58 protein-coding genes (1 of these 58 cut by a window edge) are annotated in these 57,671 nt (G+C 40.0%); 36 read left to right on the top strand and 22 right to left on the bottom strand.

The window, feature by feature from the left end; all coding sequences use genetic code 11:
• Window positions 1-47 precede the first annotated feature (47 nt).
• The 4 genes from exbB (at window position 48) to OFO01_RS04950 (ending at window position 1,887) form a co-directional block, all read left to right on the top strand.
• Entirely contained in the window at window positions 48-461 is a 414-nt protein-coding gene (gene exbB / locus OFO01_RS04965) for a TonB-system energizer ExbB (RefSeq protein WP_270859086.1), read from the top strand.
• A gap of 1 nt (window position 462) precedes the next feature.
• The gene (exbD, locus tag OFO01_RS04960) at window positions 463-846 is read left to right on the top strand and encodes a TonB system transport protein ExbD (RefSeq protein WP_270859085.1); all 384 of its coding nucleotides are present in this window, start codon (window positions 463-465) and stop codon (window positions 844-846) included.
• Window positions 839-1,567 (top strand): energy transducer TonB, encoded by a 729-nt coding sequence (locus OFO01_RS04955; RefSeq protein WP_270859084.1) that lies wholly within the window; start codon window positions 839-841, stop codon window positions 1,565-1,567. The genes exbD and OFO01_RS04955 overlap by 8 nt, the downstream gene beginning before the upstream one ends.
• Window positions 1,568-1,671: 104 nt before the next feature.
• Window positions 1,672-1,887 carry a hypothetical protein gene (locus OFO01_RS04950; RefSeq protein WP_270859083.1) on the top strand — a complete coding sequence of 72 codons (216 nt, stop codon included), beginning with the start codon at window positions 1,672-1,674 and terminating at the stop codon, window positions 1,885-1,887.
• 1 nt (window position 1,888) lies between these two features.
• On the opposite strand, the gene OFO01_RS04945 is transcribed toward OFO01_RS04950, so the two are convergent.
• The 9 genes from OFO01_RS04945 to glmU form a co-directional block, all read right to left on the bottom strand.
• The gene (locus OFO01_RS04945; RefSeq protein WP_270859082.1) at window positions 1,889-2,458 is read right to left on the bottom strand and encodes a hypothetical protein; all 570 of its coding nucleotides are present in this window, start codon (window positions 2,456-2,458) and stop codon (window positions 1,889-1,891) included.
• Between the two features lie 246 nt (window positions 2,459-2,704).
• Window positions 2,705-3,535 carry a hypothetical protein gene (locus OFO01_RS04940; protein ID WP_270859081.1) on the bottom strand — a complete coding sequence of 277 codons (831 nt, stop codon included), beginning with the start codon at window positions 3,533-3,535 and terminating at the stop codon, window positions 2,705-2,707.
• Between the two features lie 91 nt (window positions 3,536-3,626).
• The gene (truA, locus tag OFO01_RS04935; protein ID WP_270859080.1) at window positions 3,627-4,328 is read right to left on the bottom strand and encodes a tRNA pseudouridine(38-40) synthase TruA; all 702 of its coding nucleotides are present in this window, start codon (window positions 4,326-4,328) and stop codon (window positions 3,627-3,629) included.
• 1 nt (window position 4,329) lies between these two features.
• Complete coding sequence (locus tag OFO01_RS04930; RefSeq protein ID WP_270859079.1) at window positions 4,330-5,361, bottom strand: LptF/LptG family permease; 1,032 nt, start codon at window positions 5,359-5,361, stop codon at window positions 4,330-4,332.
• Window positions 5,354-6,106 carry a prepilin peptidase gene (locus OFO01_RS04925; protein WP_270859078.1) on the bottom strand — a complete coding sequence of 251 codons (753 nt, stop codon included), beginning with the start codon at window positions 6,104-6,106 and terminating at the stop codon, window positions 5,354-5,356. The genes OFO01_RS04930 and OFO01_RS04925 overlap by 8 nt, the downstream gene beginning before the upstream one ends.
• A gap of 109 nt (window positions 6,107-6,215) precedes the next feature.
• Window positions 6,216-7,370: an acyltransferase gene (locus tag OFO01_RS04920; protein ID WP_270859077.1), complete on the bottom strand. Its 1,155-nt coding sequence runs from the start codon at window positions 7,368-7,370 to the stop codon at window positions 6,216-6,218.
• A gap of 2 nt (window positions 7,371-7,372) precedes the next feature.
• On the bottom strand, window positions 7,373-8,050 hold the full coding sequence (gene uppS, locus OFO01_RS04915; RefSeq protein WP_270859076.1) for a polyprenyl diphosphate synthase: 678 nt from the start codon (window positions 8,048-8,050) through the stop codon (window positions 7,373-7,375).
• 3 nt (window positions 8,051-8,053) lie between these two features.
• On the bottom strand, window positions 8,054-9,235 hold the full coding sequence (coaBC, locus tag OFO01_RS04910; RefSeq protein WP_270859075.1) for a bifunctional phosphopantothenoylcysteine decarboxylase/phosphopantothenate--cysteine ligase CoaBC: 1,182 nt from the start codon (window positions 9,233-9,235) through the stop codon (window positions 8,054-8,056).
• Window positions 9,228-10,529 (bottom strand): bifunctional UDP-N-acetylglucosamine diphosphorylase/glucosamine-1-phosphate N-acetyltransferase GlmU, encoded by a 1,302-nt coding sequence (glmU, locus tag OFO01_RS04905; RefSeq protein ID WP_270859074.1) that lies wholly within the window; start codon window positions 10,527-10,529, stop codon window positions 9,228-9,230. The genes coaBC and glmU overlap by 8 nt, the downstream gene beginning before the upstream one ends.
• Before the next feature lie 155 nt (window positions 10,530-10,684).
• Here glmU and OFO01_RS04900 point away from each other — a divergent pair, with 155 nt between their 5' ends.
• From OFO01_RS04900 to OFO01_RS04785, 24 genes are all read left to right on the top strand, one after another.
• Entirely contained in the window at window positions 10,685-11,542 is an 858-nt protein-coding gene (locus OFO01_RS04900) for an EamA family transporter (protein ID WP_270859073.1), read from the top strand.
• Between the two features lie 131 nt (window positions 11,543-11,673).
• Window positions 11,674-12,858 carry an efflux RND transporter periplasmic adaptor subunit gene (locus OFO01_RS04895; protein ID WP_270859072.1) on the top strand — a complete coding sequence of 395 codons (1,185 nt, stop codon included), beginning with the start codon at window positions 11,674-11,676 and terminating at the stop codon, window positions 12,856-12,858.
• A gap of 16 nt (window positions 12,859-12,874) precedes the next feature.
• Window positions 12,875-14,803 (top strand): MacB family efflux pump subunit, encoded by a 1,929-nt coding sequence (locus tag OFO01_RS04890; protein WP_270859071.1) that lies wholly within the window; start codon window positions 12,875-12,877, stop codon window positions 14,801-14,803.
• A 2-nt stretch (window positions 14,804-14,805) separates the two neighbouring features.
• On the top strand, window positions 14,806-16,164 hold the full coding sequence (locus tag OFO01_RS04885; protein WP_270859070.1) for a TolC family protein: 1,359 nt from the start codon (window positions 14,806-14,808) through the stop codon (window positions 16,162-16,164).
• 101 nt (window positions 16,165-16,265) lie between these two features.
• Entirely contained in the window at window positions 16,266-16,400 is a 135-nt protein-coding gene (rpmH, locus tag OFO01_RS04880; RefSeq protein WP_270859069.1) for a 50S ribosomal protein L34, read from the top strand.
• A complete protein-coding gene (gene rnpA, locus OFO01_RS04875) occupies window positions 16,388-16,720 on the top strand; it encodes a ribonuclease P protein component (RefSeq protein WP_333720327.1) in 333 nt (110 codons plus the stop codon). The genes rpmH and rnpA overlap by 13 nt, the downstream gene beginning before the upstream one ends.
• Window positions 16,717-17,046 carry a membrane protein insertion efficiency factor YidD gene (gene yidD / locus OFO01_RS04870; protein WP_270859068.1) on the top strand — a complete coding sequence of 110 codons (330 nt, stop codon included), beginning with the start codon at window positions 16,717-16,719 and terminating at the stop codon, window positions 17,044-17,046. The genes rnpA and yidD overlap by 4 nt, the downstream gene beginning before the upstream one ends.
• Before the next feature lie 2 nt (window positions 17,047-17,048).
• Complete coding sequence (gene yidC / locus OFO01_RS04865; protein ID WP_442868034.1) at window positions 17,049-18,632, top strand: membrane protein insertase YidC; 1,584 nt, start codon at window positions 17,049-17,051, stop codon at window positions 18,630-18,632.
• Window positions 18,622-19,359, top strand: coding sequence for a Jag N-terminal domain-containing protein (locus tag OFO01_RS04860; protein WP_270859067.1), 738 nt, complete (start codon window positions 18,622-18,624; stop codon window positions 19,357-19,359). The genes yidC and OFO01_RS04860 overlap by 11 nt, the downstream gene beginning before the upstream one ends.
• On the top strand, window positions 19,359-20,690 hold the full coding sequence (gene mnmE / locus OFO01_RS04855) for a tRNA uridine-5-carboxymethylaminomethyl(34) synthesis GTPase MnmE (RefSeq protein ID WP_270859066.1): 1,332 nt from the start codon (window positions 19,359-19,361) through the stop codon (window positions 20,688-20,690). The genes OFO01_RS04860 and mnmE overlap by 1 nt, the downstream gene beginning before the upstream one ends.
• A 57-nt stretch (window positions 20,691-20,747) precedes the next feature.
• Window positions 20,748-21,629, top strand: coding sequence for a lysophospholipid acyltransferase family protein (locus tag OFO01_RS04850; RefSeq protein ID WP_270859065.1), 882 nt, complete (start codon window positions 20,748-20,750; stop codon window positions 21,627-21,629).
• Complete coding sequence (locus tag OFO01_RS04845) at window positions 21,629-22,522, top strand: ELM1/GtrOC1 family putative glycosyltransferase (protein ID WP_270859064.1); 894 nt, start codon at window positions 21,629-21,631, stop codon at window positions 22,520-22,522. The genes OFO01_RS04850 and OFO01_RS04845 overlap by 1 nt, the downstream gene beginning before the upstream one ends.
• Complete coding sequence (locus OFO01_RS04840) at window positions 22,519-23,610, top strand: glycosyltransferase family 4 protein (protein ID WP_270859063.1); 1,092 nt, start codon at window positions 22,519-22,521, stop codon at window positions 23,608-23,610. Before OFO01_RS04845 ends, OFO01_RS04840 begins: the two co-directional genes overlap by 4 nt.
• Window positions 23,607-24,803 carry an O-antigen ligase family protein gene (locus OFO01_RS04835; RefSeq protein WP_270859062.1) on the top strand — a complete coding sequence of 399 codons (1,197 nt, stop codon included), beginning with the start codon at window positions 23,607-23,609 and terminating at the stop codon, window positions 24,801-24,803. Before OFO01_RS04840 ends, OFO01_RS04835 begins: the two co-directional genes overlap by 4 nt.
• Complete coding sequence (locus OFO01_RS04830) at window positions 24,800-25,777, top strand: glycosyltransferase (protein WP_270859061.1); 978 nt, start codon at window positions 24,800-24,802, stop codon at window positions 25,775-25,777. The genes OFO01_RS04835 and OFO01_RS04830 overlap by 4 nt, the downstream gene beginning before the upstream one ends.
• Window positions 25,778-26,007: 230 nt before the next feature.
• Window positions 26,008-27,003, top strand: a complete 996-nt coding sequence (locus OFO01_RS04825; RefSeq protein ID WP_270859060.1) for a glycosyltransferase — start codon at window positions 26,008-26,010, stop codon at window positions 27,001-27,003.
• 101 nt (window positions 27,004-27,104) lie between these two features.
• Window positions 27,105-28,163: a glycosyltransferase family protein gene (locus OFO01_RS04820; protein WP_270859059.1), complete on the top strand. Its 1,059-nt coding sequence runs from the start codon at window positions 27,105-27,107 to the stop codon at window positions 28,161-28,163.
• Window positions 28,164-28,351: 188 nt separating this feature from the next.
• Window positions 28,352-29,155, top strand: a complete 804-nt coding sequence (locus tag OFO01_RS04815) for a glycosyltransferase family 4 protein (protein ID WP_270875519.1) — start codon at window positions 28,352-28,354, stop codon at window positions 29,153-29,155.
• Complete coding sequence (locus OFO01_RS04810; RefSeq protein WP_270859057.1) at window positions 29,152-29,943, top strand: polysaccharide deacetylase family protein; 792 nt, start codon at window positions 29,152-29,154, stop codon at window positions 29,941-29,943. Before OFO01_RS04815 ends, OFO01_RS04810 begins: the two co-directional genes overlap by 4 nt.
• A complete protein-coding gene (locus OFO01_RS04805; protein ID WP_270859056.1) occupies window positions 29,940-30,692 on the top strand; it encodes a glycosyltransferase family 2 protein in 753 nt (250 codons plus the stop codon). The genes OFO01_RS04810 and OFO01_RS04805 overlap by 4 nt, the downstream gene beginning before the upstream one ends.
• Window positions 30,693-30,745: 53 nt before the next feature.
• The gene (gene purL / locus OFO01_RS04800; protein ID WP_270859055.1) at window positions 30,746-32,938 is read left to right on the top strand and encodes a phosphoribosylformylglycinamidine synthase subunit PurL; all 2,193 of its coding nucleotides are present in this window, start codon (window positions 30,746-30,748) and stop codon (window positions 32,936-32,938) included.
• 2 nt (window positions 32,939-32,940) lie between these two features.
• Window positions 32,941-33,843, top strand: a complete 903-nt coding sequence (locus OFO01_RS04795; RefSeq protein WP_270859054.1) for a DnaJ domain-containing protein — start codon at window positions 32,941-32,943, stop codon at window positions 33,841-33,843.
• Window positions 33,844-33,875: 32 nt separating this feature from the next.
• A complete protein-coding gene (gene purH, locus OFO01_RS04790; RefSeq protein ID WP_270859053.1) occupies window positions 33,876-35,408 on the top strand; it encodes a bifunctional phosphoribosylaminoimidazolecarboxamide formyltransferase/IMP cyclohydrolase in 1,533 nt (510 codons plus the stop codon).
• A 456-nt stretch (window positions 35,409-35,864) separates the two neighbouring features.
• Window positions 35,865-37,616 carry a hypothetical protein gene (locus OFO01_RS04785; RefSeq protein WP_270859052.1) on the top strand — a complete coding sequence of 584 codons (1,752 nt, stop codon included), beginning with the start codon at window positions 35,865-35,867 and terminating at the stop codon, window positions 37,614-37,616.
• Window positions 37,617-37,989: 373 nt separating this feature from the next.
• On the opposite strand, the gene OFO01_RS04780 is transcribed toward OFO01_RS04785, so the two are convergent.
• Window positions 37,990-38,256, bottom strand: coding sequence for a hypothetical protein (locus OFO01_RS04780; RefSeq protein WP_270859051.1), 267 nt, complete (start codon window positions 38,254-38,256; stop codon window positions 37,990-37,992).
• A gap of 178 nt (window positions 38,257-38,434) precedes the next feature.
• On the opposite strand from OFO01_RS04780, the gene OFO01_RS04775 reads away from it, so the two are divergent.
• Entirely contained in the window at window positions 38,435-39,499 is a 1,065-nt protein-coding gene (locus OFO01_RS04775) for an acyltransferase family protein (protein WP_270859050.1), read from the top strand.
• A gap of 53 nt (window positions 39,500-39,552) precedes the next feature.
• Here the strand turns inward: OFO01_RS04775 and OFO01_RS04770 are convergent, their stop codons facing one another.
• Together OFO01_RS04770 and OFO01_RS04765 are read right to left on the bottom strand one after the other, a co-directional pair.
• The gene (locus tag OFO01_RS04770) at window positions 39,553-40,890 is read right to left on the bottom strand and encodes a sodium-dependent transporter (RefSeq protein ID WP_270859049.1); all 1,338 of its coding nucleotides are present in this window, start codon (window positions 40,888-40,890) and stop codon (window positions 39,553-39,555) included.
• 26 nt (window positions 40,891-40,916) lie between these two features.
• Entirely contained in the window at window positions 40,917-42,269 is a 1,353-nt protein-coding gene (locus OFO01_RS04765; protein WP_270859048.1) for a sodium-dependent transporter, read from the bottom strand.
• A 128-nt stretch (window positions 42,270-42,397) separates the two neighbouring features.
• Between OFO01_RS04765 and thyX the strand changes: the two genes are divergently transcribed.
• Window positions 42,398-43,018, top strand: coding sequence for an FAD-dependent thymidylate synthase (thyX, locus tag OFO01_RS04760; RefSeq protein ID WP_270859047.1), 621 nt, complete (start codon window positions 42,398-42,400; stop codon window positions 43,016-43,018).
• 495 nt (window positions 43,019-43,513) lie between these two features.
• Here thyX and OFO01_RS04755 read toward each other — a convergent pair whose 3' ends face one another.
• On the bottom strand, window positions 43,514-44,302 hold the full coding sequence (locus OFO01_RS04755) for a hypothetical protein (protein WP_270859046.1): 789 nt from the start codon (window positions 44,300-44,302) through the stop codon (window positions 43,514-43,516).
• Between the two features lie 229 nt (window positions 44,303-44,531).
• On the opposite strand from OFO01_RS04755, the gene OFO01_RS04750 reads away from it, so the two are divergent.
• Window positions 44,532-44,675: a hypothetical protein gene (locus OFO01_RS04750; RefSeq protein ID WP_270859045.1), complete on the top strand. Its 144-nt coding sequence runs from the start codon at window positions 44,532-44,534 to the stop codon at window positions 44,673-44,675.
• 3 nt (window positions 44,676-44,678) lie between these two features.
• Here the strand turns inward: OFO01_RS04750 and ccoS are convergent, their stop codons facing one another.
• From ccoS to radA, 3 genes are read right to left on the bottom strand one after another with little or no spacing between them, the layout of a single operon-like run.
• A complete protein-coding gene (ccoS, locus tag OFO01_RS04745; protein WP_270859044.1) occupies window positions 44,679-44,903 on the bottom strand; it encodes a cbb3-type cytochrome oxidase assembly protein CcoS in 225 nt (74 codons plus the stop codon).
• A complete protein-coding gene (locus tag OFO01_RS04740) occupies window positions 44,900-47,284 on the bottom strand; it encodes a heavy metal translocating P-type ATPase (RefSeq protein WP_270859043.1) in 2,385 nt (794 codons plus the stop codon). The genes ccoS and OFO01_RS04740 overlap by 4 nt, the downstream gene beginning before the upstream one ends.
• Window positions 47,285-47,327: 43 nt before the next feature.
• On the bottom strand, window positions 47,328-48,677 hold the full coding sequence (radA, locus tag OFO01_RS04735) for a DNA repair protein RadA (protein WP_270859042.1): 1,350 nt from the start codon (window positions 48,675-48,677) through the stop codon (window positions 47,328-47,330).
• 145 nt (window positions 48,678-48,822) lie between these two features.
• On the opposite strand from radA, the gene brnQ reads away from it, so the two are divergent.
• The 5 genes from brnQ (at window position 48,823) to OFO01_RS04710 (ending at window position 53,598) form a co-directional block, all read left to right on the top strand.
• The gene (gene brnQ, locus OFO01_RS04730; protein ID WP_270859041.1) at window positions 48,823-50,139 is read left to right on the top strand and encodes a branched-chain amino acid transport system II carrier protein; all 1,317 of its coding nucleotides are present in this window, start codon (window positions 48,823-48,825) and stop codon (window positions 50,137-50,139) included.
• 163 nt (window positions 50,140-50,302) lie between these two features.
• Window positions 50,303-51,991, top strand: a complete 1,689-nt coding sequence (locus tag OFO01_RS04725) for an acetolactate synthase large subunit (RefSeq protein ID WP_270859040.1) — start codon at window positions 50,303-50,305, stop codon at window positions 51,989-51,991.
• Between the two features lie 9 nt (window positions 51,992-52,000).
• Complete coding sequence (gene ilvN / locus OFO01_RS04720) at window positions 52,001-52,471, top strand: acetolactate synthase small subunit (RefSeq protein WP_270859039.1); 471 nt, start codon at window positions 52,001-52,003, stop codon at window positions 52,469-52,471.
• Between the two features lie 8 nt (window positions 52,472-52,479).
• Window positions 52,480-53,433, top strand: a complete 954-nt coding sequence (gene lpxD, locus OFO01_RS04715) for a UDP-3-O-(3-hydroxymyristoyl)glucosamine N-acyltransferase (protein ID WP_270859038.1) — start codon at window positions 52,480-52,482, stop codon at window positions 53,431-53,433.
• 9 nt (window positions 53,434-53,442) lie between these two features.
• Window positions 53,443-53,598 carry a hypothetical protein gene (locus OFO01_RS04710; protein ID WP_270859037.1) on the top strand — a complete coding sequence of 52 codons (156 nt, stop codon included), beginning with the start codon at window positions 53,443-53,445 and terminating at the stop codon, window positions 53,596-53,598.
• 25 nt (window positions 53,599-53,623) lie between these two features.
• Here OFO01_RS04710 and OFO01_RS04705 read toward each other — a convergent pair whose 3' ends face one another.
• The 6 genes in view from OFO01_RS04705 to OFO01_RS04680 are tightly spaced (each overlapping or abutting the next) and all read right to left on the bottom strand, a layout consistent with a single transcriptional unit that may run on beyond the window.
• Window positions 53,624-54,424, bottom strand: a complete 801-nt coding sequence (locus OFO01_RS04705) for a TIGR02757 family protein (RefSeq protein WP_270859036.1) — start codon at window positions 54,422-54,424, stop codon at window positions 53,624-53,626.
• Complete coding sequence (gene rsmD, locus OFO01_RS04700; RefSeq protein WP_270859035.1) at window positions 54,414-54,989, bottom strand: 16S rRNA (guanine(966)-N(2))-methyltransferase RsmD; 576 nt, start codon at window positions 54,987-54,989, stop codon at window positions 54,414-54,416. The genes OFO01_RS04705 and rsmD overlap by 11 nt, the downstream gene beginning before the upstream one ends.
• Window positions 54,976-55,332 carry a hypothetical protein gene (locus tag OFO01_RS04695; RefSeq protein WP_270859034.1) on the bottom strand — a complete coding sequence of 119 codons (357 nt, stop codon included), beginning with the start codon at window positions 55,330-55,332 and terminating at the stop codon, window positions 54,976-54,978. The genes rsmD and OFO01_RS04695 overlap by 14 nt, the downstream gene beginning before the upstream one ends.
• Entirely contained in the window at window positions 55,332-56,288 is a 957-nt protein-coding gene (locus OFO01_RS04690; RefSeq protein ID WP_270859033.1) for an SAM-dependent methyltransferase, read from the bottom strand. The genes OFO01_RS04695 and OFO01_RS04690 overlap by 1 nt, the downstream gene beginning before the upstream one ends.
• Window positions 56,285-57,451 (bottom strand): aspartate aminotransferase family protein, encoded by a 1,167-nt coding sequence (locus OFO01_RS04685; RefSeq protein WP_270859032.1) that lies wholly within the window; start codon window positions 57,449-57,451, stop codon window positions 56,285-56,287. Before OFO01_RS04685 ends, OFO01_RS04690 begins: the two co-directional genes overlap by 4 nt.
• On the bottom strand, window positions 57,448-57,671 hold the 3' portion of the coding sequence (locus OFO01_RS04680) for a trimeric intracellular cation channel family protein (RefSeq protein WP_270859031.1). 400 nt of this gene lie beyond the right edge of the window; the window shows 224 of its 624 coding nt (coding positions 401-624); its start codon lies beyond the right edge, outside the window — the gene reads right to left on this strand; the stop codon is at window positions 57,448-57,450. Before OFO01_RS04680 ends, OFO01_RS04685 begins: the two co-directional genes overlap by 4 nt.

The raw sequence follows: 57,671 nt of genomic DNA, 5'->3' as shown, positions 1-57,671 counted from the left end.
TATTTTTGATAAGCAAAATTTACAAATTTTATCCACGGGGGAAATTTATGGATTTTCTAAAAGACTATATTGATTATATAATTATTTCTATTTTGGTTTTTATGAGCTTTTTGGTCGTTTGGTTTAGCATAGAGCGGGTGCTGTTTTACAGAAGAGTATCGCCAAAAGACTACAAAAGCAAGGCGCTGTATGAGGAGGCACTGAGCAAAAATCTCACCGCACTTTATATCGTGTATTCTAACGCCCCGTATATCGGGCTTTTGGGCACTGTGGCTGGCATTATGATTACATTTTATGACATGGGCGCTAGTGCCAATATCGACGCGAAAGCTATCATGCAAGGCCTCTCTCTCGCGCTCAAAGCCACTGCGCTGGGGCTTTTGGTCGCTGTGCCTACGCTGATGATTTACAACTGCTTTTTGCGCAAAGTCGATGTCATGCTCAATCGCTACGAGGGCTAAAATGCGACTACCTAGGAAAGAGGGGCTAAATATCGTCCCATTTATTGATATTATGCTGGTTTTGCTAGCGATTACGCTTAGCGTTTCGACCTTCATCGCCCAAGGGTTAATCAAGGTCGATTTGCCAAGTGCCAAAAGCGCGCAAAGTCCAAGCGAAGAGAAGAAAATCACCATTAAAATCGACGAGCACTCGCAAATTTTCGTCGATGATATCGCCGTGGATAGCGAGGCTTTGAAGTCAAATTTGGAGCATTTGCAAAAGCATGATTTGATTGTTTTAGAAAATGACAAAAACTCCAAATTTGAGGCTTTCGTCATCGTAATGGACACCCTAAAAGAGCTAAATCACGAAAATTTCGCAATTGTGACGAAAAAAGATGAATAGCGCAATCGGATTTTTTACTTCGCTGATTTTGCATATTGCCTTGCTTTGCTACGCTTTTGCGAATTTCAGGGCGCCAAATTTGATGCAAGATGAAGCTCTAAGCGTGATTAGAATCGAAAATTTCGTCGCTTTGAGTGATACTGCGCCCGAAAATTTGGAAAATTTAGCCGAGCAAAATTCACAGCCTGAGCCTGCCCCTGAACCAGAGCCCGAACCAGAGCCTACGCCAGAGCCAGAGCCAGAGCCTGCCCCTGCGCCCGAACCGCTCCCTAAACCTGAGCCAAAACCAAAACCAAAACCAAAAAAAATCGCAAAAGAAAAGCCTGTAAAAAAGAATTTCGATAGCAACAAAACAGGCGCAAATTTGCCAAATTTAGCCCAAACTAATGCTAGCGCAGGCGCACCAAAAGCGGGCATGGCAAACATACAAGGCAACGCCAAGAGCGATAATATCGGTGGCGTGATACAAAAAATCATCGCAGCCTATGCGCAAAAAAACTACCCAAAAAGCGCGAAAATGCGTAAGCAAACCGGCATGGTAAAGGCGGAGTTTTCGTATTTGCCCGGTGGCGCGGTGCAGGGCGCAAAGATCACGGCTAGTTCTGGTGTGGAGGCGCTCGATGAGGCTGTTTTGAAGGCGATAGAGCGCACGAAATCGAAATTCCCGCCCACGACAAGCGCGCGAACTTTTGTCGTAAATGTGCGTTTTGTGCTGAAATAAATTTCAAAATTTTGCAAATTTAGCGAGTTTAAATTTTAAATTTGTAGATTGCCACGCTCGTTTCACTCGCTCGCAATGACAGATTAAGGAAAATTTGCCAGCCATTGTCATTGCGAGCTTCCATAGAAAGCGAAGCAATCTACGAGCAAAAACCACCAAAACGCAAATTTTGTGTCATTGCGAGGCGTGAAACACCGAAGCAATCCAGCAAACGGCGAAAGCCGTTTTTAGAATTTGCAGTCGCTGTAAATTTACTAGATTGCTTCGAATACTTTGTATTTCTCGCAATGATAGCAAATTTAGCGATATTGCTAATTTGAGTTATTTTTTGTATTTTGTATTCAAATTTATAAGCAAACAAATTTCTATTATTAAAAATATTAAACCAATCAAATATGAAATATATTGAATTTTGTAGTGCCAATCCCAATTTTGTTTTGCATAAAACACAGGCTGATTGCAGTTTTTGTATTCCATTAAAACTTTATCTGCCATTTTAATACTTACACATTTTTTGTTTAAATAATCATCTTTTACTTTATCGCAAAACGAAGTATAATCGCTATTTGAGATACCCATTTCGCTTAATAAATCATCTTTATATTTATGAGTAAAATTTTTACCATTATTTTCGATAGAAATTAAACACCCAGCATAATTTCTATAACCACCCTTGCCGTATTTGTATTCTTTAATAACTCCTGAAATCACATACGGATTTTTAATATATTTTTCTAATGGAACGGCTGAATATCCAATAAAAAACAATACTGGAATAATAAATGCAAATACCAAAAGCACAATTCCTAAAAAATTATGATTATTTTTAAAAGCAAATTTGATTAAATCATTAAATTTATCAACATAATCCAACGGATTTTTAAATTTCATTTTTATCCTTCGTTTTTTTATTGTAAATTTAAATTCGCTCAGTATTGTTTGATACCGAATTTATCAAATTCACAAATTTAAACTTACTTTTGAATTTTAAAATTTAAGCACAAATAAATTTAAATTTGCAAATTTAAAGGTAATTCTTAAATTTAGTAAATCACATTTGCAAGATAAAGTCCATTTTGTGGGCAAGGACGCCACCCTACGATACTCATAGTTCTTTCCTTTAAAAAAATTTGGTTATTAAAGTATGTTGTAACTTTTCGGTAAATTATCAATATTTATATCTTTTTGTAAAAAATATTTTTTTACTTCCTTATAAATTTCATCGTTATATAAATAAATCAAATAATATCTAGCCGACAATAATGCACCATACATAGGCACGGTATAGTGTGGCATAGCAATTTGTATAAATGGAAATATTTTAAAACCATTTAAATTTTTACTTATGAATACAAAAGCAAAAAATTTTAGTATTAAATTTGAAAAATAAAATGAAAGCAAAAAATACATTGTTTTCAAAATTCCAGTTGATAAAAATGATAAGATTATCAAAAAAATTATAAATAAATCAAACAATATATCTGATTTAGATTTATTTATTGTGCATTGTGCAAAAAAAGGTCTTGCTAATTCATCATTTGAAATTTTACATTTTCTTTTTAATTTCCCATAATCATAAAATTCGATATGATGATTTGTAAATTTAATTTTATGATTTTTAAATTTGAATTTTTGCAAAATCGCAACAATAACAATATAACTTACTGGTATCAAACTTAACCAAAGCAACTCTTGTGGCACTTCTCTCCAACGCAGTTCTTCTAATATTCCAGAAAATATACCTGCAAAAATAAAAGATGAAACCAGTAAAGTTAAAACAAAAAATTCTTCATAGCTTTGTATTATCAATGGATTTTCATCATAATCCCTAAAATTTGGATCGGTTTGTTTTTTATTTTTTAGCCATTGCTGATATTTAACTTCTTTTTCTTTTGCTTGTTGAATTTTCATTTCGGCTTTTTTAGTCATTTGCTCTGCTTTTTCTCGCATTATTTTTTCATTTTCCAATTTTAATCCTTTTATAAAATCTCGGTCAGTATCTGCGATACTGAATTTATCAAATTTTACAAATTCAACCCCGCTTAATCAAATGTAAAATTTAGTAAATCACATTTGCAAGATAAAGTCCATTTGGTGGGGCTGGTATGCGGGTGAGGGCGTGAGAGAGGTCTAGGGGGCGATTTGATTTGAGCGAGGCAAGGGCGTTTGCTAGCATTAATCGCACTTGCGCGCGCAAAAAGCCGTTTGCGACGAAATTTACCACGCTGAGATTTCCGTGCGAATACGCGCGCGCTACGAAAATTTCACGAACCGGGCTTTTTATCTCGCTTCCAACCTTCATAAACTCGCTAAAATCGTGCTCGCCGATAAATTTCGCAAGAATTAAATTTAGCTTTTCAATTTCAAATTTGGGCATAAAAATTTGAAAATCGCTTAGAAATGGATTGAATTCGCCGTGGTTGATGATGTAGCGATACGCCCTAGCTTTGGCGCTGTATCTTGGGTGAAATTCATCGCTTACCACGCGCAGGTCGCGCACGAAAATGTATGGCGCGCAGTGGCGGTTGATGAGCTCTTTAAGGCGCGGCAGGCTTTGGTAGAGTTCGCATTTTACGGTGCTTGTTTGGCGCAGGGCATGCACGCCCTTGTCTGTGCGAGAGCTAGTGGTAAGCGCGCCAAAAATCCCGACCCTGCCTAGCGCGATTCTGAGCGTGTCTTCGACGCTACGACCATGTGGCTGGGACTGCGAGCCACAAAATCGCGCGCCGTTGTAAGCGTAGGTAAGAAGTAAATTTTGCATTTTAATATCGCGGTTTGATTTTGAAGTTATAATAAATCCAAGATAGGATAAATGTCAGCAAAAATGTAACGCTAATGGCGATTTGTGGGCGTTTGGCTAGTATCATAATCAGCGCAAAATAGCTAAAAAGCACCCCGAAAATCCCAGCGTAAATAAAGCCCTTTTCGTAGCGGTAAGTTACGATTCCAAAGCTTAGCGCAAAAAGCACGCTTGCTAGCGGAAATAGCGAAACAAGCACATAAATGCTGAAATCTTTTTTGCGTTTGTCGTTTTTGCGCATTTCGCGCCAGTATCCTAGCACATCGCTCCCTGTGCGGATATTGCTCTTAGAAAGTGTGCGTATGATAAGCTCGTCAAACTTGGTGATATGCCACTCGTCGCTATCCACGGTGTAGATTTTGCCATCGCGTAAAAGTGCGGAAAAGCTTTGATTTTCGCTTACAAACTCGCCTTTTTTGGCGATGATTATGCGCTCATCTTCGCCTTTTTTGCCGTGGTTGTAAAATACTAAATTTTTGTAAATTTTGCCGTTTTCGCCCTCGTCTTCACCCTCGATGAAAACCATCCACTCCGAAAATTTCTGCCCAAATTCGCTAGCTTTGATATTTAGCGTGGCGCTGACTTTTTTGTAGTCGATGAAATTGTCTTTGAGATTTTCGGCGATTGGCATCATCACAAGCGAAATAAAGAGCAAAAGAACCGAAAAAATCGCCGCAATCACGCCGAAAAACACAGCGATTTTGCGCGTAACATAGCCGATAGTAAAAAGCACGATTGTTTCGTTTTCTTTCGAAAGGCGGAAAAGCGCCATGCTAAGGGCGACAAAAAAGGCAATCGGCACGGTGAAAATGAGAATTCGCGGTAGCATAAAAAGGTAGAGTTTGATTAGCTCTATCAAATTTATCTCGATAAATGAGGTAATGCGCGCAATCTGCAAGAAAAACACAATTGACATAATGATAAAAAGCGTGCTAAATAGCGACGCAAACGAGCTTATGAAGTTGGTAAATAAGTAGCGTTGAACTCTATCCATAAATCATTTCCAAAAGCTGCAAAATTTGAGCTTTGAATAAAATCGTAAGCAAAAGTCCAGCTGACAAAAACGGCACAAACGGCAGTTCGTAGCCTTTTTTGTTGGCGATTGCGTATGCCGGCAGGGTCAAAATCGCGCCGATATAAATCGCGATTCCGCCTAGCTTCCAGCCCAAAATCGCGCCGATGATTATGGCGATAAAAATATCGGCTGAGCCCATGGCTTCGCGCTTTAAGACCTTTGTGATGATGAGGCGAAGCGCGAAAAACGCTAGCCCATACCCAGCGGCTGGATACAGCAAGCTAATGTCAAAATCATAAAGCAAAGGATAGATTAAGCTTATCGCAGTAGCTGTGAAAAGCAGGCTATCTGGCACGGCCTTGAACTCGAAATCGATTGCCGAAAGTGCTAGTAAAAGTATGAAAAGTAGCGCTAAAATGGCGGCTTTGATGATATCTGGCTCGCAGATATACGCGCTCGCGGCTAGCGCGCCAGCTAGAAACTCCACTATGGGATAGCGGATAGAGATTTTTTCCTTGCAAAATGCGCATTTTCCGCCCAAAAACAGCCATGAAAACAGCGGGACATTGTGGTAAAATTTCAGCGGAGTGCCACATTTAGGGCAGTGCGAAGCAGGGAAGTTGATACTCTCGCCACGCGGAAGCCTGTGGATTAAGACATTGCTAAACGAGCCAACACAGATGCCAAAAAGGGCGAAAATCGCCATATAAAGGTAGTATTCCATAAAAATCCATTATTAAATTGATAAATTTTGCAAACGGCTATTTTACAATTTTTTGGCTAAATTTTGGGCAAATTCGGGAGTGAATTTGCAAATTTAGGCTTAAAATTTTTTAGACCACTTTGCGTAAAATCGGAATTTTTGAGAGTATAAACGCCAAAAATGCAGAAATCGCAAAAACTGCCAAGCTTAAAAGTGGAACCATTATTATAGGATTTGCGCTTATTGTTGTAATTTGCATTTTTTTAACGATAAAATCTAAAATCGCAAGATGAATAAGGTAAATTCCAAAGCTTAATGCCGAAAGTTTTGTTATGATTTTTGCAAATTTGCTGTTATTTTGGAATTTTGCAAATAAATTTTTAAAGAAAATAAAAACGCCAAAGCTAGTTAGCATGGTGCTTAAAATTTTATAATCATAGAAAAAATCCTTTTTCTTTTCGTGGTGCAGGGCAAATTCTGAATTTACATAGGTGGCAAAAATCAGTCCGATAATGGCAAAAATGTAAAAAATAATCCTAGTTCTTTTAGAAATTTCAAAATTTGCAAAGTAAAATCCAGCTAAAAAATATATCAAATAACCACTGAATTCAGGGACATTTGAACGAAAATATAGAGTTTTATTTATAAAAAATTTCAAAAATATATTGATAAAATCATAACCACAACAAAAAATCGCTAAAACAATGAGCAAAAGTTCAAAATCTTTTTTGCTTAAATTTCGCATCAAAACCTGCAAAAACGGAGCCAAAAAATAAAGTCCGATTATCATATATAAAAACCAAAGATGATATTGTGTGCTTTTAAATAAAAAATCGGTTAATCTAAATGGATTGGTGTCAAATTTGCCATTTAAAAACATATAGAAATATAGATAAAAAATACTCCAAACGATAAGTGTAATGGATAGTCTAAAAATATTTTTCTTTAAAATTCTGCCTAAATTTTCGCTCACGCTTTCACTATATCGCCTAAAATCAAGCAAAAACATACCGCTAACCATGACAAAAACAGGCACACACCAACGAACTAATCCGTCGTAAAAATTAAAAACCTGCCACTGGAAAGTATCTGGCTTAAAAGCAGACCATTTATTTGCGGCTACATGCAAAAATATAACCGCAAAAATCGCAAAAACTCTTAAAAAATCAGGATAAAAAACCCTTTGCGGTGTGTGTGCGCGCGTGTCAGAAATCCTGTTTGTTTGTGAAGTTCTAGAAATAATTTTTATATCTTGCGAATTTTGTGGATTTTTATTATTTTGCATTATCACAAACCACCAAATCTGCGATTTTTGTTTTTAAATTCGTTGATGATTTGCGATAATTCTGCGTTAGAAAATTCTGGCCACAAAGTATCGCTAAAAGCTAGTTCAGCGTAACTTGCCTGCCAGAGCAAAAAGTTTGAAATGCGTTTTTCACCACCTGTGCGGATTAGCAAATCCACATCACCACTGCGCGCAGTATCCAAATGCGCTGAAATTTCACTTTCGCAAATTTCGCCATTATTTGCTAAAATTTTTTGGCAAGTTCGCACGATTTCATCACGCGCGCCGTAATTTATCGCCAAATTTAGATTTAAATTTGCACAATTTTGCGTAAAATTTTGCAAATCATAAATTTTACTTTTCAAATCATCGCTAAATTTCGCTATATCGCCGACGGCTTTGAAATTTATCCCATTTGCCAAAAAACTCTCTTTTTTATCAACCAAAAATTTCGCCAAAAGCTTCATCAAAAACTCAACTTCGCTTTTTGGCCGCTTCCAGTTTTCGGTGCTAAAAGCATAAAGCGTGAGATTTGGGATTTTTTCTTTTATGCAAAATTCGCACACTCTCTGCACGACCTGCGCGCCCACTTCATGTCCGCCAGTGCGCAGAAGGGCGCGTTTTTTAGCCCAGCGCCCATTGCCGTCCATAATGATTGCTAAATGGTTTAATTGATTCACGATTTAGATTTTTTTAAGCTCGTTTGCTAGTTTTAGCGCGATTTCATCTTTGCTCGCAGTGTCTAGCTCGGTAATAAAATCGTTTGTCAAAAGCGTGATTCTCGTTACATCGCCACCTAGTTTTACCACATCATCTAGCGTATTTAGGCACACTGCGTCGAGATTTTTCTCATCTAGCATGCGTTTTGCTTCATTTAGTGCGGTCTCTTTGTCGGTTTCTAGCTTGAAGCCGATTTTTTTGATATTTGCATGCACGGAGCTTAGGATATCATCGGTCTTGCCAAGGCGCAGGTTCCATACATCGCCGATTTCTGTCTTTTTGACCTTGCCTTTGTAGCGGACTTTTGGAGTGTAGTCGCTAACAGCTGCTGCCATTATCAGGTATGAGCCATCAGGGAATTTCGTGCTATCAAGGGCTGATTTTAGGCCGATTGTGCTCTCAAAAATCGTAAGTTTATAAGGCAAATTTGGATAATCCACGCTCGAAATCAGCGTTACATTTGCGCCTAGATAATAAAATGCGTCCGCGATCGCCTTTGAGGTTTTTCCGCTAGAAAAATTTGTAATTCCGCGGATATTGTCGATTTTCTCGGTCGTTGGACCACCTGTGATGACGACATTTTTGCCCTCCCAAAATTTATCCTTATGGATTGCGCGTTTTACGGTTTGAAGTATCGCCTCTGTGGTCGCAAGGCCGCCTTTGCCCTTTTCGCCACAAGCTAGCATTTTTTCGATAGGCTCGACAAACAAGGCTTTGACATTGCTTTTTAAAATTTCAATGCAGTTTTGGGTTATGTTGTTTTCAAGTAGCGCAGGATTGGCTGCTGGTGCGATTACGACCTTGGCTTTGGCGAAGGCTGCGTTTATGGTTTGTAAAAATACATTATCACAAACTCCCCAAGCAAGCTTGTTTATCGTATTTGCCGTAGCAGGAGCGATTAAGACTAAATCTACTTTTGAGTAGTTTATGTGATTTACCCCTTTTTGCCAGTCTTCGTTGCCGCTGCATAGCACAGGGTGATCGCACAAAGCCTCGAAAGCCTTGTAGCTCACAAACTCGCTCGCACCCTCGCTAAGTGCGACATAAACATCGAAATTCGCCTTTTTAAGCGCAGAGAGAATTTCAAACGCTTTATAAAAACTAATGCTTCCACAAACTGCTAGTAAAATTTTCTTCTTACTCATTGTTGCTCCTAAAAAATTTATAGAAAAATTCAGCTTTGTTTGTTTGTTTTGATCTAGCTATCGCCAGTGCGCCATTTGGGACATCTGAGACGATAGTTGAGCCCGCTGCTATGATGACATCATCGCCTATTTTAACTGGGGCTACGAACTGCGTATCAGAGCCTACGAAGACATTTTTTCCGATTATGGTTTTGTATTTTTTCTTGCCGTCATAATTGCAAGTAATCGTGCCGCAACCGATATTTGTGCCGCTATCAATCTCACAGTCTCCAAGATAGCTTAAATGGCCTGCTTTGATATTATTAACCTTTGCGTTTTTTAGCTCGACGAAATTTCCGATATGAGTGCCCACAATCTCGCATTTTGGGCGTATGTGCGCCATAGGGCCAAGGTCGGAATTTTTGATAAGTGAGCTTTCGACTACGCTTGAACTTTTGATTATAGAGTTTTCGATCACGCACTCGCCGATTATGCTGACATTTTCTTGCAACTCGCACTCGCCGATAAATTTCGCCCTGCAATCTATATAAATCGTGCTTGGCATGCGCATTAGCACGCCAGCTTTCATTAAGCGCTCTTTTATGCGATTTTGCATGATTTCCTCAGCCACGCTTAGCGCAAATTTGTCATTTATTCCCATAAAATTTTGCTCATCGACCCATACAGCTTTGCATTTTAAGCCCATATTTTTGGCGATTTGTATGCTATCTGTGAGATAATACTCTTTTTGTGCGTTGTTTGGTGTGATTTGTGGCAGTATTTTTTCTAGCACCTTTGTATCGAAGCAGTAGCACCCAGCATTAGCGTCGCAAACTAGCTTTTCTTCCTCGCTAGCGTCCTTTTGCTCGACGATTTTTATAATTTCGCCATTTTGTGTGATAACTCTGCCATATCCAAACGGATCTTTTGCGCTAAATACGCTTAGAGCGACATCTGCGTCGCTTTCGCAAAGTGCGCGCAAATCTGCGCTGTCGATTAGTGGCATATCGCCGCATACGATTAGAGTTTTTTGGCTATCAAATTTGATATCTTTTAGTGCGCCTGCGGTGCCTGGGAAGTTTTCGTGGTCTTGTTTGTAAATTTTGGTGTTTGGATACTCGCTCAAAACTGCCTCTTTGACACGATCAAATTGATAGTGCAAAATCACGCTCACATCATCGCTGATTTCATACGCGCGCTCTAAAACATGGCTTAACATCGACTTTCCGCAAAGCTCAAATAGGACTTTTGGGCGGTCTGACTTCATACGCGTGCCAAAACCAGCGGCTAGAATTACTACTGAAATTTCACTCATAATTTTCCTAAAAAATAAAAATTTAGGGATTTTATCACAGCAAAGATTAATAAAAGATTACTTTTGCGGGCTGAAATTTTAAAATTTATTACTAATAAAATTTTAATTTCAAATTTTATAAAATCCTTAGAATTTTTAAAATTTTGGGGCAAATTTTGACAAAACTTATCATCGTTACCTTTATTTGGGCGTTTAGCTTTTCGCTGATTGGCGAGTTTTTGCGCGGGATTGATAGTGCGTATTTGGCGCTTTCGCGCGTGGCTTTGGCGTTTGTGTGCTTCGTGCCGTTTATGAAAATTAGGGGTGTAAATTTGCGCCTAGCAGGGCAAATTTGCGCAATCGGCGCAGTGCAAATCGGCATCATGTATATTTTTTATTACAAAAGTTTTGCGTATCTCAAAGTCTATGAAGTGGCGCTTTTTACGATATTTACGCCGTTTTATGTGACGCTGATATATGACGCGTTTGCTAGGCGTTTTCGCTCGCTTTATCTGCTTAGCGTCTCATTTGCGGTTTTGGGGGCGTTTGTGATTAAATTTAATGGCATAAATTCTGAGTTTTTAACTGGATTTTTGCTGATTCAAGGGGCGAATTTGTGCTTTGGCGCAGGTCAGAGCGCGTATAAATACCTGTGCGAAAGCAAGGGTCTTGGCGAGCAAAAAGAGCTTTTTGGCTATTTTTTCCTAGGCGCGGTGATTGCTTGCGCGCTTGTGGCAGCGTTTTTTGGAAACGCGGCGAAATTTAATCCAAACACAGAGCAGGTTGCAATCATAATTTTTATGGGCGTAGTAAGCTCCGCGCTTTGCTATTTTTTGTGGAACAAAGGCGCTTGCGAAGTCGATGCTGGCGTGCTTGCGATTATGAATAACGCTCTAATCCCAGCTGCGATTATCGTAAATTTAGCCCTTTGGCACAAGGACGCTGAGCTTGGTAAATTTCTAATCGGTAGCGTAATAATCGCATTTTCACTAATCCTACACAAAAAAATAATGAAATTTTACGCAAAAGCCTAAATTTGGTTAGTTTTGATTAGCTTTCGTAAAATTTAGAGATAGAAATTGTAATTAAAATTTCGCAAAATTTCATTAGGTTTAAATTTGTTCGCTAAAATTGCGGATTTGAATTTAAAAAAAAGTTGGAGAAGATGAAAAAAATAGTCAAAATTTTAGTTATTTTAGCCCTGATTTTGGGCGGATATTTCGCGTATAAAAAATTTGGCGCAAAAGATGAAGCCCCAAAAATCTTAACCACAAAAATGCAAAAAGGCAATATCCGTGGCACCGTGACAGCCACTGGCGAGGTTTATGCGCAAGAGTTAGTCGATGTGGGTGCGCAAGTAGGCGGTCAAATCAAAAAGCTCTATGTCAAAGTCGGCGATGTGGTCAAAGCTGGCGATATGATAGCCCAAATCGACTCAGTTACCCAAGAAAACAATATCGCCAAGGAAAAGGCGCAGTTAAATATCTATGAGGCAAATTTGGTTTCAGCCAAAATCGCTAGCGATAATGCCCAGATCCAATACAACCGCGAGCTTAAACTCTACAAAGCAAACGCGACCTCAAAAGAAGCCTTAGAAAACGCCAAAAACAATCTCGCTGCAAAAGAGGCAGCCAAAAAGCAGATCGAAGCGCAAATCGAGCAGACCAAACTCTCTTTAAGCACGGCTGAGACAAATTTAGGCTACACCAAAATCACAGCCCCTACTGGCGGGACAATCGTATCGGTGCCGGTAGAAGAGGGCAAAACCGTAAATGCCAACCAAACCACGCCAACAATCGCAAAAATCGCGGATTTAAGCAAAATGGAGATAAAAATGGAAGTCGCCGAGGGCGATATTTCTAAAATCAGCGTCGGCACGCCGGTAGAATACTATATTCTCTCAAATCTCAACGATGTGCGCCAAGCCCATGTCTCTCACATAGACCCAGGTCTTACTACACTAAGCGACGGCAGCTACGATAAGGCTAGCACGAGTGTGAGCTCATCAAAAAGCGCTGTTTATTTTTATGTCAAATCCTTAATCGACAATAGAGATAATTACCTAAAAATCGGCATGACGACAGAGTGCGAAATCATCGTAAATCACGCAGAAGACACAAACTATCTGCCAACTTCTGTGATTAAACGCGATGAAAATGGGGATTATGTCATGGTAAAAAGGGGTTTTGGCTCAGAGAAAACCTATATCAAAAAGGGTATTAGCGATGATTTAAATACAGAAATTTTGGGTGGTTTGAGCGATGATGATGAGATTATCATCGCAGATGGTTCAAACGCCAATCAAATCGGCGATGGCAGAGGCGGACGCGCTCCTAGAATGAGATTTTAAAATTTAAAATTTAGCCATGATAAAGTTAGAAAATATAAACAAAAAATTCAAACTCGGCGACGATGAGGTTCATATCCTAAAAGATATAAATTTGCATATAAAAGCCGGCGAATTCGTATCAATCATCGGTCAAAGCGGTAGTGGAAAATCCACGCTGATGAATATCATTGGCTGTATTGATACCCCAACTAGCGGAAGCTATAAAATCGACGATAAAGAGGTTGCTAAGCTTAGTTCAGATGAGCTTGCAAGCCTTAGAAGCAAGAAATTTGGCTTTGTTTTTCAAAAATACAATCTCATCGCCTCAATCGACGCTACCGAAAATGTCGCTCTACCAGCCGTGTATGCAGGCGTGCCATCTCATGCTAGGATTAAGCGCGCAATAGAGCTTTTAGAAGGTTTAGAGCTAGGCGATCGCACGAAAAATTTGCCAAACAAACTCTCAGGCGGACAGCAGCAACGCGTCTCTATCGCAAGGGCTCTCATAAATGGTGGCGAGATAATCCTAGCCGACGAGCCAACAGGCGCGCTTGATAGCAAATCTGGCGTCATGGTAATGGAGATTTTAAAAAAGCTCCACGAAGAAGGTCATACCATAATCGTCGTAACCCACGATAGCAATGTCGCCTCAATCGCAGATAGGATTGTCGAGATTAAAGACGGCCAAATTTTAAGCGATAATGTCAAAATGGGGCGCACATTTGATTTGCATAAAGAAAAGCTAGAAAAAGAAAACTCGCTTTTCTCCGCCAAAGATCAGTTTATAGAGAGCTTTAAAATGTCGGTGAGCGCGATATTTTCGCATAAGTTGCGCTCGATTTTGACAATGCTTGGAATTATAATCGGAATTGCCTCTGTTATCTGCGTCGTTGCCCTAGGAAACGGCTCAGAGGAGAGGATTTTATCAAATATCCGCTCGATTGGCACAAATACCATTAGCGTCTATCCGGGGCGAAATTTCGGCGATATTAGAGCAGGTGGGATAAATACTCTAACCAAAAACGACTCCCTAGCATTAGCGCACCAGCCCTATGTGGATTATTCTACGCCAAACTCACGCACGAGCGGAACGCTAACTTACGCTAGCATGAGTGCGACGGGGCAGGTTTTTGGTGGTGATGTAAATTCGCTCGCAGTCAGTGGAATAGATGTGGTAGAGGGGCGAAATTTCAACGAAGATGATATAAAATACTCAAATTCTGTCATCATCATCGATCAAAACACCAAAAAAACGCTATTTAAAGGCGTGGAACCACTTGGAAATACGATTTTATTCAACGGCAGAGCTTTGCGCATAATCGGCATAGCTGGCGAGGATAAAAACGCCTTTGGCAGTAGCGAGAGTTTGCGCGTGTATGCGCCATATACGACCGTGATTGATAAAATTTCAGGCGATAGGCAGATTAGCTCGATTACGGTCAAAATCAAAGACGATGTCAGCACCGCAATGGCTGAGGAGAGTATCACACAGCTACTAATCCAGCGCCACGGCACGAGGGATTTTCACACGCGAAATTCAGATACGATTAAGCAAACGATAGAGAGCACGACAGGCACGATGAAAATTTTAATCGGCTCAATCGCCTTTATTTCGCTAATCGTGGGCGGAATCGGCGTAATGAATATCATGCTAGTCTCAGTTACCGAGCGCACCAGAGAGATCGGAATCCGCATGGCAATCGGCGCCAAAGAGGGCAATATCTTGCAACAATTCCTAATCGAGGCGATTTTGCTATGTTGGTTCGGCGGAATTTTGGGAATTTTGTTTGCGCTTTTAATTGGATTTGGCTTTAACACCCTAAGTCCTGATTTTTCTATGAAATTTACCATTGCGCCGATAATTGTATCTTTTGTGGCCTCATCGGCTATTGGAATTATTTTTGGATATTTGCCAGCAAGAAGTGCAAGCAAACTAAACCCAATCGACGCATTAGCACAGGAGTAGAGATGAAATTTAATATATTTGTAAGCGCAGTTTTCGTGGCGTTTTTTGGCGGGTGTGCCGCGATAAATAGCAACCTTGATTACGAAGTGCAAGATAGCTTTATAGACGAAAACGAAACCTATGAAATCGCGCAGGATTGGTATAAGGGATACAATCAACCATATTTAAATGCCCTTGTTGATGAGGCTTTGGCGAAAAACCACGATTTGCGCGCAGCGGCGTTAAATTTGGAGCGCGCGTATGCGAATTTAGGTCTTAGCAAAGAGGATTTATTCCCTACGCTTGGGGCTTCGTGGGGAGCGGGTGCGAGCCGCGATATCAGCAGAAGTGATGAGTGGAGCAAGACTTATAGCTCTGGCTTTAATGTCAGCTATGAGCTAGATCTTTTTGGGCGGATCCGCTCGAACATAAATGCTAGCGAGTGGGACGCGAGTGCGAGTGTGTTTGACTTGCAAAATGCCCGTTTGACACTGATAAATTCGGTCGTGAGCGGGTATTTTGAGATGCTTTATCTAAACGATGCGCTAAAATGGACGAAGCAAAATTTAAAAGATTATGCGCAAATCGAGCAAATCGTCAAGGCAAAATACGATTATGGCAGATCCGAGCTCATCGAATACAAGCAGGTGCAAAACAGCATTTTGAATCTAAAAAACCGCGTTTTGGAAATCGAGAAAAATATCGAGGATAACCGCAAATTTATGCGCGATTTAATCTCGCCTGATTTGGAGTTTCGCGCAGATTTGCCAAGCATTGAGAGTGTGAAATTTCTAGGCGCAGACCTTAGTGTGCCTTACACTGCGCTGCATAATCGCCCAGACATTAGAGCTGCGATTTCTAGGCTAAATGCGGCGTTTTATGACCACAGACGCGCAAGGCTAAATTTCTTCCCGCGCGTAAATTTGGGCGCAGGGTTAAATTCAGCTAATACAGATAAATTTAGCGATGGATTTGATTTGAAATTTTTGAGCGGAAATGTCAGCATTAGTCTGCCGTTTTTGGACTATGGACGGCTAAAATCGCAGTTAAGGATAGCTGAGGTGGATTTTTACGCTTACCGAAATTCTTACGAAAAAACCCTAAGCGGCGCAGTAAATGAGACGCTAAATTTGTATAGAATTTACGAAATCAACCGCGCAAGGCTTGCAAATTTAGCCGATACTTACAAAACAGCCAGCGAGATTGAGCGCATTTACCGCGTCAAATACGACGCAGGTGCTAGCGAGCTAAAAGATTTTTTGGAGGCTAGATCGAGTGCGATTTCGGCGCGAATAAATCTACTTGCGCAAAGATATGCGAGTATGCAAAATGAAATTTCGATTTACCGCGCTATGGCTGGTAAATTTCGCCAAAAATTTTAAATTTTAAAATTTGTTTAGCATTGAAAAATTTAGTTTTTCAATGCTTTTTAAGTAAAATTTTTGTAAAATCCACACCTTAAATTTTTTAAAAAAGGAAGAATATGAAAAGAACATATCAACCACACAACACCCCTAGAAAGCGCACACACGGCTTTCGTGTAAGAATGAAAACAAAAAATGGACGCAAAGTTATCAACGCAAGACGCGCCAAAGGTAGAGCAAGATTGGCTGCGTAGGTAGTTTCGCTCCGATAAGCGAAAATCAGGTTTTTTCAGAAGTTTATAAAAGTGCTGCGAAATGGCACTGTGATTGCGCTGTCGTGTATTTTATGGACGGCGAGCGCAGGTTTAGTGCGATAGCTAGTAAAAAGATTGGAAATGCGGTTAAGCGAAATCGCACCAAACGCCTGCTAAGAGCGGCGTTTTATAATCAGCAAAATTTATTAAAAGATGGCACTTTTATCATTATCGCAAAAAAACAGATTGAAAACATGAGTTTTAAAGAGATAGAGCGAAGTTTGCGTTGGGCTTTTAAAAAGATAGGTTCGATAAAATGAGAAATTTTTGTGTTTTTTTGATTAAATTTTACAGAGCCTTTATTTCACCTCTTTTACCTGCGAGTTGTCGCTACTATCCCACATGCTCTACTTACGCGCTCTATCAGTTTAAATTTAACCACCCCTTACACGCATTTTTTGCTACATTAATTAGAATTTTAAAGTGCAACCCTTTTTTCAAGGGCGGTATAGATCACCCTATCATCAAGCATAATTTTAAATTTAATTTTTTTTGGGCATGCAAAAACAGTGCTTTGGGCGTAAAACCAAAAATTTGGTTTATACCATATTCAAAAAATCAGTATTATATAATATTTAGGAGATAATCGTGTTAGATCAAATATCCCAACAAAAACGCCTAGGACTAGCTATTTTGCTAGCTTTTTTGTTTTTTGTGGCATACGACCATTTTTATATGTCAAAAGTCAGAGCTGCTATGGAGGCGAACAAAACAGCCGCTGCCGCACAAAGTGCGCAAAGCGTGGCAAAACAAGCCCCAACTAGCGCAAGTGCTAGCATAACTCCAAGCGCAAGCGCAGGTGCGAACGCGCAAAATCAGTTAGTCAAAATCGTCGGCAAAGAGGCGAATTTTACGATTGATAATTTCGCTCGCATTAGCTCATACACACTAAATGATAAAAAATTTACAAAAGAGGGCGAACCGATAAATTTAATCAGCAAAGATGGCGATTCAAAACCGCTTGAAATCAGATTTGAAGACGCTAATTTAAACGAGCTAGCATTTTCGACGCCATACACTGCCTCTGCGGATAGGCTAGATATCACAAATGGCGCAGCTAGCGTGGTTTTGACACAAAATTTAGGCGATTTTGAGGTTAGTAAAAATTTGAAATTTAACCCAAATGGAAGTTATGAAATCGATATTAAATTTAACCGACCGACTTCGTATTTCATCACCCCTGGCTCTCGCCCTGATGTCGAGGTAGATGGATACACAATCCACGGAATCACAGTTGGCAAAAGCGATGATACGGTCGAGATTTTCGAAGACGGCGATGTGAGCGAAAATGAGCGCGTCGAAAACGCTGTATTTGTGGCTAGCTCAGATAGATACTACACGAGCCTATTTTTTGGCGAAAATTTAAACACCACGATTACTAGCGCAAACGATATTTCGCAAGCCTTCATTAGAGCAAACGGCGATTTTAAGAGCATTGGCTATATCGGACCGAAGGATTATGTAACCCTAAAAGAGGTAGATCCAAAGCTAACTAATGTCATTGAGTATGGCTGGTTCACCTTTATCGCAAGGCCTATGTTTAAATTTTTGCGCTGGATTTACAGCCATGTAGGCAACTGGGGCTGGGCGATTGTAATTTTGACGATTGTTGTGCGTTTGGTTTTGGCGTATCCGACATATCGTGGTATGCTATCTATGAACAAGCTAAAAGATCTTGCACCAAAAATGAAAGAGTTGCAAGAAAAATACAAAGGCGATCCGCAAAAATTGCAAATGCACATGATGGAGCTATATCGCAAAAACGGCGCAAACCCAATGGGCGGATGTTTGCCGATACTGCTTCAAATTCCGGTATTTTTCGCGATTTACCGCGTGCTTTTAAACGCAATCGAGCTAAAAGGCGCTGAGTGGGCTATGTGGATCCACGATCTATCGCTAAAAGATCCATATTATATCTTGCCGATTTTGATGACAGCGCTTATGTTTTTACAGCAAAAAATCACGCCTACTTCATTTACAGACCCAATGCAAGAGAAGGTAATGAAATTCTTGCCACTAATGTTTGGTGTGTTTTTCCTAATGTTTCCAGCGGGTCTTACACTATACTGGACGGTCAATAATATGTGGTCTATCGCACAACAATTTGTAACAAACAAAATCTTTGCTCGCCAAAAGCAAGCCCAAATTTCGGAGAAAAAACATGAAAATTGAAGCGATAAATTTAATGCAAGCTTACCAAAAAGCAGCAGATGAGTTTGGGTGTTCGATTACTGAGCTAAATATCAGGGTAATTCAACAGCCAAGTAGCGGATTTTTGGGTTTTTTTAAGAAAAATGCCATTATCGAGGTTGTCAAAAAGGGCGAGAAATTTCCACAAAGCGAAAATTTAAGCCAAAAATCAAATGATGAGAAAAAACCGCAAAATTCGCAAAAAACTAGAAGCGCAAATTCGCACAAAGTCCGCAAAGAAAAGCCAAAAGCTACCATAAATGATGAAATTTGCAAAGATATCGAGCAAAAAATCACAAATTTAATCGCACAAAGCGGATTTAATCTTAGCGTTTGCGAGGTTAAAATTCACGATGAAAACAGCGTATATATCAAAATCGACGGCGATGATAGCGCACTTTTAATCGGCAAGGAAGGCCACAGATACAAGGCGTTTTCGTATATGATTTATAACTGGATTAGTATGAAATACAACCTCTCTGTCGTTTTTGAAGTGGCTGAATTTTTGCAAAACCAAAGCAAACATATTGATTCGTATGTGGGCGCATTAAAGGCGAACGCAAACGGCTCAAAAATCGTAACCAAGCCATTTGACGGGGCATTTGTCAAAATCGCTAGCGACAAGATTAAAGAAAGCTTCCCAGATCGCACGATCGGTATCAAATCCACTCGTAACGGCAAAATCATCATAATCGACGAAAAAAATTAATGAATCAAACAATCGCTGCTATCGCCACCGCTCACGGAGTCGGTGGAATATCAATCGTGCGCATAAGCGGGGCAGGCGCCCTGCAAATCGCGCGCGAAATTTCGCATAAAAATGACTTCGCACCGCGCCACGCCACACTGGCGAATTTATACGGCGCAGACGGGGTGAAATTTGGCGAGGCGATTTTTATATATTTCAAAGCCCCGCATAGCTTCACTGGCGAAGATGTCGTGGAGATACAAACACACGGCGGATTTATTAGCTCGTCTATGGCGCTTGATAGCGTGGTTGCGCTAGGAGCGCGTATCGCTGAGCCTGGGGAGTTTAGCAAAAGGGCGTTTTTAAACGGCAAAATGGATTTAAGCAAGGCCGAGGCGATTAGCGATTTGATACTTTCTCGCTCAGAAAGTGCGGCTAAGATTTTGTCTCGTAACCTGCACGGCGAGCTTGAAGGCTTTGTAAGTGACCTGCGCGCTAAGCTTGTCAAAACTCTTGCATTTGCCGAGGTTTGCATAGATTATGCCGAAGAGGATTTGCCGCGCGATGTGCTTGAAAATTCGCTAAAAATGCTAAATGAAAACATAGAAAATTTAGAAAAAATCACCCAGATTAGCAAGAGCAGAAAAGGGCTAATCGAGGGCTTTAAGGTCGCAATCGTAGGCAAACCAAATGTGGGCAAAAGTAGTATTTTAAACGCGCTTTTAAACTACGAGCGCGCAATCGTCAGCGATGAGGCTGGCACGACTAGGGATAGAATCGAAGAGAGCCTTAAAATCGGCACTCACCTAATCCGTATCATTGATACAGCAGGCATTAGGCATGGCGAGAGCAAGACCGAAAATATCGGCATTTCATACTCAATCAAGGCGATTGATGAGGCGGATATTATCCTGGCTGTGTTTGATAGCTCTGCGAAATTTAGCGATGAAGATAAAAAAATCGTCCAAATTTTGGAGCAAAAAAGCGATAAAAAAATATTTTATATCTTAAATAAATCTGATTTAGCGCAAAATTTTGCATATAATTTTGCGCAAAAACCGCTTAAAATTTCAGCCAAAAACGGCGTCGATGAAATTTTAAAAGAGCTTGAAATTTATCTAAATTCGCAGAATTTCGACGGACTTATGCTAAGCAATACTCGCCAAATAAATGCTTGCGAAAACGCGCTAAACGCCCTAAAAAGTGCGCGTGAAAAGCTAAACGAGGCTGAACTTGAAATTTTCGCTTATGAAATGAATCGCGCCATAGAGCAGATTTCGTCGATTTCTAGGCCCTTTGAGAGGGACGAAATTTTAGATGAAATGTTTGGGAATTTTTGCCTAGGAAAGTGATTTTATATCTTATTTAGCCAAAATTTACTATAATCACCCCTTTTAATAAGGGTGAAAATGAGAGAAAAATTTGAATATTTCCTAGTCGTAATTTTAATAAAATTAGCCAAAATTCTACCGACAAATTTCTTATATTTTTTCTTTGATTTCTTGGCGAAATTCGCCTTTTTTGCGCTAAAATCACGCGCAAAAATCGCTATAAAAAACCTTAGCTTTGCCTACCCGCAAAAATCAGCTGGCGAGATTAAAACCCTAGCGCGCGAAAATTTCCGCTCTATTGCCAAAACCCTGACCCAAACCCTGCTTTTCTACCACGAAAGGCTCGATTTTAGCGCACTTATCGCTAACAAAGACGAGGCGCTAGAAAAGGTAAAAGCGCTAAAAGGTGATAGCAAAAACGGAATTTTGTTTTTCACGGCGCATTTTGGAAACTGGGAAGTTTTAGCCCATTTTTACGGCGCGAACGGCTTTCCTGTGGCGGTTGTGGGGCGCAGGGGAAATAACGAACTCATCGAAGACCGCCTAGTTACGCCATTTCGCAAAAAATACGGCAACGAGCTAATCTATAAAGATGACGCCATGCGCGGACTTGTCGAGCGTTTAAGAGCTGGCAAAAATGTAGGAATCCTGCCAGATCAAAAGCCGGGCGGAAAAAACAGCCTAAAAACCACATTTTTTGGGCGCGAGTGTTACACCACAAAGACGATTGCGTCGCTGTATTTGAAATTTAACCCAGTCCTAATCCCCATTTTTGCGCGTCGCATTAGTGATGGTCGCTACGAAATCGTCATCAAAGATTTCACCCCACCAAGCGAAAATTTAGAAAAATCGCAGGCCGAGCAGTTCATAACCCAGCAGTGCAACGATATCTTTGAAGAGGTCGTGCGAAGCGCGCCCGAGCAGTGGTTTTGGATGCATAATCGCTGGAAAGTTGATTGATGAGAGCGCTTATCTTTACCGACGGGCGCAAGGGGCATGAGAGCCAAAGCGTGGCGTTTTGCGAGTTAAAAGGCTTGGAATTTGAGCTTTGCAAGGTTGGCTATAAAAACAAAATTTTAAAAATTCTCTCATATTTTTTGGATTTTTTGGGGCTGAAATTTAAAATTTTCGAGTGCGAAAACAAAAATTTTGCGAATTTTGACATTTTCGTAGGAGCTGGGTCTGTGACATACTATCCCTTAAAATACTGCGCCGCGAAATTTGGCAAAAAAAGCGTCGCGCTAATGTATCCAAAAGGCTATAAAAAGGACTTTTCGCTCATTTTCGCAAACGCTCACGACACCACGCAAACTGCGCCAAATGTGGTGATTTTGCCGACGAATTTAAACCTTAGCAAAACGGGGAATTTCTACGCTCCCAAAAAAAGCGCGGTTGGCTTTGTCATCGGCGGGCCAAACGCTTCGTTTGATATGAATAGCGAAATTTGCGAGATTGTGGAGAAAATCAAGGCGAAATTTCCCCGCCACGAATACGCCCTGACTACTAGCCCACGCACCCCACGCGATATCGAGGCGCAGTTTGAGCGCGCGAATTTCGATTTTAGCGTGATTTATAGCAAAAATCAGATTAATCCAATCGGCGATTTTTTGGAGGGTTGCGAGTGGATTTTTATCACGCAAGATTCTGTTTCGATGATAAGCGAGGCTGTGTGCAATGGTCGCTCAAATGTCGCTGTTTTGGCACTTCCGCGCAAAAATTCGCACAATAAATTTGACGATTTTATCGCAAATTTGGCGCAAAATGAGTGTTTGCGAATTTACGCTAAAAACAGCGAGTTAAAACCGACAAAAAAGATAAATTTAAGCCAAATTTTACAAGGAATTAGCTTATGAGAGTGGTGCAAATACTGCCAGAACTTAACGAAGGTGGCGTCGAGCGCGGTGTGGTCGAGCTCACGCGCGAATTTGCTAAATTTGGCGTGGAGAGCGTGGTGATTAGCAATGGCGGAAAGCTAGTAAGCGAGCTAGAAAAAAACGGCGTGCGCCACATAAAATTCGATGTTTGCTCCAAAAATATATTCACAGCATTTTCTCGCGCTAGTGCGCTAAAAGAAATTTTGCGCGAGATCACCCCAGATATCGTGCATGTGCGCTCTCGTGTGCCTGCATGGCTAGTGAAATTCGCCAAAGGGGGGCTAAATTTTGGGCTAGTTAGCACCGTGCATGGGCTAAATTCGGTGAATTTTTACAGCAAAATCATGGTAAAAGCCGATAAAATCATCTGTGTCAGCAACGCTACGAAGGATTATGTGGTGCGAAATTTCGGCGCAGATGTCAGCAAAATCAGGGTGATTCCGCGCGGAATTGATTTGGAAAAATTTAATCCTAGTAATTTAGACCACGATTTTATGGCGAAATTTCGCGCCGAATTTGGGCTAAAAAAGGGTGATTTCATCGTCGCAAGTGTCGGGCGCATAACGCAACTTAAAGATTATGAAACAATTATAAAAGCAGGTAGTATTTTGAAAAAAGACTTTGGGGAAAATTTAAAAATTTTAATCGTGGGCGGTGTGCGAGAGGATAAAAAAGAGTATTTTTTGGGGCTACAAAATTTAGCGCGTGAGTTAAATTTGGCGCAAAGCGTGATTTTTACGGGTTCGCAAAGTAAAATCCCTGAGATTTACGCGCTAAGCAATGTGGTCGTGAGTGCGTCGAAAAAGCCTGAGAGTTTCGGGCGAAGCGTGGCTGAGGCGATCGCGCTAAATGCGCCTGTGGTGGCGAGCAATCACGGTGGCGTGCTAGACATAATCAAATCTGGCGAAAATGGCGAGTTTTTTGCTGTGGGCGATGAGAGGGGGTTAGCTGCGATGATAGAGCGCGCGAAGGATTATAAATTTGACGGATACGGCTATATAGCGGAGAATTTCAGCCTAGCGCAAATGGTGGAGAAAACTATGAGTGTGTATAAGGAGATGGTGTGAGTAAAATTTTGGATTTTATCAGATTAAATCCTTGGCAAAGTGCGCTAAAATTCGGGCTTATAATTTGGCTTTGTTCGATTGCATTTGAAAATAGCGTGTATCAAATTTCGACGATTTATATAATAGTTTTGGCGATTTTGCATGTTGTAATTTACAAAAATTTCAGCGTTTTAATCGCAAATTTAAAAGAAGTCAAGCTTTTTTCGTTTTTTGTCTTTTTAATCATTGTTTCTATGGTTATTGCAAATCTCCTAAACCCCGAGCTTTTGACAAAAAAATCGTGGCGAAATATCATTATTTTTGTCACTAGATATGGTTTTGTTTTTATCGCATTGGCTTATTTTTATAAGTTGAAATTTTTCTCCAAAAAAGAGATTATTTTATATTTATTGCTTGGAACATCGTTTTTATTGGTATCGGCGATTTATCAAGCGATAAATAACCCAGACTTAATCCTAAGCAAAAAGGTAAGTAATGGCAAAAAAACAGGTCTAACTGGGCTTTTGGATAATCGCAACAGGCTAGGGCTTATGATGGGCATAGGGGCTGTGTTTAGCCTGATTTTTACAAAATACAAGCCAAAGCTTGGCATAGTTTTGTTTTTATTGCATATTAGCGTTTTGGTTTTTACATATTCGCGTTCGTCGTGGGTCGGCGTGAGCGTGGCTATGCTTTTGTGGGCGGCTTTAAATTTGAGAAAAAATATAAAATTTATACTTTTAGTTTTGATTTTATTTAGCCTTATTGTTTTGGGGATCTATTTTTATTTTGACGCCGTTGCGATTAGATTTAATCATCTTTTAACTGGGCACACTAGTTACAGAGATATTATCTGGGAATATACTATTACTCAAATCCAAAACAATCCTATTTTTGGGCATGGTGTGCAAACTTGGATTAGCCTAGAAAAACCAAAAAAACTTATGCAATTTGTCATGGTGCATAATGCTGAGCTTGAAATTTTGCTTTTTACTGGAATTTTTGGTCTTTTATCATGGCTTGGGGTGCTGTTTTGCGCTATCAAAGAGATATTTAGAAGTAAAAATTTTATCTATTTTTGCGTTTTGGCATATTTTTGCATTGTAATTCAGTTTGATTTTAGCCTGTTTGATACAAAAAGGCTGATGAGCTATCTAAGCTTATTTGCGTTTTTGATTTTTGCTGATAAATTTACACAAAAGGCCGGTGCGTGAAAATAGCCTATTTTTCGTGCTCTACAATCTATGGTGGTGTAGAAAAAATCGTTTGCGATAGCGTAAATGAGCTATGTCAAAATGACGAAGTGCTTTTAATCGTGCCAAACGGGTGTTTGTATAAAGATAAAATTGCGCCAAAAGTTAGAATTTACGAGTATAAAAACTATGATAAAAGGTGGAATTTACTTTTATATTTTGAAATTTTAAAAGTATTGAAAAAATTTGGCGTCCAAATTTTACACACTCACGGCGCAAAAGCTTCGCAAATGGGATTTTTGCTGAATAAATTTATGGATTTTACGCAAGTTGCTACAAAGCATAATGTGCGAAAGGGCAAAATTTTTAATAAAATTCCAAATGTTATTTCTGTATCAAAGAGAGTAGCCCAAACTATAAATCACAAAAGTGAAGTTATATATTTTGGTATTAAACAAAGGCAAATTTCACGAAATTTAGGCGATAAATTTAGCATTATTGCGGTTGGAAGACTAGATTTTATCAAAGGTTTTGATGAGTTGATAAAATCTGTTAGTAAGCTTGATTTTGACTTTGTTTTGCAAATTGTCGGCGAAGGAAAAGAGAGAAAAAATTTGCAAAATTTAATAAATTCTCTAAATTTGCAAGATAAAGTAGTGCTACTTGGTTTTAAAGACGATGTCGCACAAAGGCTAGCCAATTCGCACCTACAAATCATATCATCTCGTAGCGAGGGGCTTTCGATTAGCTTAATTGAAGGGATTTTTTATGCTAATGTTTTACTTGGCACAAAAGTTGGTGGAATTAGTGAAATTTTAGATGAGGAATTTTTTATCGATTATGAAAATATGAGCGCAAAAATTAGTAAAATTTACAAAAATTACGATATATACTCGCAAAAATTTAGCGAAAAACATAAAGAGATAAAAAATAGTCTGAAATTTGAAAATTACATATCCACTCTAAAAAATTATTACGAAAACTGCCTAAAATAGGCAATTTATACGCTAAACCCCAAGCTAAAATCACTCAATGCTTTTGTTTGCTCTAAAAGTTCGCTTTTTATGTTTTTATATGCGGGTTTGCCTTTTAGCTTTTTTATCAAATTTTTAAACATAAATTTTCCTTAAATTTTTTACTCATTATATAGAAAAAATAATTAAATTTAACGAAGTATAAAGCGGTAATATGAGATAATTGCAAGATTTAAAATTTAGGAAATGGTTTGAAAATCTTACACGCTCTTAATTGGATAAAATTTGCAGGAACAGAAAACGCTTGTGTCCAGCTATGTAACGAATTAGTTAAAGAACACGAAATTTATCTAATGAGCGATAAAAATATTTTAAAATACATAGACAAAAATGTAAAATTAATAGAGATAAATTTTAAAAAAAACAGATACAACCCCATTTTTTTGCATAAAATTGCTAAAATTTTAGATGAAATTAGCCCTGATATCATACACGCTCACAATGCAAAAGTGATAGAGATTATCTATAATGCTAGATTTTTTATGAAAAAGAAAATTCCGCTAATCGCCACAAAACACACTTTGGAATTCAAAAAAAATTATAAATTAGCTGATTTGTGCGTGGCTGTGTTAGATGAGACAAAAAAGATTTTACCGCCAAATTCTATAATTATCGAAAATGGAATTTTGTATAAAAAGCCAGAAAAGATTAAAAAACTAGATAAATTTCACATCATCAGCTCTGGCAGATTAAGCGCTATTAAGCAAATGGATGTGGTCATCAAAGCGCTTAGTTTGGTGGAATTTGACTTTGTATGCGAGATATTTGGTCAGGGCGAGAAGCAAGGTGAGCTAGAAAGGCTAATTAGCGAGCTAAAACTTGATAAAAAGGTCTTTTTGCGCGGTTTCGTGGATAATATAAATGATCATTTAGCAAGCTGCGATTTGCAAATCATCGCTTCGAAATTCGAAGCTTATGGACTTGTGGCGATTGACGGGGTTTATTATTCGCCGCTTATGATTTCAACGAATACTGGCATTTGTGAGCGAATTTTGCCTAGTGAGTTAAAATTTAGCGCCACGCCAGAAAATTTAGCTCACAAACTAGATGAAATCCACGCAAACTACGATAAATTCGTGCAAATTTTCGCCCCTATCAAAGCCAAAAAGGACGAATTTGGCGTAGCAAAAATGGCGCAAAAATACATTAATGCGTATGAAAATTTAATCAAAGAATTTAAAATTTGATTATTTGGCGTTCATTTTGAAAGAGTTGCTTAGTTATTTGGTGATTTTTACTTTTTTGCTTTACTACAAAAAGGTGTTGGTTTAATTAAAGGAGAGTTTTTATGCGAAGTCTAAAAATAGTTCATTGTAGTATTTTTAATGAATTTAATGATGGCAACTTTTTTTATGGTGTAGATAGAAGAGTTTCACATGGTTTGGTGCGTAATGGGCATTTTGTCTATGATTTTAGTTATCGTGACTGGGAGCGACATTTGCGCTTTGCAAAAATAAAAAATACTGGCTTATCAAAAATGAATAAAAAGCTGATTAAAATTTGCAAAAACATAAATGCTGACTTGCTTTTAATCGGTAAAGGCGAAAAAATCGCAACTTCCACGCTAAAAGAGATAAAAAAGGCACTTCCAAATTTGAAAATTGCACTATGGTATGTGGATCATTTAAACGAAGTTTCACAGTTTTGGGAAAATTTGAGAGAAATTGATTGCTTTTTTCATGCAAATGCGTATCATCTACAAAGATTATCTAGTGAGTTTAGGGATATAAAATTTGCTTTTTTCCCAAATATTAGTGATGAGAGTTTTGACATATTTTACGAAACTGAAAAATCGAACGATATAATCTACATTTCTAGGGATTATATGGAGGATAATCGCCATAAATTTGCAATTTTACTTGATGAATTTTGTAAAAAAAATGGTCTAAAATACGAAATTTACGCAAGTCTTGGCAATGGTTTCATTTTTGGCGATGATTATTACAGAGCGATTGCTAAAAGCAAAATAGCTATAAATTTTAACCGCGATGATGAGATTGAGTGCGAAAATTCAAAGAAATTATTGGGTGCAAGTAACAGAATGGCGCATTTTATGGGGTGTGGAGTTTGCACTTTTTCGCCCGTGATTGCGGGGTTTGAGAAGTTTTTTACGCACGAAAAGGAAATAGTGTATTTCAAAAATCCAAGCGATTGTTTTGAAAAAATTTTAGAGTATTTGCGCACTGAAAAATACGCCCAAATTGCCAAAGCAGGGAGAGAAAAAGCGCTGAATTTAGCAAATGCAAAAAGGGTTACGCAATTTATGATTGAGACGATTTTTGGCGAAAAATTTAGTGAAAATTACGAGTGGCGCGAGCATATTTATCAAAATGGAGAAAAGATTTGAAAATTTTAAACACTTTGCAATACAAGCAATTTGGTGGTTTGGAAAAATTAAGTATATTATTATGTAATGAGCTTTGCAAAGAGCATGAAATCTATTTTTTAAGTGATTTGGCGATTAAGGATTATTTAAGTAAAGATATAAATTTTATAAATTTTAATTTTAATAAAAATCGTTACAATCCATTTTTTTTGAAAAAAACTGCAAATATGATAGATGAAATTTCGCCAGATATTTTGCAAACTCACAACATAAAAGAGCTTCAAATTTTAAATTACGCACGAAAATTTAGCAAACAAAAACCACCTATTGTCAATACAAAACACTCGCTAGAACGCAAAAAATACCTAAATTTAGCCGATTTGGTCGTGGGGGTTTCAAGTGGCGTGTGTGAAACAATACAGGTGGATAAAAAAATTTTAATTGAAAACGGTTATCCGTTTATTACGCCAAAAAAACTTTCAAGACCACATAAATTTTATATCACTTTTGCTAATAGGATTTGCGATGCGAAGGGAGTAACGCTTTTAATCGAAGCTCTAAATTTAGTAAAATTTGACTATGAATGTCATTTTTTTGGCTATGGGGATAGTAAAATTTATGAAGAAAAGGTTAAAAATTTAGGATTACAAGATAAGATAAAATTTAAAGGATTTGTGAAAAATATAGGCGATTATCTGTATAGTTGTGATTTAAATGTGATGCCGAGTTTAAATGAAGCTTTTGGGCTAAGTTCGTTAGATGGGGTTTTTTATGCACCTTTGATGATAGCTACAAGACGCGGAATTTGCGAAACTATAATGCCCAATGAACTAATCATTGAAGAAAATCCACAGTTTATAGCTCACAAACTAGATGAAATCCACGCAAACTACGATAAATTCGTGCAAATTTTTGCCCCTATCAAAGCCAAAAAAGACGAATTTAGCGTAGCAAAAATGGCGCAAAAATACATTAATGCGTATGAAAATTTGATAAAGGATTTTAAAAAATGATATATTTTTTTGCAATTTTAGCCGTGGCGATTATAGCCTTTTCGTGCAGGTATAACTGGTGGCGGATCCCGCAGGGCTGGGATAAAGCGCGCGTGCTGATGTATCACTCCATAAGCGAGCATAAGGGCGATAAATTTGATAAATGGCGCGTTCGCCCAGCCGATTTTGAAGCTCAAATCGCGTGGCTAGCCAAAAACGGCTTTACGACTTTCACGCTTAGCGAGTTAGCAAATTTAGCCCAAATCCCGCCAAAATCGGTCTGTATTACCTTCGATGACGGATTTATGGATAACTACACAAACGCCTTTGAAATTTTAAAAAAATATAATTTTAAAGCCACGATTTTTGTGGTGGCTACTGCTACGCAAAACGACTGGGAGCGCGGAAATACCGAGCATTTAAGCCAAATTTTAACTAGCGATGAGATAAATTTAATGCACCGCTCAAATTTAATCGAGTTTGGCTCACACACGCTAAGCCACGCGAATTTAGAGCGTTTGTGGGCGAGCGAGCCCGAAAAAGCGCGAGATGAAATCGAAAAATCCAAAAAAGAGTTAGAGAAAATCACCGGGCGCGAGTGCAGGGTTTTTGCCTATCCTTACGGCAAATTTAACGATGAAATTTTATCGCTTACGCGAAATTCAGGATACTGCGCCGCGGTCGTGGTAAAGCGCGGACTTTACGAAGCGGGCGATGATAAATTCGCCATAAATAGAATTGGCGTTTTGGGGACGGAGAGTTTTTTTGATTTTTGGCTGAAATTTACGCGCATAAGGAATAAACTATGATAAATGCAAGTGTCTATGCAATCGTGCAAAACGAAGAAAAACATATCGAACGAATGCTAAAAAGTGTCGCGGATTTCGCAGAAATCATCATCGTCGATAGTGGCAGCACCGATAAGACGCTAGAAATTGCAAAGAAATTTAATGCCAAAATTTACCACCACGACTGGCAAGGCGAGGGCGTGCAAAAAAACTACGCTTTTTCACTCTGCTCACACGAGTGGGTGCTAAATTTAGACGGCGACGAGGAAGTAAGCGCTGAGCTAAAAGCTGAAATTTGCGAGTTTATGGCGCAAGACGAATTTGACGGGCTTGATATTAAATTTCACGAATTTTACATGGGCGGAATCGTCGATGATAGGGTGCGAAAAAACACCCACATTAGATTTTTTCGCAAAAGCTCTGGCGAGTATCGAAATTTGGGCGTGCATGCGCAAGTCAGCATAAACGGCAAAGTGCGAAAATCTCGTGGGGTGATTTATCATTTTAGTGATAAACCAATCAAAGAGCTAGTGAGCAAAAACAATAACTATTCGAGCCTGCGCGCACAGCAAAAATTTGAAAAAGGCAAAAAACCGAGCCTAGCCAAACTGCTTTTTATCTTTCCGCTTGTCTTTTTCAAATCGTATTTTTTAAGGCGAAGTTTTTTCGACGGTAAAAAAGGCTTCATAATCGCCGTTATAAACGCATTTTACGCATTTATGAAAGAGGCAAAATTGTATGAAATTTGGCTTAACAAAAAAGGAAATTAAGCAAAATTTAGCTATTATAAAAAGTTATTAAATTCCACTAAAAGGGCGATAAAATGGATAAAAAAACCATTGCGGCACACAAAATCAGCGAAGACGAATATGCGAAAATTTTAGAAATTCTAGGGCGTGAGCCAAATTTGCTAGAACTTGGCATTTTTTCGGCTATGTGGAGCGAACACTGCTCATATAAATCAAGCAAAAAATACCTAAACGGCTTTCCGACCAAGGCTCCATGGGTCATACAAGGTCCAGGCGAAAATGCCGGTGTCATCGACATTGGCGGTGGCATGGCGGCTGTTTTTAAAATGGAAAGCCACAATCACCCCAGCTACATCGAGCCGTTTCAAGGCGCAGCCACAGGTGTAGGCGGAATACTGCGCGATATTTTCACAATGGGTGCAAGGGTTGAAGCAAATCTAAATTCACTTCGTTTTGGCGATGTCGTGGGAAATTCCAAAACAAATCGCTACCAAAGATATTTAGTCAAAGGCGCAGTTAGCGGTATCGCACACTATGGTAACTGCATGGGAATCCCTACGATAGGCGGCGAAACGACATTTGATAGCAGTTTTAATGGAAATATTTTGGTAAATGCCTTTGCTCTTGGAATTGTAAAAAGTGATGAAATTTTCTACGGCAAAGCAGAAGGCGTGGGAAACTCAGTCATCTATGTAGGCTCAAAAACAGGCAGGGACGGGCTTGGTGGAGCCGTTATGGCAAGTGATAGCTTTAACGATGAGAACAAATCTCTTCGCCCAACCGTGCAAGTTGGCGATCCGTTTGCCGAAAAGCTTTTAATGGAAGCTTGTTTGGAGCTTTTTAAGACTGACTATGTCGTGGGTATCCAAGATATGGGAGCAGCGGGTCTTACTTCAAGTAGCTTTGAAATGGCAGGACGAAGCGGAAGCGGTATGAAAATGCACCTTGATCGTGTCCCTATGCGTGAAAGCGGTATGACGCCGTATGAGCTAATGCTAAGTGAAAGCCAAGAGCGAATGCTAATTTGCGCGAAAAAAGGTTGTGAAGATAAGATAAAAGAGATTTTTGCGAAATGGGATTTAGACGCAGAAGTCATCGGCGAAGTAACCAATACCGGTAAAATGGAGCTTTACTGGCATGGCGAGCTAGCTGGCGAGATTCCAATCGAGCCTTTAAGCGAAGCAGCACCTGTTTTAGACCGCCCTACAAGACGCCCAGCGTATTTGGACGAAATCGCAAACCAAAATTTATGCACATGCTCTGATAAATTTGACATAAACGCCGATTTCGACAAGGTTTTTTCGCACCCAGATGTGTTAAATAAATCACTCATTTACGATCAATATGACGCAAATGTCGGGCTAAACTCAGCCAAACGCCCGGGCAAACTAGGCGCTGCGGTAATGAGAGTCAAAGAAAATGGCGCAAAACTCGCAATCGCTATGGATTGCAACACTCGCATGAACTATATTGATCCTTTCACTGGCGCGGCTCTTGCTGTGGCTGTGAGCGGACGCAAGGTAGCCCTTAGTGGCGCGACACCGCTAGCGATTACTGACTGCCTAAACTACGGCAATCCGCAAAACCCAGAGGTTATGTGGCAGTTCGCACAGGGCGCAGAGGGTATCAAAGAGGCCTGCAAGGCTCTAAATACGCCAGTTGTGAGTGGAAATGTGAGCTTGTATAACGAAACAGAGGGCGTGAGTATCCAGCCGACCCCTGCGATCGTAACCGTGGGCGTAAATAACGGCGAGATTATCCCTAGCGATTTCACTCAGGCTGGTACTAGCGTCTATTTGGTGGGCGATACACACGGCGTGTTTTCAGGTTCGCTGTATCAACAAGCCGTAAAAGGCGCAATCGGAGGCATGCTACCGAAACTAGATTTAGCCAAAGAGCGCAAACTTTGGGATTTTGCGATTAAAGCAGGCCAGCAGGGCGCATTGCGCTTCGCAAACTCCGTAGGAATCGGTGGCGTGGCAATCACCCTAGCCAAAATGGCGTGTGTGGGTAAAATGGGTGGCGAGTTTAAAATGCCGTGCGATGATGAGAGAGATATTTTCGACGAGAGCTTTACGAGGGCTGTTTTTGGCGTGAGCGACGAGGCGAAATTTGAAAGCTTAGCGCGCGAAGCAGGGCTAAATTTCGTAAAACTAGGCATTACTGGCGGTAAAATTTTCCAAATCAATAGTATTTCGCGCGATTTGGGAGAGTTGAGCGAAATTTATTTCAACGAATTTGCAAAAATAATTAGAAGCGAAGATTAATAGTGTCGAGTATTTTTTATCTATTTTTGGCTTTTTTGCTTTATCATTTTATAAAGGGATTTATAAGCGGTCTGGGCGGAAATTCCGGCTATGAGAGAAAAGAGCCAAAAATGAGCCTTGAAGAGGCGAAAATTTTAATCACCCTAACTGCAAAGGTCGCCAAAAGCGACGGCGTGGTAAATGAGACAGAAGCCACGATGATAGGCGAGATTTTGGACGATTTAGTTCGCAAAATGGGCGGTGGCGAAAACGAGAGAAAACTTTTGAAGCAAGTTTATAAGATAAACAAAGACAAAGAGCACGATATCTACTCTCTCGCGTTTCATTACAATCAAAAATTTCACCTAAGTTCGAGCCGAAAAGCGGCGCTAATTTATTTTTTCTTAAACATAGCCTATATCGATCGCTCATTTAGCGAGCAAGAGCGAGATATAATCGCCAAAATCGCACGCGGATTTGGTATGCCGTCTCATGTGGTAAGTCAAATTTTTGCTATGTTTGAGGCGAGCTATTATGGCACATACGGCGGTTCTAGCCAAAACTACGACAACCGCGGACGCGGTGGCTACCAAAATAGCCGAAATTCTGGCGGTTATGGCGATAGTCGCAGTGGCAGTTATGGCGGAAATTACGGCGGCGGATATCAAAATTCTAGCTCTGGTGGCGGATATGGTGGCTCTGCGCGAAATACAAGCTCGAAAAAAGACCCTTACGAAGTCTTGGGCGTGGATAAGGGTGCTAGTTTTGGCGAAATAAAGAAAAAATACCGCGAACTAGTCAAAAAATACCACCCAGATATTTTAATGGGCAAGGGCGCAGATGACGAGATTATCCAAGAAGGCACGAAAAAGCTTCAAGAAATCAACGAAGCGTATGAGAGCCTAAAAGAAAAATTCGGCGAGTAAAATTTAAAAATTTCAATTTATAAGGAGTGAGCATGAGAGCGTTAATCAGCGTTAGCGACAAAGACGGCGTAGTAGAATTTGCAAAAGATTTGGCAAATTTGGGTTGGGAAATTTTAAGCACGGGTGGCACTTATAAGCTACTTTGCGAAAACGGCGTAAATGCTGTGGAAGTGAGTGCTTACACAGGAAGCCCTGAGATGTTTGAAGGCAGAGTAAAAACTCTGCACCCTAAAATTCACGGCGGAATTTTACACAAAAGGGACGACAAAAATCACGCCGAACAAGCCCTAAAACACGGCATTGGCGGGATTGATTTGGTTTGCGTGAATTTATATCCTTTCAAACAAACCACGATTCGCACAGATGATTTTGATGAGATTATCGAAAATATCGACATCGGCGGACCTGCCATGGTGCGCAGTGCCGCGAAAAATTTCAAAGATGTTTTGATAGTAACGGACATTTTGGATTATGATTTAGTTGTGGAAAAAATCAAAGCAAAAGCCGATGATTTGGAATTTCGCCGAAGCCTTATGATAAAGGCCTACGAGCACACTGCCGCGTATGATAGCATGATAGCAAACTATATGAACGAGCGATTTAACGGCGGTTTTGGTGCTAAAAAATTTATCACAGGCTCAAAAGTTTTTGATACAAGATACGGCGAAAACCCGCACCAAAAGGGCGCGCTTTATGAATTCGAAAACTTTTTTAGCCTAAATTTCAAAGCTCTAAAAGGCGAAGCAAGTTTTAACAATATGACCGATATTCACGGCGCAGTCATGTTAGCAAGTAGCTTTGGCGAAGCCCCAGCAGTGAGTATCTGCAAACATGCAAATCCGTGCGGGTTTGCCATAAAATCAAATTTGCTAGAAAGCTACACCGAAGCGCTTAAATGCGACCCTGTTTCGGCTTATGGTGGCGTAGTGGCGATAAACGGCACACTTGATAGAGCGTTAGCAGAGAAAATCAATGAAATTTTTGTGGAAGTCATAATTGCAGCCAATGTCGATGACGCCGCGCTTGAAGTCTTTGCAAACAAAAAACGCATTAAAATTTTCACGCAAGAGAATAAATTTTTAATGCGCGAAAATGATAAATATGACTTTAAATTCATAGACGGCGGATTTGTCTATCAAGAGCGCGACTATGTGGGTGCTGATGAGGTCAAAAATGCCAAATGCGTTACTAAGCGTTCGGCGAATTCTGGCGAATTTACCGATTTGCAAATCGCTTGGCAGGTCGCAGCTCTGACTAAATCAAACTGCGTTGTGTATGTGAAAAACTCGGCAATGGTAGCGATCGGCATGGGTATGACAAGCCGTGTCGATGCTGCGCGCGCAGCTGTGGCAAAAGCAAGGGATTTGGGGCTTGATTTGCAAGGTTGCGCACTGGCTAGTGAAGCGTTTTTCCCTTTCAAAGATAGCATAGAAATCGCTAATGAAGTGGGCGTAAAAGCCGTAATCCAACCAGGTGGCTCAATCCGTGATGATGAAGTCGTCGCTGCGGCAGATGAGTTTGGTATGGCGATGTATTTTACGGGAATTCGCCACTTTTTGCATTAAAATATTATTTGCAATTAAACGAGCCTAGCTTTTTCGCGGCGTGGGCTAGGACAGACGAGTTAGTCTAGTCCGTCGCTCACTCCGTGAAAAATCGTCGGCATTTGGTTATCAAATTTAAGTTGAATTTGCCGAATTTGTCATTGCGAGAGCCAACGGCTCGAAGCAATCCAGTAAAATTTATAATTTGCAAGAATTTCAAATTTTAAAATTTCAATAGAGTTTCAAATTTTACAATTGTGATAAATTTTAAAATTTAAAATTCTTTTGAATTTTTCAGATTGAAACGCCTCGTATGGTCGCCTCCTTTCCAACCCTATGCTACTATACTTGAAATCAAAGCGTAAATTTCGCCTATGAATTGCCACTTTTTTACTAAATTTAAAAAAAGAGGGGGGTATAATGGTTGGTTTGATTTTAACTACAAAACAAAATAGACAAATTTACTAAGGAGAAAAGATGAAAAAGCTATTTTCATTTATGTTAGCCAGTGCGCTGTGTGCTGTGCTTATGGGATGCGGTGATGAGGATAAAGGCTCATCTGCAACGACTACAAAAACCGAAAAGGCGGTAGAAAAGGCGGTAGAAAAACCGGTCAAAAAGAAAGGCGACCCGCTAAAAGACGCCAAAAATGATGTCGAAGCGATGAGATTAAAAGATTTTATAGCTTTGGTTTTAGATAGTGGTTGCGATGTTTCGCCGACAGCAGCACAAAGCCTAGGAGCTGACTATGAGTTCGACTATAACTTCCATAAAACTACGCTTGCTTGTGAGGGAAAATTTAAGAAATTTAATAATATAGTGAAGAAGTGGGATTTAAATAAAATCAAAAAAAATCATAAAGATTACCCAAAATATGTTTATAGAAGAGTGAATTATATAAACGAATACATAGATAAAAATGGCGAATTTGGTTCGCTAAAAGATATGCTTTATACTTCTAGTAAGAATAAGGTAATAATAAGCGATGACGAGATTGTGATTGATGATATACTCTATTATAAACTTGATAGAAAAAATTCTACCCTTATTATCGGTCCTATTGCAGATGAATCCGATGAAGAAAAGCTTATGAATTCTCAACTGGAAGTTGCTTTTTACCAATACTTCATAGACAAGGGCACGGATTTTCCATTGTCGATAGAGGGTGATAATATCGTGGCTAAAATTGACCTAAACGCAAAAGAAAATGCGAAAAAAGAGGTCGAGGCGATGAGCTTAAAAGAGTTTTATAAATTTTATAAAAATGGCGGTTGCGATACATACAAAGAATTTTTAAATCACAAAGCCAAAATAGCTTGCGAAGAGAAATTTAAAACACATAAAGATAAATTAGATGAAGTAATAAAGTGGCAGAAAGATTACCCATTTGCTTCCGATGAATGGTTTTTGTATAATTCTTCTTTGCCGTATATAAATGATTATGTCATAGCAAACAAAAAATTTGGCAATCTCGAAGATATGATAAATACAATTACAAATAAAGAAGAATTCAAAAAACAATTAGAAGCAACCAATGGTTTTATGCTTGTTGAGGGTTTTTTAGGATTTAGCAAAGCAGATATGGATAGTAAAAATCTAACGATAACCATACATACCCCAGGTAAAAATACTGCGATAGAAATGATAAAGAGTTCTATAAAACAAAGAATCGAGAAAGAAAAGCTTAAAGATGAGCCAAATGCCGAAAAGCTAAAAAGCTTAGAAGAAAATCTTGCAAGATTCTCAAGTGCCGAAGGGCTAAAAGAGTTTGATGAAACTTTTGAGGATGATTTATTAAGAGAAGTAGCAAGTGAAGTTGCTATCGAAGAAGGTGCGCTAAAAACCATAGTCCAAGCAACGACAAAAGATGGTAAATTTGTAGTCAAATTCCCATTTGACGATACCAAAGCTATTTCGGATGTGGCTAAAAAATATGCTAATGAAATTTTGCCTATCATAGATGACATAAGAAAATATTATCAAAAGCATAAAAAATTTCATACAGATATAAATAAAATGACAGACAAATATGTAAGCGCTAACAAAGATAGTTTTTATATTGTTTTAGATGGTTATTGCGTGGATGGGAAGTTAGATAGAGCAAATGCGACATTAACACTATCGCAATCGCAGAGATATGGTAAATCCGCCAAATGCAAAAAAATCCTAGCCAATGAGAGTATGGCAAATATCATGTCTGAAAACGGCGGAGTTTATAGCCTTAAATAAAGGATTTTAGCTCCGGTATGGTGGGCATTTTTGCCCACCGAAAACTCAGCTATTAACTCTCATTACGAGGTGTGAAACGCCGAAGCAATCCAGGAAAATTTCAAAGAATTATTGATAGTTAAATTTTAAACCTTTTGTAACGCTGTTTTATGCTTGCTCGCAATGACACGAAATTTGCTTGATTTGTCATTGCGAGAGCCAACGGCTCGAAGCAATCCAGAGAAATTTAATGGTAGTTTTATACTTGCTTTCATATCCGATAAATGCTTCTATTACTTGGCGGTGTTTTTTAAGAGAAATATTTGGCTAAAATTTGAAATTTAATAGGCAAAATTTTAGCAAATTTTGCCTATTGCAAAAGAAAATTTGGGTTTTAAAGAGATGAACCAAATCCAAGTGCGGCTATTAAAGCAGGACTAGTTGCAAAAGCGATAATTAACAAAATCCAAGCTATTACTGCGACAAGTATAGAGGATTTGCCTTTTACGGCACCAAATGTTGCGACTAGGGCGCAAATAAATGCAAGCGGAACAAATACAATTCCAAGAAAAAAAATCCCTAAAATAGCAAAAATAATGGCTAAAATTCCTGCTACATTGCTACTATTTTTCTGGACTATGACTATTTTTTCATCTGCCATGAAAAACTCCTTAATAAAAAATAAGTGCTTATTCTACCCCCCCCCCCTTAAACTGGGCTGAAAATTTTGCCGTGTAGGCGCAAAATTTTACTTTTTTAATTTTGCATTAATTAGATTTTAACCGATAAAATAAGATAATTATCGTTTTGTAAAATTTTTAAAGGAGGTTGTGGTATTTATGAATTTCTTATCATTGCCCAATGCTGGGCGACAAAACGAGTTGGATATAGCAAGGGGTCTTGCTGTAATCTTTATGGTGCTAATCCACTGCGTGGAATACTTCTACAACGGCGAAAATTCCGTGTTTTTCAAGGTCGCAAACTTCCTAGGCTCACCGCCTGCTGCGCCTGTTTTTATGTTTATTTTGGGTTGCGGTATTGTCTATTCTAGGCGTTCTGCGCCGGGGCTACTTTTTAAGCGTGGCGTGATATTTTTGGTGCTATCTTATGTCTTTAACGCGCTTGTGTATGTGCTTCCATACTACATTAGCTCTAAGCTAAACGATGACGCTGAAATTTTCGAAGAAAATTGGACGCAGATTTACGATGCGGACATTTTGCAGTTTGCGGGACTTGCGTTTATATTTTTTGCGCTAATGAAAAAGCTAAATTTATCAAATTTAGGCTATCTCATAGTGGGAATCATCTGCTCAGGTGCTGCAATGTATCTAGGCGAGAATTTAGCAGAGTTTGAATCTGACGCAATGTTGGCAGTAACAGGGCTATTTTGGGGCACACATGAGGGAAGCTATTTTCCATTTTTAAGCTGGATTGCCTACCCGATAGCCGGATATTTATTCGCTGATATTTTAATCTACACTCGCCCAGAAGATAAAGGCAACCTATACACAAAACTAAGCCTTATTTGCGCGGTTATCTTTATCGCCTCGGCTGTGGTATTGGCGAAGTTTTATGCGTGGGACGATATGATGGACGGCGATCCATACTACCACCAAAACATATTTTTTAACATAATGTTTATCGCCTTTGTTTTGGCATGGATTGGGCTAATGTATCTGGTAGCCAAAGTGCTTCCAAATATCATTATGTCGTGTTTAAAAACGATAAGTGTGCTTGTAACGCCGTTTTATGTGTTGCAATACATTTTTATAATTTATATTGCCGTGCTTGTTTTTGGCGACGAAGCAGAGTGGGAAATGACGCCTGTGCTACTAATGTTTGTAGCTGTGAGTGTGCTATCATACATCGTGGCGGTAATCTACTCAAAAATTCGCAAAGCATAAAAAAAGGCTACCGAAATTTCGGTAGCCCAAATTTTAAATTTTACTCTCCAAATTTAGCTAAAAAATAGCAAATTTACCATTATTATAATTATCGCAAATGGCGCGATAAATCTTAGCGAAAAATACCAGATCTCAAACGCACCCTTGCCCATATCCTCGCCAAAAAACTCCGCTAAAAGGGATTTTTTCATCACAAATCCGACGAAAATCGCCGAACTTAGCGCGCCAAGAGGAAGCATGATATTTGAGGTCAAAAAGTCTAAAATATCGAAAAATCCCTTGCCAAAAAATGTAAAACTCTCGCCAAATTCCGCGTTCATTGATAGCGTGCAGCACGCTCCTAGCGCGCCTACGACTATGCCTGATAACCCACACGCTCTATTTCTAGAAATGCCAAAATGATTGACAAGATATAAAATAAATGGCTCTATCATCGAAACCGCGCTCGTAATCCCAGCAAAAAACAGCGACACAAAAAACAAAATCGCTAAAATTTGCCCCATAAAGCCAAGCTTAGCAAACATCGTGGTAAGCGATACAAACACCAATCCTGCGCCCTGAGATGGGCTAGCATTAAATTCGAAGATAAATGTAAATACGATTAGCCCCATCATTAGCCCGATTGCGATATTGATAAATACGATATTTACACAACTTTTCACTAGCTTTACACCCTCTCCTAGGCTAGCAGCATACGCAGCGATACAGCCAATCCCGATACAAAGGGTAAAAAGTGAAAGCCCAAGCGCGTCTAGCACGCTAGCGACGGTGATTTTGGAAAAATCAGGCGTGAATAAAAACTTCACCGCCTCGCCAAATCCGTCCATAAAAACCGCATATCCTAGCATTAAAAGCAAAAGCACGAAAAGCAGGGGCATCATTATCAAATTTAGCTTTTCTATGCCACTTTTGATTCCGCGCGATACCACAAAAAGTGTCAGCACAAGCCCTAGCGCATAAAATGCAAGGCTTGAAAATAGCGAGTGTGAAATCACGCTCCCAAAGAGTGCGCCAGCCTCATCTACTGAGGCAGGAAGCGCGCTAAAACCGATGAAAATGTATCTCATAACCCAGCCAAGGATTACGAGATAAAATGACAAAACAAAAATTCCGCCCACTATGAAAATTCCAGCGAATTTCCACTTTTCGCCGTTTTTGGGGTCGAGATATCTATACGCGCTAGGCAAATCGGCTCTGCTAATGCGCCCAATCGCCATTTCGGCTAAAAATAGGCTAAACCCAATCCCAAGCGTGAGTACGAGGTATAAAAGCACAAACGCGCTTCCGCCGTTGCTACCGACTAGGGTTGGAAACTTCCACGCATTTCCAAGCCCCACAGCACCGCCAGCGACCGCTAAAACAAAGCCGATTTTGCTAAATTTATCGTTCATAATCTTTCTTTAAATTTCAAATTTGACTATCCAAAATTTACGATTCCAAGCTCTCTTAGCGCGATTACAAAAATCGCAAGCGGAGATACCACGCGAAGTAGGACATAGTACCAAATTTTAAATCCGAAATCTCCCATATATGGCGAAAGTAGGGCATAAACGCCGTCTTTTTTGATGACATATCCTACGAAAATGACGATGATTAATCCGCCAAGTGGCATTAAAATTTTAGATGTCAAATAATCCAGTGCGTCGAAAAACGGCTGTCCTGCGATGACGAAATACTCGCTTGTCGCGCCATAGTATCCCAAAATGCAGGCAATCCCTAGCACATAGGTAAATACAAAAACCGCCACGCAAGCTTTCGCGCGAGAAAATGCGCGGGATTTGACTAGGTAATAAACAGCTGGTTCGATCATCGAAATCGCTGAGGTAATGGCGGCGAAAAGTAGGGTTAAGAAAAACGCAAACGCCAAAATATGCCCAATAAAGCCAAGTTTGCTAAATAGCACGGCAAGGGAGACGAAAATCAACCCAGGACCTGATTGGGCTGGATCGCCGTTAAATTCGAAAATAAATGTGAAAACAACAAGCCCCATCATAACGCCAATCATTACATTGATTAAAACGATATTAATGCTCGAAGTTAGGATATTGGTGCGCTCTGGCAGGCTTGCAGCGTATGTCAAAATCGTAGTTACGCCAAGGCTAAGTGTGAAAAACGCTAATCCTAGCGCGTCAAGCACGCTTTGTGAATTTAGCGCGCTAAAATCAGGCAAAAGCAAGAATTTTGCGCTTTGTGCGAATCCGTCGAAGCTAGCCGAATACAAAACCATAAGCACAAGCAGGATAAAAAGGCTAGGCATCATCCAGATATTTAATCTCTCAATTCCGTTTTTGATACCCTTTGAGACGATCAAAAAGCACACAAGCGACATTATCGTAAAGCAGATAATCGCTACAAGCGGTGAATTCGAAATCAAAGCGTTAAACATCGCACCGCTATCGTCTAAATTTTGAGGTAGTGAGAAAATCGATGTGGCTGTGTATTTCAAGATCCAGCCCATTACGACGCTGTAAAATGAGTAAATCAAAAGCGCAGTAATCATCAAAAATCCAGCCTTGCTCCAAAGCTCTTTGTTGCTAGGGGCAAGTCTTCGGTAGCTATCGACTGGATCGCTCTCGCCAAGGCGACCAATGGTGATTTCGCCGATAAAAATGACAAAACTTACCAAAAATGTGAGCAAAAGATAGAGCAAAATAAATGCGCTACCGCCGTTTTGACCTACGAGTGTGGGGAATTTCCAAGCGTTTCCAAGTCCCACGGCTGAGCCTGCGACCGCCAAGATAAAACCAATGCGTGTGAATTTGTCGTTCATGCTTTTCCTTTTGGTAAAAAATTTGCCAATTTTAACAAAATTTAGCTTACATTAAGCCTTTTAAATTTGAATATATTTGCAAATTTTGGCTAAAATCACGCGTTATAAAATTTAATCAAGGAAAATTTATGGAAGTAAAACTTTTGAATTTCACGCCACTTTGGGTATGTTCGAACGCCATAAGAACTTGTTGGCAAAGCTTCGAGCGGGGCGATAACGGCGGCGAAAAGGACTTAGCACTAATCAACCGCGTAGGAAATGAAATGAAGCACTCATCTACGCTCGAACACATTTTTTATAATTTTTATATCAAGGGCATCTCGCGCGCGCTTTTGCAAGAGTTAGCGAGGCATCGCATGGCAAGTCTGAGCGTGAAATCCACCCGCTACACGCTAAAAGAGCTAAGAAATGAGCCTGAAATCACAAGCGATAGCGCCGCAAAATACATCGTGCTAACAGGCAACGACGCTGTCGATAGCGCAAGCATAAAAGCTCTAAATAATCTAAGGGAAATTTTAGGCGCAAACACTAGCCTAGATATCGCAAAATACTGCCTGCCAGAGTGCTATAAAACCGAGCTATCGTGGAGTATAAATGCTAGAAGTCTGCAAAATTTCTTGTCATTGCGTTCGTCAAAATCGGCATTGTGGGAAATCCGTGCGTTGGCAAATGCGATTTATGAAGCACTGCCACAGGAGCATAAATTTATCTTCGAGCATTGTATGTATAAGGGAAGTGGCGAAATTTAGGAATTTGTTTAAATTTGGCAAATTTTGCTTAATCTGTCATTGCGAGAATTTTGCGTCAGCAAAATTCGTGGCAATCTACGAGCAAAAATCACCAAAACACAAATTTTGTGTCATTGCGAGCGAAGCAAAGCAGAGTAATTGGGGCTCCTTTCCCCCTTACAAGAAAGCAAAATTTCGCATAAAATTCAAAAAAATCGTTCAATGCTAAATTTAGGTTGAATTTTGAATTTAAATTTCTCTGGATTGCTTCGAAAACTTCGTTTTCTCGCAATGACATTTTATGTAAATTTAATTTCGGTCAGTATTTTAAAATACCGAATTTATTAAATTCTTAAATTTAAACTCAAATTTGATAGTTTGGGTTTAAATTTGCAAAATTTTACCAACTGTTTATGTTTATTATTTGTAGCCTTGTTTCTAGCTTGTCTAGCTCGATTTGAGCAACTGCTTCTCTACTCATTGTGTCTCCTTAAAAATAAAGTTTTATTAAATTTTTTATGCAAAATATTTTTTTTGAATATAATCTATGTTTATATTTTTCTTATCTAAAAACCACTTTTTGATTTCCAAATAATCTTTTTTATCAAAAATACACACCATATAAAATTTGCCACGCAAAACATTTATATTGTAAGCCCAACCATTTCTTTGTGGTTCATCAATTATAATTACTGGAAATATCGTAAAATCTTTTAAGCTTTTTTTGATAATTAAATAAAAACATACTTTCAAAAATATATTTGTTAAAAAACACAAAAATATAAAAAATAAGCCAATAAATTTAAAAGCAACAAGCGTAATCATAAAATAAATTGTAATGCCAAATTTAACATTTTCTCTATCGCTACACCAAAATGGCTTACAAATAATATCTCTCAAATTCGCATTTGCAGATGAATATTGTAATTTCTCAAATTCGTAAAATTGAATAAATTTGTTTGTAAAATGAATTTCTGCTTTTCTGCGTATCGAAAAAATATAATATCCAATCGAAAAGCCAAATAATACAAGTAAAAATAAAATAATGTTTATTACGCCTATGTATTCACTAATTTTTGAAATTATTTCATCATCTGGCTTATATGTAATATATCCATAAACAAAAATATATATATTTAAACAAGCAATAAAAGATAATAAAGCCGAATTTTCAAACAATACTCCATTAAAAATTTGATGATAATCTTTAATAATTATCGGCTCTTTGTCGTAATCTCTTTGAGTTGAATTTGTATTTGAATTTTTATTTCTAACATTTTTATTCCAATTCTCCAAATTTTCCAATTTTAATCCTTTTATAAATATTTAGTCATTGCGAACGAAGTGAAGCAATCCAGCAACAGTGAAGCTGTTTTTAGAATTTGCAGTCACTTTAAATTTTACTGGATTGCTTCGGCGATAAATCGCCTCGCAATGACAGCAAATTTACATGCCTTAAATTTTATGCTCGTAGATTGCTTCGGCGTTTCACGCCTCGCAATGACAGATTTAACAAATTTGCTCGCCATTGTCATTGCGAGAATTTTGCGTTAGCAAAATTCGTGGCAATCTACGAGTAAGAAATTTCGGCGCAGTATTTTTGCAAAATTTCGGCGCAGTATTTTTGCAAAATTTCAGAGCAGTATTTCCGCGAAATTTAAGTGGAATTTTACTCTAAATTTCAACTATCCAAATTTTCTTTTTTTCGCCTTAACGCCTCTTTGCGTTTTTCTTCCATTTTCACAGCTTCGTTGAGTGCGTCCTCGCCGTCGAATTCCGTCCCGCCAAGAAATTTAGAATAATCATCGAATTGATGATTTTTCAGCGCCCACAAAAGCCCGCCTAACACGCAAAATCCAAGTATTAGCGAAATCGTAACCATAGTCATTAGCACGGCGTTACTCATAGTTTTATCCTTCTTAAAAGCATTGAGTTTGCGACCACGATTACCGAGCTTAGGCTCATTGAGAGTGCCGCAAACAGCGGGATTGCGTATCCCAAAAACGCAAGCGGAATCGTGATTAGGTTATAAAGTAGCGAAATAGCGATATTTTGGCGGATTTTACTGTCTGTTTTGCGCGCGATACGCATGGCGCGCACTAGGCTCGTCATATCGTCTTTGATAAGCACGACATCGCTTTTTTGCACGCTAAGATTCGCGCCACTTCCTAGGCAAATCCCAGCGTGAGCAAGGCTAAGCGCGGCCGCGTCGTTTATACCATCGCCTACCATTACCACTTTTTTGCCCATTTTAGCGAGGTTTTGGATATAGCTAGCCTTTTCGTCTGGCAAAATTTGCGCGCCAAATTTCACTATTTCTAGCTCACGCGCTATCGCACTGACGGCGTTTTGGTGATCGCCGCTGATGATATGAAGCTCGTAACCTAAATTTTGTAGCGTTTTTATGGCCTCTTTGCTATCATTTTTAAGTGGCGCAAGAAGCCAAAATTTGGCTAAAATTTGCCTATTTTGCATGAAAAAATACTCGCTTAAATCCCCGCTAGCGACATTTGCGCCAAGCTCGCACATAAATTTCGCGCTTCCGCCATAAATTTCATTTTCGCCAAATTTCGCGCTAAGACCCTTGGCTGGGTGGTTTGTGATATTTTCTAAATTCGCAGGCGCAAATTTTGCAAATTCGCCCGAATTTAAAAATTCAAGCACAGCCTCGGAAATAGGGTGATTTGAGCTTTGCAAAAGCCCTTTTAGCGCGCCGATATCGCAACTAGGCGAAATTTCGCTTTTTTTGACGATTAGCGCAGAGCTTGTGAGTGTGCCTGTTTTGTCAAAGACGATAGTATCGGCTTCGGATAGGATTTCTAGCATTTTGGCCTCTTTGAAGATTATGCCATGCCTTAGTGCCACAGAGATCGCGCACAGCGTCGCAATCGGCGTGGCAAGGGCTAGGGCGCAAGGGCAGGCGATGATGATGACGCTAACGCTGATTAGTAGCGCGCTTGCAAAGCCTGCTTTGGCATACCAAAACACAAACGCCACAAACGCCACGGCTATGACAAAAATCGAAAAATAGCCTGAAATTTTATTAGCCAAAATTTCAAATTTTGGTTTTTTTAGATTTGCGTTTTCTAAAAGCTCGACGATTTTGCTTAGCAATGAGCCCTTAAAATCGGCATTTGCGCGGTATTTTAACGAGCCAGATAGGCAGAGTGAGCCTGATTTGATTTCATCGTTTTTGCTTAGCGATACTGGGATACTCTCGCCCGAAATGCCCGAATAATCGAAACTTCCCTCTCCACTGCTTACCACTCCGTCGATTAGGACGCGATCGCCTTGGTTTATGAGAATTTCATCGCCGATTTGCACCTCGTTTGGGGATTTATTGGCATAGCTTCCGTCTGGTCTTAGCGTGCAAACCTCGCCAAGAAGCATATTTGAAAGCGAGCTTAAATTTTCGCCAGCCCTTTTTTGGCTTAAAATTTGCAGATATTTTCCAGCAAAAACAAAGGTGATTATCATCGCTACGGATTCGAAATAGACCTCGCCATTGCGCGAAAACATAACATAAAGCGAATAAATATAAATTACCAAAGCCCCAAGCCCAACGAGCAAGTCCATATTTGGGGTGCGAGTTTTGAGCGCATAAAATGCACTCTTAAAAAATACCGCGCCAGTATAAAAAAGCACAGGCGTAGCTAGGATAAACTCAGCAAAGTGCAAAATATCCTTCGTGCCCTGCTCGATCCCCGTGAAATACCCGCCATACAGCGCGATTGAGATCCACATTATATTCATAACGCAAAAAATTCCAACCAAAAGCCTAGCGTAAAATTCCCTGCGTTTTGCCGTGTCTTTGGCGTTTTGGGTGTTTGTGTCATAAGGGTAGGCATCGTATCCAATCGAGCGGATTAAATTTAAAATTTCGGCTAAGGATATTTGCTCTTCGTCCCAGACAATGCGCGCTTTGTGCGAGGCTGCGTTTAGGCTTACTTCGATTATGCCGGTGGCGTTATTTAGGATTTTTTCGTTTAGCCAGACGCACGCCGAGCAGTGAATTCCGTCGATTAAAAGCGAAATTTGGTTAAATCCGTCTTTATCTTTGGTGACATAGTTTTTGTAAATACTGCTAGCTGGTCCCTGAATTTGGGCATTTTGTTTGGCTGGGCGCAGAGTATTTTTGCCAAGGCGCTCGTAAAATTCGCCCAAATTTTGCCCCTGCAAAAGATAATAGACATTTTTGCACCCATTACAGCAAAACTTATGCCCCGCCTCATCGCTAAAAAGCTCCGCGCTCTCAAACGAGCCGTGGCAGTGATCGCATTTTTCCATTGAATTTGTCCGTCCAAGAATTTCGCGCGATTATAGCATTTTTTTACATCCAATCAAGGATTTGCGAAATTTCCGTGGCGTGAAAAATTTTAAGCCCTAGCGAATTTTGCGGTTTCATCGGCGAGATTATGTTTTTAAATTTTTGCAAACTAGCCTCTTTTATGCGCGCATCAAGGTTGAAAATTTCGCGAATTTCGCCATTTAGGCTAACTTCGCCAATAAATGCGCTCTCTTTGCTAAGCGGGCGGTTTTTAAAGCTACTTACGATTGCAGCGACCACGGCTAAATCGCAGGCGGTTTCGGTGATTTTGACCCCGCCGATGACATTTACGAAGACATCGTATCCGCCAAGACCAATTTCAAGCTTCCTATCCAAAAGCGCTAAAAGCATATCGAGGCGGTTTTTATCATATCCTGTGGCAGAGCGTTTGGGATACGAGCTTTCGCAAACTAGGGCTTGGATTTCGACAACAAGGGCGCGTGAGCCTTCCATAGTCACGGTGATTGCTGAGCCTGAGGCAGGTTTGGTGCGAGTGAAAAATTTACTTGCGACATCCTTTGCGCTAATTAGCCCTTTTTCGCTCATTTCAAAAATCCCAACCTCGCTAGTAGAACCAAAACGATTTTTAAAACCACGCAAAATTCGAAGTTCCTTGCTCGCGTCCCCCTCGAAATACAGCACCACATCGACCATGTGTTCTAAAATCCTAGGCCCTGCGATCGAGCCTTCTTTGGTGATATGCCCGATGATAAAAATGCTAATTCCGCGCTCTTTTGCAAGTCGCATTAGCTCAAAAGTGATCTCGCGCACCTGCGTCACGGAGCCTGGGGCTGATGAAATTTTGTCGCTATAAAGGGTCTGGATACTATCAATGACGACACTTTTGTAATTTTTGCTTGAAATTTCATCTAAAATCGTGTTTAAATTTATCTCAGTTAGCAAGAATAAATTTTTGTTGATTGCGCCTAGGCGGTCGGCTCGCATTTTGATTTGGCTGGCACTTTCTTCGCCACTGACATAGAGTGCGGGCGAATTTGGGCTGGCTAAATTTGCAGCGATTTTGAGCAAAAGCGTGGATTTGCCAATCCCTGGACTTCCGCCAATTAGCACGAGTGAGCCCTCTACAAGCCCGCCACCTAAAACCAAATTTAACTCAGCGTCTTTGGTGTCTATGCGCACGACATCTTCGATTTGGATTTCATCTATTGCTTTTGCGCCACTCGCGCCTCTTTTTTGCTCTAATTTTTCTATCTCTTTTAGGGTTTTAATCTGCTCGGCTTTAAGCTCCACGAAACTATCCCATGCGCCACAATCAGGGCATTTGCCAAGCCATCTGGATTGTTGATTTCCGCAGTGTTGGCACTCGAAAAGTGTTGATTTTGATTTTGCCATTTTGTTTTACCTTGATAAATTTATTAAATTTCGCGCGATTATAGCAAAAATTTTTGCCTTAAATTTTTAGTAAAAATAAAATTTAAATGAAATTTAAATTAAATAATGAGAAAATGAACGGTTAAATTTTTGATAAGGAGATTTCATGGACAGAAAGCTTACTAAAAAAGAGTTTTTTACCATTGCTTTAATGCTTTTTGCTATGTATTTTGGTGCTGGAAACTTCATTTTTCCGCCGATTGTGGGCAAAAACGCAGGCGATAACTTTTTCGTGGGAATTATGTTTTTTTGCTGTGCCGCGATTTTGATTCCAGTCCTTGGCGTCGCAGCCGTGGCTAAATCAAAGGGCTTGGCAAATTTAGTCGAGCGCGTAGATCCTGTGTTTGCGCTGATTTTTACAGTCGCATTGTATCTGACTATCGGACCGCTTTTTGCGATACCGCGTGCTGCAAATATGCCATTTGATATCGTCGTGCGCGAAAATGTCGCCGAAACATCGGTGCAGATGTGGCTTTTGATCTATTCAGCTGCGTATTTTGCGCTAAATTTTGTTTTGTGCTTAAATCCATCAAAACTCGTTGATTTGCTCGGACGCTACCTTACACCTGTGCTTTTGATTTTGATTTTGGGGCTTTTCGTATCGTCGTTTTTTACCCCTATGGGCGAATTCGTCGCTCCAAACGAAGCGTATAGAGATCACGCAGTCGCAAGTGGTTTCGTCGATGGATACCAGACTATGGACGCTTTGGCTTCACTAGCCTTTGGTATCATTATCGCAAATGCGATGAGAGCGCGCGGTGTTAGTGATGAGGGACATATCGTCGTATCTATGATAAAAGCAGGTATGTTTGCGGGCGCACTTTTAGCCGTGATTTATCTGATGATTTCATATCTTGGTGCGAGTGCGGCTAGCCTTTTCCCTGATGTAACAAATGGCGCACAATACCTTAGCAAAATCAGCCACTATCTTTTTGGCAGTGTCGGTACAGCCTTGCTAGGGCTTGCATTTTTCCTAGCCTGCCTTACTACGACTTTGGGTTTGATTAGCTCATGTAGCCAGTATTTTGAAAATTTGGTCAAAGGCAAAATTCCATACAAAGCGTGGGTTGTGATACTTTGCCTCGTATCATTTGGCGTGGCAAATTTTGGACTTACAACGATTATTAGCGCGAGTATCCCTGTGCTAATCGCGATTTATCCAGCTGCGATTATGCTTATAATTTTATCGCTAATCGATCCGCTAATCGATACAAGCAAGTTAGTTTATAGGGCTTGCGTGTATGCGAGCTTCGCTGTGGGTATCGTAAATGGACTAGATGTCTTAAAAATCAAAATTCCAGGTATTACTAATTGGGTTAGTAGCTTTCCATTTTATGATGCTATGCTTGGTTGGATTGTGCCTAGCGTAGTGGCTTTTGTGATTAGTTTTTTGATACATATCCTTACGAAAAAATCATTTTAACCAAATTTAGGCTTGCGCGCGTTCGCAAGCCTTTTTAAATTTTGCCTTAAATTAATCAAATTTCTTACAAAAATATAAAATTTAATCAAATTCTTTAAAAAATTCTTAGAATTTAATCTAAAAAATAATAAAATATCCAGTCATTTCATAATTAGGATTGAACATGGAGAAATTAAACGGTTCGCAGATGATTATCGAGGCGCTTCATCAAGAGGGCGTTGAGGTAGTATTTGGATATCCTGGTGGCGCTGCGCTAAACATATATGATGAAACATACAAACAAACATATTTCAAACATATCCTGGTGCGCCACGAGCAAGCTGCGGCTATGGCGGCTGACGGATACGCGCGTGCTAGCGGAAAGGTCGGCGTAGCTATCGTAACAAGCGGTCCTGGTTTTACAAATGCAATCACAGGCCTTGCTACTGCGTATGCAGATTCTATCCCAATCGTGCTAATTAGCGGACAGGTTGCTGGTTCGCTTATCGGAACTGACGCATTTCAAGAGATTGATGCGGTTGGAATTTCAAGACCATGTGTCAAACACAATTTCCTAGTAAAAACCGTTGAAGAGCTTCCAATGGTGCTAAAACAAGCATTTTATATCGCGCGCTCTGGCAGACCAGGTCCTGTGCATATCGATGTGCCAAAGGATGTTACGGCTAAACTTGGCGAGTTTATCTATCCAGATGAGATAAAAATGCAAACATATCGCCCGACTTACAAAGGCAACGCAAAACAGATAAAAAAAGTAGCAGAGCTAATAATGGCGGCCAAACGCCCGATAATTTATATCGGCGGTGGCGTGATTTTAAGCGAGGCTAGCGAGGAAGTAAGACAGCTAGCACATATCACGCAAATCCCAGTAGTAGAAACCTTAATGGCACTTGGCGCGATGAGAAGCGATGATGAGTTAAATTTGGGCTTAGTGGGTATGCATGGAAGCTACGCAGCCAATATGGCGCTTAGCGAAACTGACCTTATAATCTGCCTTGGAGCGAGATTTGATGATAGAGTAACTGGAAAACTCGAAGAATTCGCTAAAAACGCAAAAATTATCCATGTCGATATCGACCCAAGCTCGATTTCAAAAATCGTAAATGCACATTTCCCAATCGTAGGCGATGTAAAATCTGTCTTAGCAGAGCTAAATCCTAGATTAAAGGACGAAGCAGAGCCTGCAAACTACGCCAAATGGCGCGAACAAATCAAAATTTATAAAGAAATTCACCCGCTAAAATACACAGATAGCGATGAGGTTTTAAAACCACAATGGGTAGTGGAAAAAACTGGCGAGATCGCAAGTGATGACGCTATCATCGTTACAGATGTCGGACAGCACCAAATGTGGGTAGCGCAGTTTTATCCATTTAACCGCCCTCGCACGCTTCTTACAAGCGGTGGGCTTGGCACTATGGGATATGGCTTGCCTGCTGCAATGGGAGCGAAAGCTTACGCTGGCGAGAAAAGGCAGGTTATAAATTTCACAGGCGATGGCTCAATTTTGATGAATATCCAAGAGCTAATGACGCTTAGTGAAAATAATCTTGGTGTAGTAAATATCATACTTAATAATAATTTTTTGGGTATGGTTAGACAGTGGCAAAGTATGTTTTATGGTGCGAGATTTTCATCGACAGATCTTAGCAAACAGCCAGATTTCGTAAAACTTGTAGAGAGCTTTGGCGGGCTTGGATTTAGCGTTAGCACAAAAGCTGAGTTTGAAAGCGCGCTAAAAACTGCGCTTGAAAGCAATAAGGTTTGTTTCATCGAGGTTAAAGTCGATCGCTTCGAAAATGTTTTCCCAATGGTGCCAGCAGGTGGCGCGCTATATAATATGATATTTGAATAGGATTTGATTATGAATAGTATAAAAAGAATTATTTCAGTCATAGTTTTGGACGAACACGGCGTGCTTTCTCGTATTTCTGGGCTTTTTGCAGGGCGTGGATATAATATCAACTCCCTAACCGTCGCACCTATCCCAAATACAAATTTATCTAGGCTTACGATTGTAACCTTGGGCGATGAGCGCATTATCGAGCAGATTACGAAGCAACTTCACAAGCTAATTCCGATTTATAAAGTAATCGAGGAAGCAAATTTTGTCGAAAAAGAAATGGTTTTAATCAAAATCGCATTAAATGAAAATTTAGCCGGACTTGACGCTTTGCTAAAAGCGTATAACGGCTCTATCGCAAACAGCGACGAAAACCATATCGTGCTTATGGCGTGCGATGATGCTGATAGAATCGAGAGTTTTTTAAAGACCGTGAAAAAATACAACCCAATCGATATCGTCAGAAGCGGTAGCGTCGCACTTGATATGTAGGAGAATATATGAAACTTTCTGAAATTGTTAAAATTTTAAGGATGGATTTTGCGAGTTTGGGGATCGAAGATGCCGAAATTACAGCGATAAATTCACTGCAAAATGCAAGCGGAAGCGAACTTAGCTACTGTGATAGCGAAAAAAATGAAAAATTTATCGCAGATAGCAAGGCGTGCGCGGTTTTGGTGAAAAAGGGCGTCGAGGTTCCAAAAAACATAATCAAAGTCGAGTGTGTAAATCCACACCTAGCCTTTGCGATACTAAGCAAATATTTCGCAAAACCGCTTATTAGGGAAGCTCGCCCAAGCGCGATAGCTAAAAGTGCGCAAATTGCAAAGGGCGTTTATATCGGCTCAAATACCCAAATCGGCGAGAGAGTCGTAGTCTGCGCTGGTGCGTATATCGGCGATGATGTCGTTATCGGCGATGATTGTGTGATACACCCAGGGGTCGTGATTTACAATGACACGATTATAGGGGCTCGCTGCCATATCCTAGCAAACGCAGTTATCGGCTCGGACGGCTTTGGCTACGCGCACAGAAGCGACGGCACGCATGTTAAAATTTATCACAATGGAAATGTCGTGCTCGAAGATGAGGTCGAAATCGGTGCGAATACCACGATAGATAGGGCGGTTTTTGGCTCTACGATAATTTCATCTTGCACCAAAATCGACAATCTAGTCCAAATCGGACACAACTGTGAGCTAGGTCAAAACTGCCTAATCGTCTCACAAGTGGGACTTGCAGGATCAACTATACTTGGTAGAAATGTCGTCCTTGGCGGTCAAGCAGGCAGTGGCGGACATGTCAGAGTAGGGGATTTCGTCCAAGTCGCAGCCAGAGGCGGGATTAGCAAAGACCTGCCAGCTGGTAAAAATTTCGCCGGCCACCCGATAATGGAGCTAAAAGAGTGGTTTAAACTCCAAGCCAAGATCGCGCGATTTTTCAAAGATAAATAAGGATTAAAAATGACGCTAGAAGAGTTAAATGATACAATCGCTAGAATTTTGCTAGAAAGCCCCGAGCTTAGGGGTTGTGAAGTGGAAGTCGTGGGCGAGAAAAAACACGAAATTTTCGCAATCTATGTCGATGAAAACGCCAGAAAAATAGTCGTAGAAATCTAAATTTAGCCCAAAAATGGGCTAAATTTCACTTCAAATTTTTTATTAATTCCTCAATTTCTCTGCTTTGTCCTAGTCTATACAGCGCAAAATCATATTTTATCGGATCGTGCGGGTCGAACTCACGCAGTTTTGCGCTAAGAGCGCTAACAGCGCGAAAATCATAAACCTTTCTATCTATTAAGCCCAAGGCTAGCGAGACCTTGTGCGTGTGAGTATCTAGCGGTATGAGTAGTTTGGACGAACTTATGCGCGAAAATAGCCCCAAATCTATATCGCTTTTGCGCACCATCCAGCGCAAAAACAGATTGTAGCGTTTGTATGGCGAGGTCGGCTTAGTGGTGAAATTTTTGCCGAAAAAAAACTCATATCCAGCCGAGCGATACTCTGAAAGCTCGTAAATTTGGGCTATGAGCGCATTTATGCCGTTTATGATTTCGCCATTTTTCATACCATTTAAGATGATTTTTTCTATATCGCATTCGCAAAGTCTGCGAAGCGTGAGAAAAATCTCCGCCACATCTTGCTCGCTTTGAAAGCGGTATTTTTTGCCTTGCAAAGCTGATTTTATCGTCTTTTCATCGCTTCCAAGCAAATCAAAATTTAGCGAATTTAAAAATTTGATTATCTGCCCTGCGTTTCCATAGGCAAAAAGTGCGCAAATTAGCGCGATTACGGGCGCGTGCGGGGTGTGAGCGAGAGGTTTTAGCACTTGCAAGGGATCTGGGGCGCTAAAAAGATTTTCATCAGTATTGCTACGCGCCGAATAATACTCCAAAAGTGCCTTCATTTCGGCACTGCTAAGGTTTTTTGAAATTTTATTTTGCATAGCAAGATAGCGTTGTAGCGCCAAATTTTTTGGATTTTAAAAGGCTAAATTTGGCGATATTTGCCTCAAATTTCACCTCGCTTGCATGCTCGATTATCACAAATTTCACCCTCTCGCACTCGCAAATTTCGCAGATTAAGCCCACTACGCGCTCGTAAATTCCAGCAAAACCATCTCTGATATCAAATGGCGGATCAAGGTAGATGAAAATTTTTTCGTTGTCTAAATTCGCCAAAATTTGTGGCAAAAGTGCGAAACAATCGCCATTTAGGGCATTTTTTTCCACGCCAAAAAGGGCGAAGTTGCGCCTTGTGATTTCGTAAGCTTTGCGATCTTTTTCGATAGCAAAAACCTCTTTTGCGCCGTTGCTAAGGGCTTCGAGCGCCATGCCGCCGCTTCCGCCAAAGCCCTCGATAAAGCAGCTACCCTCTAATTCATACCTAAATGAGTCGAAAAACGAGCCCTTTACGATTGATTTCGTGCTGCGCGTAGTGCCTAGGCTTGGGAGTTCCAAGCTTTTTCCTTTGTAAATTCCGCTTGAAATTTTGCCTCTAAATTTCGCCACTTTGTTTCCTTAAAATTTCTAAAATTCGCGCCTTAAACTCATCAAATACTGCGCCGATTTGCGCTTCTAAATCCAAATTTTGTGAAAACTCAAATTTATTATAGCTAGCTTGCACGATCTCGCTTGCGCTAAAATTTTTAAGCGCCAAAACAAGCTGTTCTTTGCTAAACGGCAATTCTAAATCGCCGTTTTTGGCGATGATAAAGAGGGGTTTGGCACTTGCTCTGGCAGTGTCTGTCACGACAAAATCGGCCTCGCCTAAATTTTGCACGGCAAAATTTGCCAAAAACATTTCGAGGCTTTTTTGCATAATCTCGCATTCGCAATCGATAAAAACTCTCATTAAAATCCTTTTAAAAACTCGATAAATTTGAACTTTTCGCCAAATTCGTGGCGCAGGTGGTTAAACTGGGCTAGGGCGTTTTGATAGCCGTTTTGACCCAAATTTTGCGCAAATTGCTCCAAAATTTGTGTCGCGCCAAATTCGATTAAGGCCTTTTCAAAACTCATAAATCTGCCAATTTTCGCGCCAGTATTCTCAAAAGCTCGCGCTAAAATTTCAAAATCTACATTGTAAGTAATGTCGCTTACCCCGTAAAATTCGGCTAAATTTTGAATTTCAAAAAAATTATAGACTTGGTGATTTTTGTAAATTCTAAGCGAAATTTCCCTGCTTGCACCCATTTTGCCATAATCAAATGCCAAAAAGGTGAATTTTTGCGCATTAATGCTACTAGCAAATTCCTCATATCCAAGCGGAATTTCTGCGCCCCCAGCGCTAAATTTTAAAATTTCATTATCGCAAATTTCGAGCCAAATTTGTTTAAAATCCTCGATATAAAGCATTTTGCCATCTTGGACAACCTCGCATTTGAAGGTGTCAAAAAGCTCGTTTGCGATAAAAATCGCCTCGCTAAATTTCGCCTCTTTTAGCGAAGAGAGGTGTTTTAGCGTGATTTCATCGCCAAATTTTTTAGCGAAATTTTCGCTTTGGATTTGGCGCAGCCTCTGGTGTGGCTCGATGATGACAAACTCAAATTTCGCCAAAGAATTTGGGTTGAAAGTAAAAAGCGCTTGCGCTATATCGGCGAGCAAAAATCCCTCGTTTGCGCCGATTTCGACGAGTGAAATTTTGCCAGCAAAATTCGCACTAAGGCGCAAAATTTCGCGCCCCAAGCAAATCCCAAAAAAGCTTCCCACGCTAACAGCGGTGTAAAAATCGCCCTCTTTGCCGATTTTAACGCCATTTGCGTAGTAGCTATCATTTAGCCATGCTTCGAAAAAATCGCTAAATTTCAATCTTGAAGCTCTTCAAGAGTCTTGCGCAAAATTTCAAATCCTGCTTTTATCTCTTTTTTCTTTATGTTTAATGGCGGTAAAAATCTTAGCGTTTTGCTACCTGATTTTAGCACCAAAAGTCCGTTTCTTAGGCACTCGGCAAAGAGTATGCTTAGATATGTGCTGTCTTTTAAAACCAAGCCTTGCATTAGTCCAAGCCCTGTGCGAGATTCGAAGAAATTTGGGAAATCCTTGACGATTTTTTCTAAATTTTCTACAAATTCATCGGTAGTTTTTTTGAGCTCGCCACTTTCGTAAAGGTATTCGAGCTCGCGCAAAACGGCGTTTGCGGTCGATGTGGCTAGGTGGTTGCCACCAAATGTGCTTCCATGCTCGCCAGGGGCAAAGATATTTTCCCTAGCCACGCACGCACCGATTGGCACGCCACCTGCTAGCCCTTTGGCAAAGGTAATAATGTCAGGCTCTATGCCATAGAGCTTGCTTGCGACAAACTCGCCCGAGCGATAGACGCCACATTGGACCTCGTCGGTGATTAGAAGTAGGTTTTTTTCTTTTAAAATTTTGGCTAGTTTTTGGACTGATTTTTTATTCAGCGGGCAAATTCCGCCCTCGCCCTGGATTAGTTCTATCATCACAGCGACTGTTTTATCGCTGATATTTGCGATGATTTCATCGATTCCGTCGTAAAATTTAAATCCCTCAATGTATGGAGCGAAAATTTCAGGGTGAAATTTATCCTGTCCTGTGGCACTCAAAGTAGCCATTGTGCGCCCGTGGAAGGAATTTTTCAAAGTCAAAATTTCATATTTTTTGCTCTCAAATTTGGTTGTGCCGTATTTGCGCGCCATTTTTATGGCTGCTTCGTTCGCCTCTGCCCCAGAGTTGCAAAACACAGCGTATGTTTGATAGCCCAAAAGATTGCTGATTTTTTTGGCTAGCACCTCTTGTGGCAAGACTCTATAAATGTTCGAGCTATGGATTATCATCGCGCTTTGCGTGTTTATGGCCTCTATCACCACAGGGCTTGCATGCCCTAGGCTACACACTCCGATACCTGCGGCGAAATCAATGTATTTCTCGCCGTTGCTATCCCATAGCTTCGCGCCTTTACCCCTAGTAAAAGCGACATCGACCCTAGAAAAATTACTCATTAAATACTTCATTTGTTATACTCCACCTTTGGCAAATGCCAACCCCTATAATACGCAAACATCCTAACCACAATCCCAGCGAAAAATAGTGCCAAAATCGTGTAGATATTCGCCAAGTCAAGCCAGTCTAAGATAAAATAAACCAGCCCGACACCCATACTTATCGTCCCATAAAGTCCCGTGCGCAAAAACCACGGCACCTCGTTTAATAGCACATCGCGCAAAATTCCGC

It is taken from the genome of Campylobacter sp. JMF_01 NE2 (assembly GCF_027737365.1).
Lineage (GTDB): Bacteria > Campylobacterota > Campylobacteria > Campylobacterales > Campylobacteraceae > Campylobacter_B.
This window is presented reverse-complemented; position numbering and strand designations above follow the sequence as displayed.

Coding starts and splice junctions, on each gene's coding strand:
- OFO01_RS04810 (WP_270859057.1), top strand. CDS start 29,152: ATGATATATTTTTTTGCAATTTTAGCCGTGGCGATTATAGCCTTTTCG.
- radA (WP_270859042.1), bottom strand. CDS start 48,677: ATGGCAAAATCAAAATCAACACTTTTCGAGTGCCAACACTGCGGAAAT.
- OFO01_RS04945 (WP_270859082.1), bottom strand. CDS start 2,458: ATGAAATTTAAAAATCCGTTGGATTATGTTGATAAATTTAATGATTTA.
- ccoS (WP_270859044.1), bottom strand. CDS start 44,903: ATGAGTAACGCCGTGCTAATGACTATGGTTACGATTTCGCTAATACTT.
- OFO01_RS04785 (WP_270859052.1), top strand. CDS start 35,865: ATGAAAAAGCTATTTTCATTTATGTTAGCCAGTGCGCTGTGTGCTGTG.
- thyX (WP_270859047.1), top strand. CDS start 42,398: ATGGAAGTAAAACTTTTGAATTTCACGCCACTTTGGGTATGTTCGAAC.
- OFO01_RS04705 (WP_270859036.1), bottom strand. CDS start 54,424: ATGCAAAATAAAATTTCAAAAAACCTTAGCAGTGCCGAAATGAAGGCA.
- OFO01_RS04890 (WP_270859071.1), top strand. CDS start 12,875: ATGATAAAGTTAGAAAATATAAACAAAAAATTCAAACTCGGCGACGAT.
- OFO01_RS04685 (WP_270859032.1), bottom strand. CDS start 57,451: ATGAAGTATTTAATGAGTAATTTTTCTAGGGTCGATGTCGCTTTTACT.
- OFO01_RS04775 (WP_270859050.1), top strand. CDS start 38,435: ATGAATTTCTTATCATTGCCCAATGCTGGGCGACAAAACGAGTTGGAT.
- OFO01_RS04780 (WP_270859051.1), bottom strand. CDS start 38,256: ATGGCAGATGAAAAAATAGTCATAGTCCAGAAAAATAGTAGCAATGTA.
- OFO01_RS04920 (WP_270859077.1), bottom strand. CDS start 7,370: ATGCAAAATAATAAAAATCCACAAAATTCGCAAGATATAAAAATTATT.
- OFO01_RS04765 (WP_270859048.1), bottom strand. CDS start 42,269: ATGAACGACAAATTCACACGCATTGGTTTTATCTTGGCGGTCGCAGGC.
- OFO01_RS04845 (WP_270859064.1), top strand. CDS start 21,629: ATGAGAGCGCTTATCTTTACCGACGGGCGCAAGGGGCATGAGAGCCAA.
- OFO01_RS04770 (WP_270859049.1), bottom strand. CDS start 40,890: ATGAACGATAAATTTAGCAAAATCGGCTTTGTTTTAGCGGTCGCTGGC.
- brnQ (WP_270859041.1), top strand. CDS start 48,823: ATGGACAGAAAGCTTACTAAAAAAGAGTTTTTTACCATTGCTTTAATG.
- OFO01_RS04955 (WP_270859084.1), top strand. CDS start 839: ATGAATAGCGCAATCGGATTTTTTACTTCGCTGATTTTGCATATTGCC.
- OFO01_RS04885 (WP_270859070.1), top strand. CDS start 14,806: ATGAAATTTAATATATTTGTAAGCGCAGTTTTCGTGGCGTTTTTTGGC.
- OFO01_RS04725 (WP_270859040.1), top strand. CDS start 50,303: ATGGAGAAATTAAACGGTTCGCAGATGATTATCGAGGCGCTTCATCAA.
- purL (WP_270859055.1), top strand. CDS start 30,746: ATGGATAAAAAAACCATTGCGGCACACAAAATCAGCGAAGACGAATAT.
- OFO01_RS04860 (WP_270859067.1), top strand. CDS start 18,622: ATGAAAATTGAAGCGATAAATTTAATGCAAGCTTACCAAAAAGCAGCA.
- OFO01_RS04895 (WP_270859072.1), top strand. CDS start 11,674: ATGAAAAAAATAGTCAAAATTTTAGTTATTTTAGCCCTGATTTTGGGC.
- purH (WP_270859053.1), top strand. CDS start 33,876: ATGAGAGCGTTAATCAGCGTTAGCGACAAAGACGGCGTAGTAGAATTT.
- exbD (WP_270859085.1), top strand. CDS start 463: ATGCGACTACCTAGGAAAGAGGGGCTAAATATCGTCCCATTTATTGAT.
- exbB (WP_270859086.1), top strand. CDS start 48: ATGGATTTTCTAAAAGACTATATTGATTATATAATTATTTCTATTTTG.
- truA (WP_270859080.1), bottom strand. CDS start 4,328: ATGCAAAATTTACTTCTTACCTACGCTTACAACGGCGCGCGATTTTGT.
- coaBC (WP_270859075.1), bottom strand. CDS start 9,235: ATGAGTAAGAAGAAAATTTTACTAGCAGTTTGTGGAAGCATTAGTTTT.
- OFO01_RS04695 (WP_270859034.1), bottom strand. CDS start 55,332: ATGAGAGTTTTTATCGATTGCGAATGCGAGATTATGCAAAAAAGCCTC.
- mnmE (WP_270859066.1), top strand. CDS start 19,359: ATGAATCAAACAATCGCTGCTATCGCCACCGCTCACGGAGTCGGTGGA.
- yidD (WP_270859068.1), top strand. CDS start 16,717: ATGAGAAATTTTTGTGTTTTTTTGATTAAATTTTACAGAGCCTTTATT.
- OFO01_RS04805 (WP_270859056.1), top strand. CDS start 29,940: ATGATAAATGCAAGTGTCTATGCAATCGTGCAAAACGAAGAAAAACAT.
- lpxD (WP_270859038.1), top strand. CDS start 52,480: ATGAAACTTTCTGAAATTGTTAAAATTTTAAGGATGGATTTTGCGAGT.
- ilvN (WP_270859039.1), top strand. CDS start 52,001: ATGAATAGTATAAAAAGAATTATTTCAGTCATAGTTTTGGACGAACAC.
- rpmH (WP_270859069.1), top strand. CDS start 16,266: ATGAAAAGAACATATCAACCACACAACACCCCTAGAAAGCGCACACAC.
- OFO01_RS04740 (WP_270859043.1), bottom strand. CDS start 47,284: ATGGAAAAATGCGATCACTGCCACGGCTCGTTTGAGAGCGCGGAGCTT.
- OFO01_RS04925 (WP_270859078.1), bottom strand. CDS start 6,106: ATGGAATACTACCTTTATATGGCGATTTTCGCCCTTTTTGGCATCTGT.
- OFO01_RS04930 (WP_270859079.1), bottom strand. CDS start 5,361: ATGGATAGAGTTCAACGCTACTTATTTACCAACTTCATAAGCTCGTTT.
- OFO01_RS04840 (WP_270859063.1), top strand. CDS start 22,519: ATGAGAGTGGTGCAAATACTGCCAGAACTTAACGAAGGTGGCGTCGAG.
- OFO01_RS04820 (WP_270859059.1), top strand. CDS start 27,105: ATGCGAAGTCTAAAAATAGTTCATTGTAGTATTTTTAATGAATTTAAT.
- glmU (WP_270859074.1), bottom strand. CDS start 10,529: ATGAGTGAAATTTCAGTAGTAATTCTAGCCGCTGGTTTTGGCACGCGT.
- OFO01_RS04850 (WP_270859065.1), top strand. CDS start 20,748: ATGAGAGAAAAATTTGAATATTTCCTAGTCGTAATTTTAATAAAATTA.
- OFO01_RS04710 (WP_270859037.1), top strand. CDS start 53,443: ATGACGCTAGAAGAGTTAAATGATACAATCGCTAGAATTTTGCTAGAA.